This window comes from Aeromonas diversa CDC 2478-85, assembly GCF_000819805.1.
GTDB classification, from domain to species: domain Bacteria; phylum Pseudomonadota; class Gammaproteobacteria; order Enterobacterales; family Aeromonadaceae; genus Aeromonas; species Aeromonas diversa.
Map to the genome: position 1 here is coordinate 507,788 of NZ_CDCE01000029.1, position 56,648 is coordinate 564,435.

The 56,648-nt window shown below is 63.2% G+C and carries 51 protein-coding genes (2 of these 51 running past the window's edge); 34 read left to right on the forward strand and 17 right to left on the reverse strand.

Annotated features, from left to right (window positions below):
• From BN1121_RS11810 to BN1121_RS11880, 15 genes are all read left to right on the forward strand, one after another.
• Nucleotides 1–779 carry the 3' portion of a flagellar motor protein MotB gene (locus BN1121_RS11810; protein ID WP_005357660.1) on the forward strand. It extends 136 nt beyond the left edge of the window, so only the last 779 of its 915 coding nucleotides appear in the window; the start codon falls outside the window, past its left edge; its stop codon occupies nucleotides 777–779.
• A 4-nt stretch (nucleotides 780–783) separates the two neighbouring features.
• On the forward strand, nucleotides 784–1,578 hold the full coding sequence (locus tag BN1121_RS11815) for a ParA family protein (protein WP_005357662.1): 795 nt from the start codon (nucleotides 784–786) through the stop codon (nucleotides 1,576–1,578).
• A complete protein-coding gene (locus tag BN1121_RS11820; RefSeq protein WP_005357664.1) occupies nucleotides 1,575–2,405 on the forward strand; it encodes a chemotaxis protein CheW in 831 nt (276 codons plus the stop codon). The genes BN1121_RS11815 and BN1121_RS11820 overlap by 4 nt, the downstream gene beginning before the upstream one ends.
• Before the next feature lie 62 nt (nucleotides 2,406–2,467).
• Entirely contained in the window at nucleotides 2,468–2,956 is a 489-nt protein-coding gene (locus tag BN1121_RS11825; protein ID WP_005357667.1) for a chemotaxis protein CheW, read from the forward strand.
• A gap of 9 nt (nucleotides 2,957–2,965) precedes the next feature.
• Nucleotides 2,966–3,358 carry a DUF2802 domain-containing protein gene (locus BN1121_RS11830; RefSeq protein ID WP_005357670.1) on the forward strand — a complete coding sequence of 131 codons (393 nt, stop codon included), beginning with the start codon at nucleotides 2,966–2,968 and terminating at the stop codon, nucleotides 3,356–3,358.
• A gap of 142 nt (nucleotides 3,359–3,500) precedes the next feature.
• Nucleotides 3,501–4,139, forward strand: a complete 639-nt coding sequence (gene ccmA, locus BN1121_RS11835; protein ID WP_152424721.1) for a cytochrome c biogenesis heme-transporting ATPase CcmA — start codon at nucleotides 3,501–3,503, stop codon at nucleotides 4,137–4,139.
• Complete coding sequence (ccmB, locus tag BN1121_RS11840) at nucleotides 4,139–4,807, forward strand: heme exporter protein CcmB (protein ID WP_005357675.1); 669 nt, start codon at nucleotides 4,139–4,141, stop codon at nucleotides 4,805–4,807. The genes ccmA and ccmB overlap by 1 nt, the downstream gene beginning before the upstream one ends.
• 122 nt (nucleotides 4,808–4,929) lie before the next feature.
• Nucleotides 4,930–5,670, forward strand: coding sequence for a heme ABC transporter permease (locus BN1121_RS11845; protein ID WP_005357678.1), 741 nt, complete (start codon nucleotides 4,930–4,932; stop codon nucleotides 5,668–5,670).
• A 2-nt stretch (nucleotides 5,671–5,672) separates the two neighbouring features.
• A complete protein-coding gene (gene ccmD, locus BN1121_RS11850) occupies nucleotides 5,673–5,879 on the forward strand; it encodes a heme exporter protein CcmD (protein WP_005357686.1) in 207 nt (68 codons plus the stop codon).
• Entirely contained in the window at nucleotides 5,876–6,370 is a 495-nt protein-coding gene (ccmE, locus tag BN1121_RS11855; RefSeq protein WP_005357689.1) for a cytochrome c maturation protein CcmE, read from the forward strand. The genes ccmD and ccmE overlap by 4 nt, the downstream gene beginning before the upstream one ends.
• Nucleotides 6,367–8,322 (forward strand): heme lyase CcmF/NrfE family subunit, encoded by a 1,956-nt coding sequence (locus BN1121_RS11860; protein WP_005357692.1) that lies wholly within the window; start codon nucleotides 6,367–6,369, stop codon nucleotides 8,320–8,322. The genes ccmE and BN1121_RS11860 overlap by 4 nt, the downstream gene beginning before the upstream one ends.
• Nucleotides 8,319–8,849, forward strand: coding sequence for a DsbE family thiol:disulfide interchange protein (locus BN1121_RS11865; RefSeq protein ID WP_005357696.1), 531 nt, complete (start codon nucleotides 8,319–8,321; stop codon nucleotides 8,847–8,849). The genes BN1121_RS11860 and BN1121_RS11865 overlap by 4 nt, the downstream gene beginning before the upstream one ends.
• Nucleotides 8,849–9,316: a cytochrome c-type biogenesis protein gene (locus BN1121_RS11870; RefSeq protein WP_043157948.1), complete on the forward strand. Its 468-nt coding sequence runs from the start codon at nucleotides 8,849–8,851 to the stop codon at nucleotides 9,314–9,316. Before BN1121_RS11865 ends, BN1121_RS11870 begins: the two co-directional genes overlap by 1 nt.
• Nucleotides 9,313–10,560, forward strand: a complete 1,248-nt coding sequence (ccmI, locus tag BN1121_RS11875) for a c-type cytochrome biogenesis protein CcmI (protein WP_005357702.1) — start codon at nucleotides 9,313–9,315, stop codon at nucleotides 10,558–10,560. The genes BN1121_RS11870 and ccmI overlap by 4 nt, the downstream gene beginning before the upstream one ends.
• Nucleotides 10,561–10,643: 83 nt before the next feature.
• On the forward strand, nucleotides 10,644–11,459 hold the full coding sequence (locus tag BN1121_RS11880) for an MlaA family lipoprotein (RefSeq protein WP_043157943.1): 816 nt from the start codon (nucleotides 10,644–10,646) through the stop codon (nucleotides 11,457–11,459).
• 85 nt (nucleotides 11,460–11,544) lie between these two features.
• Here BN1121_RS11880 and sodB read toward each other — a convergent pair whose 3' ends face one another.
• Nucleotides 11,545–12,129 carry a superoxide dismutase [Fe] gene (sodB, locus tag BN1121_RS11885; protein WP_005357707.1) on the reverse strand — a complete coding sequence of 195 codons (585 nt, stop codon included), beginning with the start codon at nucleotides 12,127–12,129 and terminating at the stop codon, nucleotides 11,545–11,547.
• 286 nt (nucleotides 12,130–12,415) lie between these two features.
• Between sodB and BN1121_RS11890 the strand changes: the two genes are divergently transcribed.
• Entirely contained in the window at nucleotides 12,416–12,751 is a 336-nt protein-coding gene (locus tag BN1121_RS11890; protein ID WP_005357709.1) for a Grx4 family monothiol glutaredoxin, read from the forward strand.
• Nucleotides 12,752–12,815: 64 nt separating this feature from the next.
• On the opposite strand, the gene BN1121_RS11895 is transcribed toward BN1121_RS11890, so the two are convergent.
• Nucleotides 12,816–14,027, reverse strand: a complete 1,212-nt coding sequence (locus BN1121_RS11895) for an RsmB/NOP family class I SAM-dependent RNA methyltransferase (protein WP_005357712.1) — start codon at nucleotides 14,025–14,027, stop codon at nucleotides 12,816–12,818.
• Nucleotides 14,028–14,208: 181 nt separating this feature from the next.
• Here BN1121_RS11895 and BN1121_RS11900 point away from each other — a divergent pair, with 181 nt between their 5' ends.
• From BN1121_RS11900 to BN1121_RS11920, 5 genes are all read left to right on the forward strand, one after another.
• Nucleotides 14,209–16,278, forward strand: coding sequence for a reprolysin-like metallopeptidase (locus tag BN1121_RS11900; protein WP_231553030.1), 2,070 nt, complete (start codon nucleotides 14,209–14,211; stop codon nucleotides 16,276–16,278).
• Entirely contained in the window at nucleotides 16,257–16,574 is a 318-nt protein-coding gene (locus BN1121_RS11905) for a hypothetical protein (protein ID WP_005357718.1), read from the forward strand. The genes BN1121_RS11900 and BN1121_RS11905 overlap by 22 nt, the downstream gene beginning before the upstream one ends.
• Nucleotides 16,575–16,696: 122 nt before the next feature.
• Nucleotides 16,697–17,335, forward strand: a complete 639-nt coding sequence (gene pdxH / locus BN1121_RS11910) for a pyridoxamine 5'-phosphate oxidase (protein ID WP_043597831.1) — start codon at nucleotides 16,697–16,699, stop codon at nucleotides 17,333–17,335.
• Between the two features lie 47 nt (nucleotides 17,336–17,382).
• Nucleotides 17,383–18,009 (forward strand): glutathione S-transferase family protein, encoded by a 627-nt coding sequence (locus tag BN1121_RS11915; RefSeq protein WP_005357722.1) that lies wholly within the window; start codon nucleotides 17,383–17,385, stop codon nucleotides 18,007–18,009.
• Nucleotides 18,010–18,108: 99 nt separating this feature from the next.
• Nucleotides 18,109–18,606, forward strand: a complete 498-nt coding sequence (locus BN1121_RS11920) for a GNAT family N-acetyltransferase (protein ID WP_005357735.1) — start codon at nucleotides 18,109–18,111, stop codon at nucleotides 18,604–18,606.
• A 71-nt stretch (nucleotides 18,607–18,677) separates the two neighbouring features.
• Here BN1121_RS11920 and BN1121_RS11925 read toward each other — a convergent pair whose 3' ends face one another.
• Nucleotides 18,678–19,934: an adenylosuccinate synthetase gene (locus BN1121_RS11925; protein WP_005357739.1), complete on the reverse strand. Its 1,257-nt coding sequence runs from the start codon at nucleotides 19,932–19,934 to the stop codon at nucleotides 18,678–18,680.
• 138 nt (nucleotides 19,935–20,072) lie between these two features.
• On the opposite strand from BN1121_RS11925, the gene BN1121_RS11930 reads away from it, so the two are divergent.
• Nucleotides 20,073–20,924 (forward strand): LysR family transcriptional regulator, encoded by an 852-nt coding sequence (locus BN1121_RS11930; RefSeq protein WP_005357742.1) that lies wholly within the window; start codon nucleotides 20,073–20,075, stop codon nucleotides 20,922–20,924.
• Between the two features lie 6 nt (nucleotides 20,925–20,930).
• Here BN1121_RS11930 and BN1121_RS11935 read toward each other — a convergent pair whose 3' ends face one another.
• Nucleotides 20,931–21,962: a TAXI family TRAP transporter solute-binding subunit gene (locus BN1121_RS11935; RefSeq protein ID WP_052450254.1), complete on the reverse strand. Its 1,032-nt coding sequence runs from the start codon at nucleotides 21,960–21,962 to the stop codon at nucleotides 20,931–20,933.
• Between the two features lie 95 nt (nucleotides 21,963–22,057).
• Nucleotides 22,058–23,194 (reverse strand): MalY/PatB family protein, encoded by a 1,137-nt coding sequence (locus BN1121_RS11940; protein ID WP_043597834.1) that lies wholly within the window; start codon nucleotides 23,192–23,194, stop codon nucleotides 22,058–22,060.
• A gap of 153 nt (nucleotides 23,195–23,347) precedes the next feature.
• Between BN1121_RS11940 and BN1121_RS11945 the strand changes: the two genes are divergently transcribed.
• Entirely contained in the window at nucleotides 23,348–24,520 is a 1,173-nt protein-coding gene (locus tag BN1121_RS11945; protein ID WP_005353688.1) for an MFS transporter, read from the forward strand.
• Here the strand turns inward: BN1121_RS11945 and BN1121_RS11950 are convergent.
• Both BN1121_RS11950 and BN1121_RS11955 read right to left on the reverse strand, forming a co-directional pair.
• Nucleotides 24,517–25,398 (reverse strand): LysR family transcriptional regulator, encoded by an 882-nt coding sequence (locus BN1121_RS11950; protein ID WP_043157590.1) that lies wholly within the window; start codon nucleotides 25,396–25,398, stop codon nucleotides 24,517–24,519. The two genes, BN1121_RS11945 and BN1121_RS11950, sit on opposite strands and share 4 nt — an antisense overlap.
• Before the next feature lie 105 nt (nucleotides 25,399–25,503).
• Entirely contained in the window at nucleotides 25,504–26,259 is a 756-nt protein-coding gene (locus BN1121_RS11955) for a YciK family oxidoreductase (RefSeq protein ID WP_081606438.1), read from the reverse strand.
• A gap of 162 nt (nucleotides 26,260–26,421) precedes the next feature.
• Here BN1121_RS11955 and sohB point away from each other — a divergent pair, with 162 nt between their 5' ends.
• Nucleotides 26,422–27,432, forward strand: coding sequence for a protease SohB (gene sohB / locus BN1121_RS11960; protein WP_005353697.1), 1,011 nt, complete (start codon nucleotides 26,422–26,424; stop codon nucleotides 27,430–27,432).
• 104 nt (nucleotides 27,433–27,536) lie between these two features.
• Here the strand turns inward: sohB and astB are convergent, their stop codons facing one another.
• On the reverse strand, nucleotides 27,537–28,874 hold the full coding sequence (gene astB / locus BN1121_RS11965) for an N-succinylarginine dihydrolase (protein WP_005353699.1): 1,338 nt from the start codon (nucleotides 28,872–28,874) through the stop codon (nucleotides 27,537–27,539).
• Nucleotides 28,875–29,197: 323 nt separating this feature from the next.
• Here astB and topA point away from each other — a divergent pair, with 323 nt between their 5' ends.
• Together topA and BN1121_RS20050 are read left to right on the forward strand one after the other, a co-directional pair.
• A complete protein-coding gene (gene topA, locus BN1121_RS11970; RefSeq protein ID WP_043597838.1) occupies nucleotides 29,198–31,813 on the forward strand; it encodes a type I DNA topoisomerase in 2,616 nt (871 codons plus the stop codon).
• Between the two features lie 107 nt (nucleotides 31,814–31,920).
• A complete protein-coding gene (locus BN1121_RS20050) occupies nucleotides 31,921–32,085 on the forward strand; it encodes a hypothetical protein (protein WP_005353701.1) in 165 nt (54 codons plus the stop codon).
• Nucleotides 32,086–32,145: 60 nt separating this feature from the next.
• Here the strand turns inward: BN1121_RS20050 and BN1121_RS11975 are convergent, their stop codons facing one another.
• Both BN1121_RS11975 and BN1121_RS11980 read right to left on the reverse strand, forming a co-directional pair.
• Complete coding sequence (locus BN1121_RS11975) at nucleotides 32,146–33,399, reverse strand: dicarboxylate/amino acid:cation symporter (protein ID WP_005353704.1); 1,254 nt, start codon at nucleotides 33,397–33,399, stop codon at nucleotides 32,146–32,148.
• A gap of 314 nt (nucleotides 33,400–33,713) precedes the next feature.
• Nucleotides 33,714–34,616 carry a LysO family transporter gene (locus BN1121_RS11980; RefSeq protein ID WP_005353706.1) on the reverse strand — a complete coding sequence of 301 codons (903 nt, stop codon included), beginning with the start codon at nucleotides 34,614–34,616 and terminating at the stop codon, nucleotides 33,714–33,716.
• A gap of 515 nt (nucleotides 34,617–35,131) precedes the next feature.
• Between BN1121_RS11980 and BN1121_RS11985 the strand changes: the two genes are divergently transcribed.
• The 4 genes from BN1121_RS11985 (at nucleotide 35,132) to BN1121_RS12000 (ending at nucleotide 38,229) form a co-directional block, all read left to right on the forward strand.
• Complete coding sequence (locus BN1121_RS11985) at nucleotides 35,132–35,902, forward strand: ABC transporter ATP-binding protein (RefSeq protein WP_005353708.1); 771 nt, start codon at nucleotides 35,132–35,134, stop codon at nucleotides 35,900–35,902.
• A 36-nt stretch (nucleotides 35,903–35,938) separates the two neighbouring features.
• Nucleotides 35,939–36,712 (forward strand): L-arginine-binding protein AotJ, encoded by a 774-nt coding sequence (aotJ, locus tag BN1121_RS11990; protein WP_005353709.1) that lies wholly within the window; start codon nucleotides 35,939–35,941, stop codon nucleotides 36,710–36,712.
• An 80-nt stretch (nucleotides 36,713–36,792) separates the two neighbouring features.
• The gene (locus tag BN1121_RS11995) at nucleotides 36,793–37,533 is read left to right on the forward strand and encodes an ABC transporter permease (protein ID WP_005353710.1); all 741 of its coding nucleotides are present in this window, start codon (nucleotides 36,793–36,795) and stop codon (nucleotides 37,531–37,533) included.
• A gap of 3 nt (nucleotides 37,534–37,536) precedes the next feature.
• Nucleotides 37,537–38,229, forward strand: coding sequence for an ABC transporter permease (locus tag BN1121_RS12000; RefSeq protein ID WP_005353711.1), 693 nt, complete (start codon nucleotides 37,537–37,539; stop codon nucleotides 38,227–38,229).
• Nucleotides 38,230–38,263: 34 nt separating this feature from the next.
• Here BN1121_RS12000 and BN1121_RS12005 read toward each other — a convergent pair whose 3' ends face one another.
• From BN1121_RS12005 to BN1121_RS12015, 3 genes are read right to left on the reverse strand one after another with little or no spacing between them, the layout of a single operon-like run.
• The gene (locus tag BN1121_RS12005; protein ID WP_005353712.1) at nucleotides 38,264–38,905 is read right to left on the reverse strand and encodes an energy-coupling factor ABC transporter permease; all 642 of its coding nucleotides are present in this window, start codon (nucleotides 38,903–38,905) and stop codon (nucleotides 38,264–38,266) included.
• A 45-nt stretch (nucleotides 38,906–38,950) separates the two neighbouring features.
• Nucleotides 38,951–39,694 (reverse strand): pyruvate formate lyase 1-activating protein, encoded by a 744-nt coding sequence (pflA, locus tag BN1121_RS12010; RefSeq protein WP_005353713.1) that lies wholly within the window; start codon nucleotides 39,692–39,694, stop codon nucleotides 38,951–38,953.
• A 55-nt stretch (nucleotides 39,695–39,749) separates the two neighbouring features.
• The gene (locus tag BN1121_RS12015) at nucleotides 39,750–42,677 is read right to left on the reverse strand and encodes a sensor domain-containing phosphodiesterase (protein ID WP_005353719.1); all 2,928 of its coding nucleotides are present in this window, start codon (nucleotides 42,675–42,677) and stop codon (nucleotides 39,750–39,752) included.
• Nucleotides 42,678–42,808: 131 nt separating this feature from the next.
• Between BN1121_RS12015 and BN1121_RS12020 the strand changes: the two genes are divergently transcribed.
• The 3 genes from BN1121_RS12020 (at nucleotide 42,809) to pbpC (ending at nucleotide 51,767) form a co-directional block, all read left to right on the forward strand.
• The gene (locus BN1121_RS12020) at nucleotides 42,809–44,497 is read left to right on the forward strand and encodes an FAD-dependent oxidoreductase (protein ID WP_005353723.1); all 1,689 of its coding nucleotides are present in this window, start codon (nucleotides 42,809–42,811) and stop codon (nucleotides 44,495–44,497) included.
• A gap of 140 nt (nucleotides 44,498–44,637) precedes the next feature.
• The gene (locus BN1121_RS12025; protein ID WP_043597844.1) at nucleotides 44,638–49,440 is read left to right on the forward strand and encodes an alpha-2-macroglobulin family protein; all 4,803 of its coding nucleotides are present in this window, start codon (nucleotides 44,638–44,640) and stop codon (nucleotides 49,438–49,440) included.
• The gene (gene pbpC, locus BN1121_RS12030) at nucleotides 49,437–51,767 is read left to right on the forward strand and encodes a penicillin-binding protein 1C (RefSeq protein ID WP_081606439.1); all 2,331 of its coding nucleotides are present in this window, start codon (nucleotides 49,437–49,439) and stop codon (nucleotides 51,765–51,767) included. The genes BN1121_RS12025 and pbpC overlap by 4 nt, the downstream gene beginning before the upstream one ends.
• Before the next feature lie 7 nt (nucleotides 51,768–51,774).
• Here the strand turns inward: pbpC and BN1121_RS12035 are convergent, their stop codons facing one another.
• A complete protein-coding gene (locus BN1121_RS12035) occupies nucleotides 51,775–53,127 on the reverse strand; it encodes an MFS transporter (RefSeq protein WP_005353735.1) in 1,353 nt (450 codons plus the stop codon).
• A 53-nt stretch (nucleotides 53,128–53,180) separates the two neighbouring features.
• Nucleotides 53,181–54,164 (reverse strand): hypothetical protein, encoded by a 984-nt coding sequence (locus BN1121_RS12040; protein WP_005353738.1) that lies wholly within the window; start codon nucleotides 54,162–54,164, stop codon nucleotides 53,181–53,183.
• 221 nt (nucleotides 54,165–54,385) lie between these two features.
• Between BN1121_RS12040 and thiI the strand changes: the two genes are divergently transcribed.
• Nucleotides 54,386–55,834, forward strand: a complete 1,449-nt coding sequence (gene thiI / locus BN1121_RS12045; protein ID WP_005353742.1) for a tRNA uracil 4-sulfurtransferase ThiI — start codon at nucleotides 54,386–54,388, stop codon at nucleotides 55,832–55,834.
• 55 nt (nucleotides 55,835–55,889) lie between these two features.
• On the opposite strand, the gene BN1121_RS12050 is transcribed toward thiI, so the two are convergent.
• Nucleotides 55,890–56,279 carry a hypothetical protein gene (locus BN1121_RS12050; protein WP_043157588.1) on the reverse strand — a complete coding sequence of 130 codons (390 nt, stop codon included), beginning with the start codon at nucleotides 56,277–56,279 and terminating at the stop codon, nucleotides 55,890–55,892.
• Nucleotides 56,280–56,334: 55 nt separating this feature from the next.
• Nucleotides 56,335–56,648, reverse strand: partial view of a trimeric intracellular cation channel family protein gene (locus BN1121_RS12055; RefSeq protein ID WP_005353745.1) — the end only. The gene runs 328 nt beyond the window's last position; 314 of the gene's 642 nt are visible here — the last part of the coding sequence; the start codon falls outside the window, past its right edge — the gene reads right to left on this strand; the stop codon is at nucleotides 56,335–56,337.

The following is a 56,648-nucleotide window of genomic DNA, read 5'->3' on the forward strand; positions in this document are numbered from 1 at the left end:
AAGAGAAGTATAGAGAGGTGCTCGATGGGGTCACCCAAGCGTTTGCAATGACAGTGCCGCAAGGAGAGGGCATATTGGAGGCGCAAGGCTCTGCCATTGTGCCCGCCATCGCCGGTGATGCCACGCCCACCTTGCTGCCAACCGAGTCTTCTGCCCCGCAATCAATGATTAAGTCCCAGCAAGATGGCGCGGCTCTTGCAGATATTGATGCACAGTTGGGGCAGGCGATGGGCTCGCTGGTTGAGTCTGGCCTCGTCAAGATCAACCGTGATGATGAGTGGCTGACCATAGAGCTCAATTCGGGCCTCTTGTTTGCCAGCGGGAGTGCGACTCCCAGCCTGAATGCAGCGCCGGTCATCAATGCGGTCTCAAGAATTATTAAACCGGTCGATAACTATGTAAGGGTCCGGGGCTATACGGATAACCAACAGATAAACAATGAAATTTTCCGTTCGAATTGGCAGTTGTCCGCCGCTCGCGCGGGTGTGATCCTCGAGGCGTTGGCAGGTCACGGTATTGATCCCCATCGGCTCGCCATGGAGGCGTACGGTGAGTTCTCCCCCTGGAGCGAGAACGACAGCGAAGCGGGCAGGGCACAGAACCGGAAAGTGGTCGTTGCGTTGTCTCGCTATGCCTGGAAGCCGGCGCCCACCGCAGTCACTAAGGCGGCGAATCCTGAGGGACCACCAAAGGAAGAGCCGGCTCCGATTGATAGTAACAACGTGAAGATCATTGAATTACCCGGCGGCGGTATACGCATAACGACAAGGCAGGAATGACAACGTGATAGTGTGGACGGTGGCGAATCAGAAGGGTGGGGTTGGCAAGACGACGACCGTCGTATCGCTGGCCGGTATTCTTGCCCAGCGAGGTAAGCGCGTGCTGCTCATCGATACCGACCCTCACGCGTCCCTCACCTCGTATCTGGATTACGATTCGGACGGGCTGGATGCGACCCTGTATGAACTGTTTCAGGCGACGCGCCCCACGGTTGAACTTGTCGATAAATTGACGCTCAAAACCAAGTTCGACAACATCAGCCTCTTGCCAGCGTCCATCACACTGGCCACCCTGGACAGAGTGATGGGCAATCGGGAGGGGATGGGGTTGGTTCTCAAAAGAGCTCTTCTTCAGGTCCAGGATCGCTATGACTACGCCATCATCGATTGCCCACCCGTGCTGGGTGTGATGATGGTCAATGCAGTGGCGGCGTGTGATCGTATTCTGGTGCCGGTTCAGACCGAGTTTCTGGCACTCAAGGGGCTGGAGCGCATGATGAAGACCTTTGAGATCATGCAACGTTCCAAGAAGGGTGGTTTCAAATATACCGTAGTGCCAACCATGTTCGACAAGCGCACCCGCGCCTCCTTGATGACCCTCAAGTCCATCAAGGATCAGTACGGCGATGCCGTCTGGCCTTCCGTTATCCCTATCGATACCAAGTTTCGCGATGCGAGTCTGCTGCATGTACCCCCTTCTATCTATGCGCCGGGTAGTCGTGGAACTTATGCCTATCAGACCCTTCTGCAATATCTCGATACGCTGGAGAAGCGTATTCGGTTGGAGGTAGCCCAGTGAGCCAGTCTACTCAAATCCGGGCTATGGATGACTATTTCCATTCTCTCTTGCTCGAGGAAGAGGAGGCTGCCGCGCTTGAGCTTGAGCCCACTCCCGAGCCAAGACGGTTAGTCGCCGTAGAGACTCGAGTTACCCCTCGGCCCTACTTTGAGGAGCCGGAGCGTCGCGAGCGTCTGGCCGAGCTGTTGTCCCAGGTTGGCCAGGTGCAAGAGGAGATGGAAGCGATCACCCATCAGGAGGTGCAGTCGCTGGCCATCGAGGCGGAGGAAGTGGCCGTTGCGCCAGTGGTGGCGCCTCCCGTTAGCGATGTTGTTGAGACGACGAGTGTCGCCGAAGAGACCGCCTTTGAATCCGAATCGGAGGCGGCTCAATGGCAGAACATTGAGCCAGGCAGTGAATTCCAGGCGCTCTTCTTCGATGTGTCCGGTGTGACTTTCGCGGTGCCCTTGAGTGAACTGGGCGGGATACATCGTATCTCTGAGGTCACGTCCATTTTTGGTCAGGCGCCCTGGTTCAGTGGTTTGATGACGATGCGCGAGGAGAAGCTCAAGGTGGTCGATACGGCCCTGTGGGTGATGCCAGATAATCCTCATACGGATATGCCGCCCTATCATTACCTGATCACACTGGGGGACTCAAATTGGGGCCTTTCATGTCATTATCTCAAAGGGACAGAGCGGTTACATTACGATCAGGTCAAATGGCGCCATCAGGAGGGAAAACGCCCCTGGCTGGCGGGCATGGTCAAGGAAAAGAAGTGTGCTCTTCTGCATGTTGATGAGCTGCTGCGTCTGCTCGAGCGGGGCGTCAATATCGAGGGGCGTTAGGAGCAGTCCTGCTTTTTTATTGCTAGTTTTACCTAAGACGTATTCATACAAGGAACACGACGATGAGCGAAAAGCGCAATGTTGCACAGAACCTAGCCGAAGATGAGGTGCTTCAGTGGGTGACCTTCCAGCTGGAAAATGAAACCTATGGCATCAATGTGATGCAGGTTCAGGAGGTGCTCCGCTATACAGAAATTGCGCCGGTTCCTGGGGCTCCCGATTATGTACTGGGGATCATCAATCTGCGCGGTAATGTGGTCACCGTCATCGATACCCGCTCCCGTTTTGGCCTGCCGCCAGCCGAGGTGAGTGAAAACTCGCGTATCGTCATCATTGAGGCTGAGAAGCAGGTGATCGGCATCATGGTCGACAGTGTGGCCGAAGTGGTCTACCTGCGCTCTTCCGAAATCGACGTGGCCCCGGCTGTGGGTACCGAAGAGAGTGCCAAGTTCATTCAGGGCGTAAGCAACCGGGACGGCCAGCTGCTTATCCTGGTCGATCTCAACAAGCTGCTGACCGATGAAGAGTGGGAAGACATTGGTTCGCTTTGAGGATAGACATTGCAATCGTTGATCATTTGGTTGGCCCTGGGCGCTTCCTTGCTATCGTGGGGCGTGTGTCTTGCATTATGGGTCGTTTATCGCCGTCATCGTGAACAGGCGCAGGCGGAGCGTGATAGCCTGCTTGGCAAGATGGAGAGCCTGCGTAAGCAGCTGACTGAGCTTCATTCCGGGACTATTGGCATGGGGCGCCGGTTGCAAGGCGTGGAAGGGGAGATCCATAAGCTTCAGGAGCACCAGCAAGAGCTGACTCTGCAAGACCCGGATCGTCGTCTCTATAGCCGTGCGGCCAAGATGGTCGAACTCGGCGCGGATGTCGACGAGTTGATGAGCGAGTGTGAGCTCCCGAAAGCAGAGGCCGAGTTGTTGATTTCATTACGAAAAGGCCGATAACTTTCACAGAGGGGAAGCCAGGGCTTCCCCTCTTTTATTGTTCATTCCAGATCACACTTTTTACTATTGGCCAACAGTGGTTTGAAAATGTTGCCGGGCTTCTTGTGGTACACTGCGCCGGCCATTACCAATTGACCCTGACATCATGCTGCAAGCTCATCAACTGACCTGTGTTCGCGAAGACAGGACGCTCTTCGAGTCACTCTCTTTCTCGGTCGGGCCGGGTGACGTGGTCCAGGTCGAAGGGCCCAATGGTGTTGGAAAAACCAGCTTGCTGCGGCTATTGACCGGTCTCTCCCTGCCGTTTGCGGGACATGTAAGCTGGTGCAGCGAGGATATTCGTCAGTGTCGCGATGAATACCATGCCAGCTTGCTCTATCTGGGGCATCATCCGGGTACCAAGGCCAATCTGACCGCCTTCGAGAACCTCTCCTTCTATCAGCGGATCCACCATCCCGATGCACAGATCGATCTGTGGGAGGTGCTGGCACGGGTTGGATTGGCCGGATTCGAGGATTCCCCATGTGGTCAACTCTCTGCTGGGCAGCAGCGCCGCGTCGCACTGGCCAGACTCTGGTTAAGTGAAACGCCTTCTCTGTGGATCCTCGATGAGCCCTTCACCGCCATCGACAAGCAGGGAGTTAAGGTGCTTGAGCGCCTCTTTCTCGAGCATGCGGATCGCGGTGGCATGGTGGTGCTGACCACTCACCAGGAGATGAGCCTGGCCCGCGAGCGGCTGCGCACCGTCGTGTTGAGCCACCAACTACAAGGAGCCAACTGATGTTCGCCGCGCTCTATCATGTGATCCGCCGTGAGCTGTTGATGGCCATGCGGCAGCGATCGGAGATCCTGAACCCGCTCTGGTTCTTTCTTATCGTCATCACCCTCTTCCCCTTGGGGATCGGGCCCGAGCCTGCACTGCTGGCGCGCATTGCCCCCGGGATCATCTGGGTGGCCGCCCTGCTTTCGGCCATGCTCTCTCTCGAGCGGCTGTTTCGCGATGATTTCGCCGATGGCGCCCTCGAGCAGATGATGCTGATGCCTGCACCACTTGGGGTATTGGCACTCGGTAAGGTGGTGGCGCACTGGTTGCTCACCGGTCTGCCGCTCCTGATGCTCTCGCCCCTGATTGCCCTGCTGCTTTCTCTGGATGTGGCCACCTGGCAGGCCGTGGCCCTCACCCTGTTGCTTGGGACCCCGGTATTGAGCCTGCTCGGTGCGGTTGGGGTGGCGCTGACGGTAGGGCTGCGTCGGGGAGGCGTGCTGCTGAGCCTGTTGATCCTGCCGCTCTACATTCCTGTGCTCATCTTCGCCACGTCGGCGATCGATGCGGCCGGTATGGGGCTACCCTATGGGGGTCAACTGGCGATACTGGGTGCCATGCTGCTCGGCGCCTTAACCCTGACGCCCCTGGCCATGTCGGCCGCCTTGCGGGTGAGCATGAATTAACCTGGGTTTGCGATGGATCAAGGAGTCTGTCGCTTAATCCAATAGAGGTATTTTTTATACCTGTTTAGCCGGTAAGGTAGCCCCTCGACCGGACGTTTAATAACTCTAAGGTACTGTGAGCTATGTGGAAATGGTTGCACCCTTATGCCAAGCCTGAGCGCGCCTATGCCCTGGCCGGGCTGCTCTTGCCCTGGTTTGCGGCGATCAGCGTGATCGCCTTTGCCGTTGGACTGGTCTGGGGGTTGGCGTTTGCCCCGGCGGATTATCAGCAAGGGGACTCTTTTCGCATCATCTATATTCATGTGCCTTCTGCCATCTGGTCTATGGGGGCTTACTCGACCATGGCTGTCGCCGCCTTCATCGGCCTGGTGTGGCAGCTGCGAATGGCCGACATGACGGTGGCGGCCATCGCCCCGGTCGGCGCCGTCTTCACCTTTATTGCCCTGGTCACCGGGGCGGCTTGGGGCAAACCCATGTGGGGAGCCTGGTGGGTGTGGGATGCGCGTCTTACCTCCGAGCTCATCTTGCTGTTTCTCTATCTGGGTGTGATCGCCCTCTACACGGCGTTCAGCGATAAGGTATTGGCGGGGAGGGCGGCCAGTATTCTCGCCCTGGTGGGCGTCGTTAATCTGCCGATCATCCATTATTCGGTAGAGTGGTGGAACACCCTGCATCAGGGGGCCACCATTACCAAGTTTGCCAAGCCTTCCATCTCCTCCGAGATGCTCTGGCCGCTGCTTATCATGATCCTGGCCTTTGCGGCTTTTCTCGGTGCCGTCACCCTGATGCGTTTTCGTAATGAGTTGCTGATGCGCGAATGGAATCGCCCCTGGGTGAAGGCCATCGCCCAGCAGGAGAAGTAATCATGCACTTTGCCTCTGTTGCCGATTTCCTCGCCATGGGGGGGTATGCCTTCTACGTCTGGCTCTCCTTTGGCATTACACTGGCCTCTCTGGTCGCCATCGTCATCACTACACGCCTCAAGCGCAAGCAACTGCTTGGCGAGCTGCGTCGCAAAGAGGCTCGGGAGGCCCGTCGTCAGGCTGCCCAGTCCATGGAGAACACCCTATGAACCCGAGACGCAAGAAGCGCCTGTCCATCCTGCTGGCCATCGTGTTGGGACTGGGGGGCGTTATCGGTTTGGTGCTCTATGCCCTGAGTCAGAATATCGATCTCTTCTATACGCCCAGTGAACTGGTGCAGGGGAAAGGGCCCGAGAAGATCAAGCCTGAGCCCGGACAGCGTCTGCGCATCGGGGGCTTGGTCGTACCCGGCTCGGTCAAACGGGCCAGCGATAGCCTCAAGGTCAGTTTCCAGCTGGTGGATGCCGGTGGTGGGTTAGTCACCGTTCACTTCGACGGAATCTTGCCTGACTTGTTCCGCGAGGGGCAGGGGATAGTCGCTCAGGGTAACCTGCGCGATGCCGCCACAGTCGATGCCTTCGAGGTGTTGGCCAAGCACGACGAGAATTACATGCCTCCCGAGGTGGCCGATGCCCTCAAGGGGATGCAGCACTATAAGCCCGAATACACCGAGGCCCAGCTGAAAGGAACCCATCAATGATCCCTGAGTTGGGCCAGTTTGCCCTCATTCTCTCGTTTGCCGTGGCCCTGTTGCTCGGTACTTACCCTTTGCTCGGCGCTCACTACGGGCGTCTGGGCATGATGAAGGCCGCGCGGCCGCTCGCCTATGCCCAGTTTTTTGCCCTGCTGGTCTCGTTTGCCTGCCTGACCTGGGCCTTCATCGACAACGACTTCACGGTGCAGTATGTAGCCACTAACTCCAACAGCCTGCTGCCGCTGGCCTATCGCATCTCGGCGGTATGGGGGGCTCACGAAGGCTCCCTGCTGCTGTGGGTGTTGACCCTGGGCGGCTGGACTGCAGCCGTGGCTCGCTTCAGCCGTGGCCTGCCGCTCGATGCGGTGGCCCGGGTGCTCGGCGTGCTGGGGCTGATCGCGGTGGGCTTCACGGCGTTTGTTCTGTTTACCTCCAACCCCTTCACCCGCACTCTGCCCTTCTATCCGGTGGACGGACGTGATCTCAACCCGCTGCTGCAAGACCCTGGACTCATCTTCCATCCCCCCATGCTCTACATGGGTTATGTGGGCTTCGCTGTCGCGTTTGCGTTCGCCATCGCGGCCCTGCTGACGGGGCGTCTCGATGCCACCTGGGCACGTTGGTCACGTCCCTGGACCATGGCTGCCTGGATCTTCCTGACCTTGGGGATAGCCCTGGGTTCCTGGTGGGCCTACTATGAGCTCGGTTGGGGCGGTTGGTGGTTCTGGGACCCGGTAGAGAATGCCTCCTTCATGCCCTGGCTGGCGGGTACTGCGCTGCTGCACTCCCTCGCGGTGAGTGAGAAGCGCGCCACCTTCAAGGCCTGGACCGTGCTGTTGGCGCTCTCGGCCTTTTCCCTCAGTCTGCTCGGCACCTTCCTGGTGCGCTCCGGCGTGCTGGTATCGGTTCATGCGTTTGCCTCGGATCCGACCCGCGGTCTCTTCATCCTGGGTTTCCTGCTGGCCGTCATCGGCTCCTCCCTGCTGCTCTATGCCTTCAAGGGGGGGCAGGTTCGTAGCCACGGAAAATATGAGCTGTTGAGTCGTGAGACCCTGCTGCTTGGCAATAACATATTGCTGATGGCGGGTCTGCTTACCGTGCTGATCGGCACCCTGCTTCCCCTGGTGCACAAGGAGCTCGGGCTTGGCAGCATCTCCATCGGTACCCCCTTCTTCAACCATATCTACAGCTGGCTCATCATCCCCTTCGCCTTGCTACTCGGGGTCGGCCCTCTGTTCCGTTGGCGTCGTCAGGAGCTGGCCGATATCCGCGGCAAGGTCATCGTAGCCTTGGTCCTGAGCCTGATTGCGGCCATCGGTCTGCCCCTGATGTTTGCCGAAAGCGTCAAGCCCTGGGCCGCATTGGGGATCGGCCTTGGGGTCTGGATCATCATCACCAGCGCCCAGGAGACCTGGGCCCGCGCCACCCATCGCCACTCGTTTGGCGAGGGAGTTCGCAAGCTGGGTAACAGCCACTGGGCCATGATCCTCGGTCATGTGGGGCTGGCCGTCACCATCATCGGCATCGCCTGCACGCAAAATTACAGCATCGAAAAGGATCTGCGCATGCAAGCGGGGGATCGCGCCACCTTCGCCGACTATGAGTTTGTTTTCACCGGCATCCGCCAGAAAGATGGCCCCAACTATCACGGCTTCAAGGGCGTGATCGAGGTCTATCAAGATGGCCGCCAGGTGGCCCTACTCAAGCCCGAGAAGCGCAACTACATCGTCACCCGTATGCCGATGACAGAGGCGGCCATCGATGCGGGGTTCACCCGTGATCTCTACGCCGCCCTCGGCGAGCCGCTCGATGACAAGGCCTGGGCCGTGCGTCTCTACTACAAGCCGTTCGTACGCTGGATCTGGGTCGGTGGCCTCATCATGGCCCTCGGTGGCCTGCTGGCCATGCTTGATGGGCGCTATCGTTTCAATCGTCGTGAGGAGGAAGCCAAGGCATGAGCCGCAAGACCTGGCTGTTTCTGATCCCCTTTGTCGTCTTCCTGCTCGGGGCCGTTTTTCTGTTTCGCGGTCTCTACTCTGACCCACGCAAGCTTGAGTCTGTGCTGGTGGGGCAGGAAGTGCCTGTGTTCACCCTGCAGGACATCTTCGATCTCAATAAACAGCACGATCGCTCCCTGCTGACCGGGCGTCCCATGTTGCTCAACGTTTGGGCCACCTGGTGTCCGACCTGCTACTCGGAGCACGAGTACCTCAAGCAGCTGGCCGGCCAGGGGATAGCCATCATCGGCATGAACTACAAGGATGAGCGCGACAAGGCGATTGGCTGGCTCAAGGAGCTGGGTAATCCCTACCAAGTCACACTCTATGATCCGGACGGCATGCTGGGGCTGGATCTGGGGGTCTATGGTGCGCCCGAGACCTTCTTCATCGATAGCAAGGGGATCATCCGTTATCGCCATGTGGGGGACATCAACCCTCAGGTGTGGGACAGCAGTCTTAAGGCCATCTATGAGGGGATGAAATGATGAGAGCAGCCCTCTTTGCCCTTGCCTTTGCCCTGCTGGGGATGAGCACTGCGGCTCGCGCCGATATCGACGTCTACAACTTCGACAGCGATGCCCAAGAGCAGACCTTTCGTGAGCTGACCAAGGAGCTGCGTTGCCCCAAGTGCCAAAACCAGGATATTGCCGATTCCAACGCCGGCCTTGCCAAGGACTTGCGCGACAAGACCTATCAGATGGTGCGCGCCGGCAAGAGCAAGGAAGAGGTGGTCGACTACATGGTGGCTCGTTACGGCAACTTCATCCTCTATGACCCCCCCTTGATGGCCTCCACCCTGATCCTCTGGGCTGGCCCCTTCGCCGTGATCCTTATCGGGGTCATGGTGGTGGTGCGGCGTAGCCGCCGCAGCCAACAAGAGAAGAACACGGATTTGAGCGAGGCGGAGCAGCGCCGCCTTCAGCGTCTGCTCGATAAGGACAAGAAAGCATGATCGGATTTTGGATAGCTGCCCTGGCGTTGCTGGCCCTGGCCGCAACAGCCCTGATCCTGCCCCTGTGGCAGGGCGGTGGAGAGCTGGGGCTCACTCGTACCGAGCTCAACAAGCGACTCTATCGTCGCCGTCTGGCTGAGCTTGGTGAGGAGCGTGATCAGGGGCTGCTCGGCGAGGAGCCCGAGACAGAGCTTGAGCTCAAGCGCAGCCTGCTCGACGATATTCCCGATGTGGAGCAGGGGGCGCGCAACGGTCGCAGCCTGCTCTGGCTGCCGGGTGTGCTGGTTCTTCTGGTGATGAGCGTCGGCCTCTACCTGCAATTGGGTGCCTGGCGCGAGGTGAAGGTGTGGCATGAAACCTCGGCTCGGCTCGCGGAGCTGAGCAACCGCATTCTGGTCGAACGCGATGCCAATGTGACCGAGCAGGATCTGCAGGCCTTCATTCTGGCATTGCGAACCAAGCTGCAGAGCGACGGTGAAGATTATCGCGGTTGGCTGCTGCTCGGGCGTTTGCTGCTCGACGGGCAGGATCCCGAATCCGCTCTACAGGCGCTGGACAAGGCCCATCGTCTCGCGCCGGATCCCGCACTGGTCGTGGTTCCCTACGCTCAGGCCCTGATGATGAACGGGGATGAGGCACGGGCCGATACCCTGCTCCAGGAGGCGATAAAGCGCGACCCCAAGAATCTCGAAGCCCTCTCCGTCTATGCCTTCATGGCCCTGCAAAAAGAGGATTACCCCACGGCACTGCAGCGTTGGCAGTCAATGCTCCCCCTGATGGAGCCTGGCACGCCGCGCTACCAGATGATCGAGCGCTCTATCGACTTTGCCCGCCAGAAGATGGCTCAGCGGGGGCAGAGTGAGGTGACGCACGGTACCGCCCAGCAGGCGGTGGCCGGCGGTCTTCACTTCCCCGTGACAGTGACGCTGGGAGAGGGGGTCAAGGTGCCCTCGCAGGGCTTCCTGTTCATCTTTGCCGTGGTGCCCAATGGTCCACCCATGCCGATTGCCGTGCAGCGTATCGCCAACCCCAGTTTCCCGCTCAAGGTGACGTTGAGCGATAGCGACGCCATGATGCAGGGAGGCAAGCTGGCAGATTATCCTGCGCTGCAGTTCAAGGCTCGCCTCTCGCCGAGTGGCAATGTGATGGAGAAGACGGGTGCCTTCGAGGGCCGCTCAGCGCCGGTCAATACTCAGGCGCCTCTGCCAACATCGATTGACATTCGCATCGCTGACCCCCTTTAATACCTCTTTTGCGCAGCCCCTCATGGGGCTGTGCTCATTCCATATACAATAAATAGAGACCAGCAACTGTCATGGTGTCAGCAATGCAACTGAGAGTGGCGGCATTATTGCCTTTCCTCCTAATGGCCGGTTGTGCCGGCGGCCCCCCCAAGGAGGCTTCCCCCAGCCTGCCCGATCCTGCGGGATCTTCCCCCAACGCCAAGGCGGTGAGCACCGCAAGCGATCCAAAGGACCCGTTCGAGGGGGCCAACCGCGCCATGTGGGCGGTCAACTATGATGTGCTCGAACCCTATGTGGCGCGTCCTGTGGTGCACGCTTACGCCGACTATGTGCCCGAGTCGGTCAAGACCGGCATCGAGAACCTGGTCGAAAACTTCAACGAGCCGAGTAGCCTGGTCAACCACCTGATCAGTGGCGACGTCAAAGGGGCCGGCACCAACCTGGGGCGTTTCACCCTCAACACCACGGTCGGTCTGCTCGGTATCTTCGATGTGGCTAAGCAGCTCGGGATGGAGCGAAATAATCTCGAGTTGGCGACCGTGCTTGGACGTATGCATATCGGCGAGGGGGCCTATGTGATGGTGCCCGTCTATGGCCCCACCACGACCCGAGAACTGGTCGGTGATACCATAGATGTACTCTATTTCCCCTATACCCTGCTGACCTTCCCCCTCAAGGTGGCCCACTGGGCCCTCGACGGAGTGGGCACGCGTGCCAAACTCATCGATCAGGAGCCGATCATCGATAACGCCCTCGATCCCTACAGCCTCACCAAAGGGTTCTATCTGCAGTACAACCAGTCCAAGGTGGATGGCAAGGCCTTCAAGCCCGATGCGCAGCCGGCCAAGGGCAAGGAAGAGGTCAATCTCGACGACTACATGGACGAGATCGACGAATGAGGAGAGGGGCGCAGTGGCGCCCCTCTGTCTTGGTATCAGCTCATAAAAAAACGCCCCGCACTGCGGGGCGTTTCTCTACCGAGTCTTAGGCTGCCAGGTTCTTGGCGGCGAAGTCCCAATTGACCAGAGCCCAGAAGGCTTCCATGTACTTCGGACGCAGGTTGCGGAAGTCGATGTAGTAGGCGTGTTCCCACAGGTCAACGGTCAGCAGCGGGGTCACACCGGCTTCGGTCAGCGGGCAACCGGCGTTGGAGGTGTTGACGATGGCCAGGGTGCCGTCGGCCTTCTTCACCAGCCAGGTCCAGCTGGAGCCGAAGTTGGCAATGGCAGACTTGGTGAAGGCATCCTTGAACTCGGCGAAGGAGCCAAAGGCCTGGTTGATGGCGTCAGCCAGGGCGCCAGTGGGCTCGCCACCGCCGTTCGGGGAGAGGCAGTGCCAGTAGAAGGTATGGTTCCAGATCTGGGCGGCGTTGTTGAAGATGCCGGCGCTGGAGGTTTTGATGATCTCTTCCAGAGACTTGCCTTCAAACTCGGTACCCGGAACCAGGTTGTTCAGATTCACCACATAGGTGTTGTGGTGCTTGCCATGGTGGTATTCCAGGGTTTCCTGAGAGATGTGCGGCTCCAGTGCATTGATTGCGTAGGGCAGAGCGGGAAGTTCGAATGCCATTGTCTACTCTCCATTGGCGATCGCCGGGGCGATGGTTGCACGACATTGCGGTTTCTTTTCGCTATGGAAAAGAAATCTTATTAAAAAGATAGGGATATTGCCTTCGTTCTATGGCTGGATTGTAACAGCATAGCGGTCACGGCCACAACCGGCGGCACGTGCCATGATCCCGGTCAATTTATGTTCCTGATGGCGTGGAAAGGCTCATAACCCTTCGTATTGTACGTTTATGGTTATCGAGCCTTGGGGTAGAATGGCCGACAACAAAGTGCAATGTGAGGCATTCATGGAAACCATCGAAAAGATCAAGCAACAGCTGGCCGAAAACCCCATCATCATCTACATGAAGGGCTCTCCCAAGCTGCCGAGCTGCGGCTTCTCCGCCCAAGCCTCCCAGGCTCTGATGGCGTGTGGCGAGCCGTTTGCTTACGTCGACATTCTGCAAAACCCGGACATCCGCGCCGAGCTGCCCAAGTTCGCCAACTGGCCCACTTTCCCCCAGCTGTGGGTGGAAGGCGAGCTGATCGGTGGCTGCGACATCATGCTGGAGATGTACCAGGCCGGCGAGCTGCAGACCCTGATCAAGGAAGCGGCAGCCAAGCACAAGCAAGACGAAGCCTAAGCGCCGCGTCACGCCAACAAAAAAGGAGCTCGAGGGCTCCTTTTTTGTTGGGCGCTTGCCAGAATCAGGCGATGCGCTCGAGGCGGGCCAGGTAGAAGCCGTCGAAGCCGCTGTCGGCCGGGCTGATGGACTCATCCTCAATGAGGCGGAAGCGGTCGTTCTTGGCCAGGAAGGCGTCGATCTGGCCGCGGTTTTCCATCGGCAGGATGGAGCAGGTGGCGTAGACCAGGATACCGCCCACCTTCACCATGCGGCTGTAGCTCTCGAGGATCTCCGCCTGCAGGGCCACCAGAGGGGCGAGGCGCTCGGCGGTGTCCTTCCACTTGGTATCGGGATTGCGTTTGAGCACCCCAAGGCCCGAACAGGGAACGTCCAGCAACACCCTATCCGCACTCTCTTTGAGGCGCTTGATGGTCTTGCTGTCCTCGATGAGGCGGGTCTCCACGTTGTGTGCCCCGGCGCGGCGGGTACGCTCCTTAAGGTTATCGAGCTTCCACTGCTCCACATCCATGGCGATGAGACGGCCCTTACCCTGCATGGCGGCGGCGATGTGCAGCGTCTTGCCGCCGGCACCGGCGCAGGCATCGATGACACGCATGCCGGGCTCAACGGCCAGGGCGGCGGCCACTTTCTGGGAGCCGGCGTCCTGCTGCTCAAACAGGCCACTCTGAAACGCCTTGGTCTTGAACAGGGCGGCGTCAGAGGTGATCTCCAGAGCGGTATCAACCCCCTCGACCTCACGGGCCTCCACCCCTTCCTTCTTCAGCTGGGTGAGCAGAGCGGTCTTGTCACCCTTGAGGGTGTTGACGCGCACGAACCGCTTCGGGGCTTCTGCCAGGGCGGCGCGCTCGCGCGGCCAGGCTTCGCCAAGCTGCTCGCTACCGAGTTTGTCTAGCCAGGCCGGGCAGCCGTCCATCAAGGCCGGGTTTTTCTTGGCATCCTGCAGGCGGAAACGGAAGGTCTCTTCCTTGAAGCGATCCAGGCTGCGGTGGTTGGGCATGGGGATGCGGTGGAAGGCGTGCCACGCCAGCAGCAGGGGCCAGCCCATCTTGCCGGCCTGGCGCACTTGAACACCGGCCAAGGCGCAGTAGAGGTTGAGACGGCGCAGCAGATCGCCGGTGACCAGGGCGACGCGAGCCTGCTCGAACGGCTTGAGGCTCAGCCCCGAGAAGCGGCGAGAGTAAGCGCGATCGAGGGGCATGCCCTGATTGAGCACGTCGTCGAGCAGGGCGGCAACCAGATCACCGAGGCGCGGATGCAGGGGGGACTTGAGCATGTGAATTAACCTTGGCCAATGAAAACCGCGCAATGATAGGGACTAGACTCTTGGGGTGCAACCTTCACCCCATTGAGGTTGCGTGGGGTCGAATCGCTAGACTCAGACCTGTGAGGGGTAGATGATAGAAATCCCCTTTTGATAACAACAAGTTGTGAAGGATTACGCAATGAGCCCAAAGATGAGCAGGCTTGCCGGGTGGGTCGCAGCCACCCTGGTGTTTTCGATTCAGCCAGCCATGGCTGCCCAGTGGCACACAGTGGCGGCGCGGGGCAGCGCCGAGGCCAGCGGTGAGGTGCGTGCCAGCCAGTACCGGGTGGTGAGCGCTGCCGATGACTATTTGGCCGGCCTATCTCGGGGGCAAACCCGACTCGAGTTGCCGCTTCCCGAGGGGGGGAGCGTAGCCTTCACCCTCAGTGCCTACGATCTGCTGCCGGCGGATCTCGCCGCCCGCTATCCCGACATTCGCGCCTTCAAGGGGCAGGGGAGTAACGACCCCGGCCAGAGTGGGCGTTTTGACATCGGCCCCAACGGGTTTCATGCCATGTTTACCCATCAAGGGCGCCTCATTTATGTCGACCCTTTACCCGGTGGCCGCTACGCCGTCTATGACCAGAGTGATGCCCATAGCCGCCTCAATGAAGAGGCCGATCGTGTTATCGGCAGTGCCAGGGCGCGCCTTGCTCGCCAGGTCGTCAGTCAGGGCAATGAGCTGCGCACTTACGCCATCGCCATGTCGGCCGCCGGCGAATATACCCAGTACTTTGGTGGCTCCAAGCCCCTGGCCATGGCCGCCATTGTGACCCTGCTCAATCGGGTCAACCAGGTCTATCAACGCGATCTCGGCATCGAATTCCAACTGGTCAGTGGTAACGACAACCTCATCTTTACCAACCCGGCCACAGATCCCTTCTATAACGGCGATAATCCTGACTACATCGATGGGCTGAGTAGCCCCTACGATGCCGACGATGTCAGCAAGAACATCGAGGTACAGCGCGATGCGTTCGCTCGTGGCGATATCGGGGCCTATGACATCGGCCATGTGCTGAACACGGGGGGGGGAGGCTTGGCCCTGCTCGGGGTGCTCTGCACCGACGAAAACCGGGCCGGTGGCATGACGGGAGCTCCGACACCAGTCGGAGATGCCTTCTTCATCGACTATGTGGCCCATGAGATAGGTCACCAGCTTGGTGCCGAGCATACCTTCAACGGCTCCACGGGCAGCTGCGGTGGTGGCAACCGTGCCGCCGCCCAGGCCTGGGAGCCGGGCAGTGGCAGCACCATCATGGCCTACGCCGGGATCTGTGCTGATGGCAGTGTCGATGAGAACCTACAAGCCACCAGTGATCCCTATTTTCACAGCAAGTCTATCGAGCAGATGAAGGCCCACATCGCCACCGTGCCATCTTGTGGCACGGCGGTGGCCTCAGGCAACCGGCCACCGATCGTCGACGCCGGGGCAGACACTGTGATCCCGGCACATACCCCCTTCGTGCTGAAGGGGAGCGGCAGCGACCCCGATGGCAATACGCTGACCTATAGCTGGGAGCAGATCGACCTGGGGAACGAGTCGAGCAGTCCCGAGACCATGATCGATGACGGTACCCGCCCCCTGTTTCGCTTCCAGCTGCCGACGGCCTTACCCGAGCGCACCCTGCCGGCGTTTGACTCACTGTTGACCGGCACCCTGATCAAGGGGGAGGCCTGGCCCACTACCAATCGCACCCTCCATTTCCGTCTGACGGCAAGGGATGACCAGGGCGGCGTCACCAGCGATGACAAGGCGGTCGAAGTATTGGTCACCCCGGCGCCCTTTGCCGTCACCTCGTCGGCTGCGCTCCGCCGTGGTGCGAGCAACACGGTCAGTTGGCAAGTCGGGGGCACAGATCTGCCGCCGATTAGCTGTGCCAGGGTGGATATTGCCCTGACGGCCGATGAGGGCGCAAGCTGGGTCACCCTGGCGTCAGGGGTGCCCAACAGTGGGTCGGCCAGTGTCAACCTGCCGGTCGGGGTCGGTGCCATGGTCAGACTCAGGGTCGCATGTAGCAGCCGCCCCTTCTTCGCCCTTTCGCCAAGCCTGTCAGTGATCGATAGTGGGACGGGCAGCACAGATGGAAGCAACAACGGCAGCACGCCGGGCGGCACCGATGGCAGCAGCAGCTCGTCCGGTGGCGGTGGTGGTGGCGCCCTGGGTCTCTTTGGCTTGTTGCTGACAGGAGGTGCCCTGTGGCGTCGGCGCGGGCGCTGATCCTGCTGGCCCTGCTCGGGGGTTGCCAGGCACAGGCCGAGGGGCCCAGTGCCGATGTGGCGGCGAGCGTGCGCGCCGGCGATACCCGGATCATCGTGCGCGCCGGGCGCGGTCAGGTGGCGCCCGGTATCTCGGCCGAGCAGCAGGCAGAGGCCAAGGCGCGCTGTGGTGTGCGCACCCTGGAGGGGCTGGGGGATGTGGTCCGTCCCGAGCAGCGTGAGGCGTACAACAAGCGGCTCGCCTACGCGGTGGAATATAACCGGCGGATGTTGTCGCACTGTCCGGTGGCGAAGTGACCGGGACTCGGTAACGATAGCGGGGAGGCGAGAGCCTCCCCGCTTGGTTTCTCGGTTGTCTCATCGTCCCATCCGGCGCACAATGCCTGCTGTTTCGTATCCCTTGCCGTTAGGAAATCAAGATGATGGATGTCGCCGATCTGCGCCGTGAATACACCAAGGGGGGGTTGCGCCGTGCCGATCTGCCGGCCGAGCCGCTGGCCTTGTTCGAGAAGTGGTTGGCTCAGGCCTGTGAGGCTCGCCTCACCGATCCCACCGCCATGGTCGTGGCGACCGTGGACGCCGATGGTCAGCCCTGGCAACGCACTGTGCTGCTCAAGCATTACGATGCCGCCGGCATGCTGTTTTACACCAACATGAGCAGCCGCAAGGCGCGCCAGCTCGAGGGCAATCCCCGCATCAGCCTGCTCTTTCCCTGGCACATGCTCGAACGCCAGGTGCACGTCACCGGGCGGGTCGAGAAGCTGGGGCCGGTTGAGGTGATGAAGTATTTCCACAGCCGCCCGAAAGACAGCCAGATAGCCGCCTGGGTTTCCCAGCAGTCCTCGCGCATCTCGGCGCGTGGCGTGCTGGAGGCCAAGTTCCTCGAGCTCAAGCAGAAGTTTGCCAAGGGCGAGGTGCCGCTGCCGAGCTTCTGGGGTGGCTACCGTGTGGTGATCGACACGGTCGAGTTCTGGCAGGGGGGCGAGCACCGCCTGCACGACCGCTTCTACTACACCCGGGACGCGCAAGGGTGGCAGATTGAGCGCCTCGCGCCCTGAGCGATACCGAATATCCCGGCATTCCGGGCCCATGACAAGGAGTCACAATGCGCTTATATGGCGATCTGCGTTCGGGGAACTGCTACAAGGTGTGGCTACTCGCCCGTTATCTTGCTATCCCCCTCGATTGGGTGCATGTGGACATCGCCGCCGGCGAGACACGCACCCCGGCTTTTCTGGCGATGAATCCCAACGGCAAGATCCCGCTGCTTCAGTTGGACGACGGGGAGTTCTTGTGCGAGTCAAATGCGATTCTCTATCTGCTGGCGCAGGGCTCTCCACTCTGGCCTGCCGATCCACTGGCCCAGGCGAGGGTGCTGCAGTGGCTCTTCTTCGAGCAGTACAGTCACGAACCCTATGTGGCCGTCTCCCGCTTTATCGTGCTCTATCTGGGGCGCCCGGCGGATCAAGAGGCCAGGCTGCATAGCCTGCGTGAGCCTGCCGAGAAGGCATTGGCGGTGATGGAGTGCCAACTGGCTTGCCATGACTGGCTCTGTGGCGAGGCGATGACCATCGCCGACGTCGCCTTGTATGCCTATACCCATGTGGCCGAAGAGGGGGATCTGAGCCTGGCCTCCTTCCCGGCCGTGCGTGGCTGGCTGGCGCGCATGGGGCAACAGCCGCGCCATCGCACCCTGAACCAGGCCCTGGTCGGCGAGGCGCCCCAGGGCTGATCAGGTTCGATCCGCCCCGCATTTTTGACCACTCGGGCTCAGCAAACGGGTAAGGGTGTGGAATAATGCACGGCGACTACCGTAACGAGAGAGACGCTCATGCTGAGGACCGAACGCCCGGGCGACATGCTACCGGTTCAGGAATTGATCGAGGCAGCCTTTGGCCGCAGTGATGAGGCGGAGCTGGTCAACAGCCTGCGCGAGTGCGGCGCCGCCGTGGTCACCATGGTGGAAGAGGAAGAGTACGAGTTTATGGGCCATCTCATGATGAGCCCGGTGACGATTGGCGGTCAGGAAGGGCCCTGGCTTGGCCTGGCGCCGCTGGCGGTACATCCGGATTGGCAGGGACAGGGCATCGGCTCGGATCTGGTGCGCGAGGGGCTCGATACGGCGCTGGAGATGGACTGGAAGGCGGTGGTGGTATTGGGCGATCCCCTCTACTATGGGCGCTTCGGTTTCAAGCCGGCCAGCGACTTCGGCCTGCACTGCATCTATGAGGTGCCCGCCGAGTGCTTCATGGTCATGGAGCTCGAGCCCGGCTCGCTCGCCGGCTTGGCCGGTGAGGTGCTCTACCACCCGCTCTTCGACGAGGTCTGAGGGGCTGTCTTCCCGGAAGCAGTAACAAAAACGCCAGTCTTTCGACTGGCGTTTTGCTATCTGTGCGGCGATTAGCGCAGGATCATCTCTTCGCGGCCCGGGCCGACGGAGACCATGTTGACCGGCACGCCGAGCAGCTCCTCGATGCGTAGCACGTACTGCTGGGCAGCCTTGGGCAGGCTCTCGAAGGTGCGGCAGCCGGTGATGTCCTCGCTCCAGCTCTCCATCTTCTCGTAGACGGGTTTCAGGGCGGCGGTTTGCGGCCAGATCGGGTTTTCGGTGTGATCCCCTTCATAGGCCACGCAGATCTTCAGATCCGGCAGGCCGGTCAGGCAGTCCAGCTTGGTCAGGGCCACTTCGGTGGCGGCTTGCAGCTCGACACCATTCTTGGTGGCCACGGCGTCGAAGTAGCCGACGTCACGGGGACGGCCGGTGGTGGCGCCGAACTCGTTGGTGATCTTGCGGAACTCGTCCTGGTTCTCCATGGCGGTCAGCAGGGTGCCGGTACCGACAGAGGAGCTGAAGGCCTTGGCGACGGCGATGACGCGCTCCGGGCGCAGACCCGGCAGACCGCCACCGATGCCGGCATAGGCGCCGGAGACGTGGGAGGAGGTGACCCAGGGGTACTCACCGTAGATGAGGTCGCGGCCGGCGCCCAGCTGAGCTTCGAACAGCAGGGTCTTGCCTTCGGCCTGCAGGCCCTTGAGGGGAACGCTGACGTTGCAGACGGCATCGATCCAGGGCGCAGAGACTTCCAGCAGCCAGTCGGCCATCTCTTGGGCGGTCTGGGCGAACTCGAAGCTCGGGTAGAGGGCCTTGAGTTGGGGCAGTTTCCAGTCGAGGAAGAACTGGATGCGCTCGACCAGGACTTCCGGTTGCTTCAGCCAGCCGACCAGGATCGCTTTTTTCATGACGCGGTCACCGTAGGCCGGGGCGATGCCCTGACGGGTGGAGCCGTAGGCGCCATCACCCAGACGCTGCTCTTCCAGGGTGTCTTCCAGGGCGTGCAGGGGCAGGCAGAGGGTGGCGCGATCGGAGATGGCCAGCTTGGGGGTGATGCCAGAGGCCTTCACCTCGTCGAGCTCGACGGTGAGCTTCTCGGGGCTGATCACCATGCCCGGGCCGAGTACGACCAGGCAGTCGGGGTTGAACACGCCGCTCGGTACCTGGTGCAGCTTGAAGGTACCCAGATCGTTGACCACGGTATGGCCGGCATTGTTGCCGCCCTGGAAACGGATGCTGGCGCCGGCTTGGCCTGCCAGATAATCCACGATGCGGCCCTTGCCCTCATCACCCCAGTTGGCACCTACCACGACGATAGACGACATGTTCTTCTCCTCAAAATGGAAGTAGCGAAACGCGAAGTCCTCATCCTAGGAGGGGATGAGGAATATGAAAAATTAATTATCTTTATCTGCCTGATAAGAAATTCATATAATTAAGGCCGATGTCCCCCGGGAGGGCTTATGCTCGATCTCCACTGGCTCAACACCTTCGTGACCCTGGCCCGTCTGCAGCACTTCGGCCAGACGGCGGCCGAGTTGCACATGACCCAGCCCAACGTCAGCTTGCATCTCAAGCGCCTCGAGGAGGCGACCCGTACCCGCCTCATCGAGCGCAACCCCTTTCGCCTGACCCAGGCAGGGGAGCGGCTGCTGGTGAGCGCCCAACGCGCCTTGAGCGAGCTGCAGCTCTGTCAGTCGGATCTCAATGCCCTTGGGGATCTGGCCCAGGGCACCATCACCATAGCGGCGAGCGACATCATCTCACGCCTCTTGCTGATCCGCCCCTTTCAGCGTTTCAAGCAGGCCTATCCCGGCCTGGATCTGGCCCTCTTCAACACCACCTCTGATCGCGCCGCCGAGCAGGTCAGGAGCGGGCGCGCCGATCTCGGCTTCGTGCTGGCCCAGCGGCCGAGCGATACGCTTCACTTCACGGCCTTGCGGGAAGTGGGCTGGTGCGCCCTGGGGGAGGGGATGGAGGGGGAAGAGAAGCGGCTCATCCTGCTGGGCCATGATACCCGCACCCGGGCCCTGCTCGATCCGGCGCTACCCACCCTCGGCAGGTACAGGGTGATGGAGGTGGGCAGCGTGGATGCCCAGCTCGACTGGGCCGAGGCCGGATTCGGCGTTGCCATCGTGCCCGATTTTGCCCTGCTCAGACGGCGCGACGAGGGGGTGCCGGTACAGCGGCTGGGGGAATTCCCCACCACTCACCTGGGCTACATAGTGCGCCAGAACCAGATCCTCTCTCGGGGGATCAAGGCGCTATTGGGCTGGGTGGAAGAGGAGATCGCCAGCCGCATGCCGGCGCTCTGAGATGTCTTAAGGCGCCTCGGGCTCTTTTTCCTTAGCCGGCGAGGCGCTCGCCTCTTCAGGCTTGGCGCTTGGGGCCGCCACGGTAGTGGTGGGCGCCACAGGCGCAGGAGGCTCGGGAGGCGTGCCAGCCAGATAGGCCCGGCTCCCCGGGTGCAAGGCCAGTGGCGCCGCGGCCAGCATCTGCTCTTTCTCGAGCGAGAGGAAGGCGGGATGCAGGCGCTTGAAGCGCGCCATATTGGCCAGCAGGTAGTCGTCGATACGATAGATGAGAGTCGCGGGAAGGTCGTCACGTGCGACCAGCACGGCGGCGGTGCCAAAGGTGGGCACCGTCTCCTCCAACCCGGGGTAGAGACCCGGAGCGATACGGATCTTGCGATAATCGGGGCGGCTGGCGATGAGGGTGTCTACGGCGTCACCTTCCACCGGGATGAGACGCGCGCGGCAACGACCGAGCAGCTCGGTGATGGCCTGGCTCGGATTGGCCGCGACCAGAAACAGGGCGTCGCTCTCACCGGCGCAGAGGGCCTGGGTACGATCGTCGGCACTGCCCTGTGGTATTTGGTCAGATTGCCAGCCCAGCGCCCCGAGCAGTGCCGTGGCCGTGACGCGATCCCCCGAGCCGGCCGGCCCCAGATCCAGCCGCTTTCCCTTGAGGTCTCCCAGGCTTTCGATGCCGCTGTCGGCGCGCACCACCAGATTGAGGGGCTCGTTGTAGAGGGTGAAGAGCGGGCTGATCCCCTCGAGCCGATGGCCTCTGCCGCCTCCCGCGCCATGACGTGCCTCCCACAGCAGATCGGCCTGCACCAGGGCGAGATCGATCTTTCCCTTCCGCAGCAAGGCCAGATTCTCTTGCGATCCTTCCGTGCTCAACACGGTGCACTCGGGCAGGGACGGCGCCTGATTCATCAGGCGACAGAGGGCCCCTCCTGTTGGGTAGTAGACCCCGGTGATGGAGCCGGTGCCGACGACGAGGTGCGCTCTGGGGGTGGCCGTGGTGAGCGCTGGCAGCAGCGCGAGCAGAAGCAGCAGGGATTTCACTGACCGGTTCTCTTTTGAAAGGGGGGCGGATAAAACGAGGCAACTTGAATGTAACGCGGGCCTGCGCTCTGAACAAGCCGGCCCGCAGTGTGGCATCAGCGAGCCAGGATAGCCCGCTCCATCCGATCCAGTGCCTCGCGCAGGGTGGCGCGAGTACAACCGAAGTTGAGACGAACGAAGCGGCCGTCACCAAACTGGGCACCCGGCGACAGGCCGACCCCCGCCTGCTCGAAGAAGGGGATGGGATGCTCCAGATCCAGGCCCGACACATCCAGCCAGGCCAGATAGGTGGCCTGATGGCGAGCCAGGGTGACGCCGGGCCAGCGTGCGACCGCCTCCTCGATGAGGGCCAGGTTGCCCCTGAGGTAGTCGAGCAGCCCGTTGAGCCACGCCTCCCCCCCCTCATAGGCGGCCTCGGCGGCCACAAAGCCGAGCAGATTGATGTCGGCGCTGATCCCGCGCATCGCCTGTTGCAGCTTGAAGCGCAGCCGCTCGTTGGGCACCACGGCGAAGGCGCAGCAGAGGCCGGCGATGTTGAAGGTCTTGCTCGGCGCCATCATCACGGCGCTGCGCTGGGCCGCGCCTTCATTGAGAGCACCGTAGGGGAGGTGACGCGCCTGTGGGTCGAGCAGGAGATCACAGTGGATCTCGTCGGAGCAGACCACCAGATTATGGCGCTCGGCGATGGCGTCGATGGCGCTGAGTTCGTCACGGGTGAAGATGGTCCCGCCCGGATTGTGGGGGTTGCACAAGAGCAGCAGATCGGCACCCGGTGCCTGGCGCTCCAGCTCCTCCATGTCCAGGGCCCAGCGGCCCTGCTCTTCTCTCATCGGGACCGTGAGCAGGGGGCGCTCGTTAAACCCCGGTGCCTGCAGGAAGGGGTAGTAAACCGGGCTCGGAGTAAGCACGCCACGGCCCGGTGTGGTCCAGGCGCGGCAGGCCAGATTCAGGCCCGGCACCACGCCCGGCAGGAACACCAGCCATTCGGGCTGGATGGTCCAGCCATAGCGAGCCTGCATCCGCTCCACGATGAGGGCGATGAGGCGTGGAGAGGGACGCGAGTAGCCAAAGACGCCGTGGGCGACACGCCGGGTCAGGGCATCGAGTACCACAGGGGGGGAGACGAAGTCCATATCGGCCACCCACATGGGCAGGACATCCTGGCCCTTGTACTTGTCCCACTTCAGGCTCATGGTGTTAGTACGGTCAATTTCCTTATCAAAATCAAACATGTTCTCATTCCACGCCGGCTCAGATTGCCAACACTCTACGGGGGCATACCCATGGGCGCAAGGGGAAGGGCGTAATTGACAACCGGGCGAAAAGACCCGATAACCGCACAGGTTTCATTCCTGTCCCTCTCTTAAGCCCAGGTTCAGCATCGTATGAAAATTGTCACCACCCTCCGCCGTCAGGGGGATCCCGTCTCCCTCGCGTTTCTTGCCGTCACCTTCGTCACCGGCATGGCCGTGGCGCTGCAGGTGCCCACCCTCTCTCTGTTTCTGGGCGAAGAGGTGGGGGTGCGCCCGTTTCTCATCGGACTCTTTTACACCATCAATGCGGTGGTGGGGATCCTGGTCAGCCAGTGGCTGGCCCACCGCTCCGACCACAGGGGAGGGCGTAAGGGACTGATCCTGCTCTGCTGCGGCGCCGGTGTCCTCGTCTCCCTGCTCTTTGCCTTCGACAGGCACTACTGGGTGCTCGCCTCCCTCGGGGTCCTGCTCGCCGGCGTTGCCAGCACCGCCAGCCCTCAGCTGTTTGCCCTGGCCCGTGAGCATGCGGACCGGGAGGGCAAGCGTGCCGACATGTTCAGTTCTGTGATGCGGGCCCAATTTTCGCTGGCCTGGGTCATAGGTCCGCCGCTCGCGTTTGCCATCGTCATGGGTTACGGCTTTACCCCCATGTATCTGGCCTCTTCCCTGGCGTTTGTGGTGTGTGCGGCCATCGTCTGGCGCTGGATCCCGGTCCTGCCCGTGCAGCAGGGGGAAGTGGTGCGGCCCAGGGAGAGCAGTTGGCGCGACAAGAATGTGCGGGCACTGTTTATCGCCTGCACCCTGATGTGGACCTGTAACAGCATGTACCTCATCAACATGCCCCTCTACATCACCCGTGAGCTGGGGCTGGAGGAGCGGCTGGCCGGTCTCCTGATGGGGACTGCGGCGGCGCTCGAGATCCCCTTCATGCTGCTGGCGGGTCACTATACCCGGCGTGTTGGCAAGCGTCCCATGATGCTGGTGGCGACCCTGGCGGGCCTGCTCTTCTATCTGGGGCTGATCGGGTTCACGGGCGAGCGCGAGCTGCTGATGCTGCAGCTGTTCAATGCCATCTTCGTCGGTATCGTCGCGGGGATCGGCATGTCCTACTTTCAGGATCTGATGCCGGGGCGGGCCGGGGTGGCGACCACCCTGTTCACCAACAGCATCCGGACCGGCGCCATCCTGGCCGGTGCCATTGCCGGCCTGGTGGCCGAGTGGTGGAGCTTTCACGGCGTCTTTGTGGTCTCTGCCGGGCTTATCGTGCTGGCCCTGGCCGGGTGTCTGCGGGTGCGAAACGCCTAGGGGGCCGGCGGCTGGTATTCGGCACGCAGCAGGCGCAGCAGCAGCTCGGTGGCCGGGCCAAGCTGGGTGGGGTCTGTGGTCAGCAGGTAGGTAAAGAGTCGGCGCTCGCCTCCCGACTCGGGGTTGAGGCGCACCAGCTTGCCCTCATCGATCAGGGCGCGCACCTGATGGGCCGGCATCCAGCCATAGCCGAGTCCCTGCAGGATGAGCCGCAGCGCCTCGGTGTAGTGGGTGACGGCCCAGCCGGTGTCACTCTCCTGACTCCAGTCCAGAGAGCGGTGGATGGGGGGATGCAGGCTGATCTGGGTGTGGGTGGCGAGCAGCTCTCCGCTCACCGGCTCGGAGCCGGTGGCGAGGGGATGGTGGGGGGCGCAGACGGGGAGCATCAGCACCTCATCGAGCGGCACGCCGCCCCGATCGGGGGGCAGGTGCTCGGTCATCATCAGATCACCGGGTTGCAGGGCCCCGACATGGCAGTGAATGCGCTCATGCAGGTTGATGCGACAACCCCGCGCGCGGGGTTGGAAGCGAGCCAGGACGCGATAGAGGCGCTCTCTCGGTTGCAGCGCCGAGACGTAGAGGTTGATCTGGGACTCCCACTGGCGCTCGATGTTGTGGGCCAACCCTTCGAGATCTTCCATCTGGGCCAGCAGTTGGCGCGAGCGCTTGAGGAAGATCTCCCCGGCCACCGTCAGCTCGGCCTTGCGGCCACGCACCTCCAGCAGTGCAACCCCGAGAGATTGCTGCAACTTGGCCACGGCGTGGTTGAGGGAGGACTGGCTCTTGCAAAGCGCTTCGGCCGCCTGGGCATAGCCGCCATACTCCACCACCGCCTGGAAGATACGCCACTGCTCCACCGTGCTACGAGGACGAAACAGTGCCCGCTCCTTCTGGTGGTCCATCTCCTGCATATCAGACTCTCTCGTGGCGGGACGCTGCTCGTCCCCATCACCTAGCCTAGCCACCCTTGCCTCCTCTGTCCCCTATTTGGGTTGAGCGACAAAGGTCTTGCCGTTCTCGCCGCGGCTGTCTTTGCCCATCAGATAGAGATAGAGGGGCATCAGATCGGCCGGGGTCTTGAGGTTCATGGGATCCTCGGCCGGGAAGGCGCTGGCCCGCATCTTGGTGCGGGTGCCACCCGGGTTGATGGAATTGACTCGCACGCCGGTATTTTCCAGCTCGTCGGCCAGCACCTCCATCATGCCCTCGACGGCAAACTTGGAGATGGCGTAGGTGCCCCAGTAGGCACGGCCCTTACGACCCACGCCGGAGGAGGTGTAGAGCAGCACGGCTTCACCTTGCTCCTTAGCGGTCTTGCGCAGCAGGGGGAGCAGGGCCTGGGTCATCAAAAACTCGGACTTGACGTTCACCTGCATCACCTCGTCCCACTCCTTCTCCTTGATCTGGTCGAAGGGGCAGAGCACGCCGAGCAGACCGGCGTTGAACAGCACGCCATCGAGACGACCAAACTGACGGGCAAAGGTCTCGGCCAGGCCGCGATAGTCGGCCGCGGTCGCCTGCTTGAGGTCCATGGGCACGATGGCGGGGAGCGGGTAGCCCGCGGCCTCGATGGCATCGAAGGTGGCCTCCAGCTTGGCGGCGGTGCGGCCGAGCAGGATCACGGTGGCGCCGTGGGCGGCATAGTTGATGGCCGCCTCCTTGCCAATGCCGTCACCCGCACCGGTCACCACGATGACCTTGCCGGCCAGCAGTTGGGCATCAGCCTGATAATCCATCATGAATGCGCTCTCCTGTATAGTGCAGCTAAACGGCGCAAGTGTACTGACACCGGGGGGAGCTTGACCAGTCTCAGGTGTCAAAAAGTGAATAAAATTCAGGAGTTGTGTCATTATTGCCGGCATGACCATCGATCGTAGCGTGCAAGTCACGTGGAGGAATACGTGGAGTTTTTGACTCAGTACGGCCTGTTTCTGGCCAAGACCCTGACCCTGCTGCTCGCCCTGGGGGCCGCCGTGGTGATCCTGACCCTGGCCGGTCGTGGCAACAAGGGGGGCAAGGGGCAACTGGATGTGACCGATCTCGGTGCCGACCTCGAAGAGACCCGCTTTCGTCTGGCGACCCTGCTGGCCGACAAGGAGGGGCGCAAGGCCCTCGAGAAGCAGCACAAACAGGAGGAGAAGGCGCGCAGCAAGGGGGATCACCGCTCCCGCCTGTTCGTCATCGACTTCAAGGGCAGCATGGATGCTCGTGAGGTCAGCGCCCTGCGCGAAGAGGTGAGCGCCGTGCTGACGGTGGCGACGCCGCAGGACGAGGTGCTGGTGCGCCTCGAATCCGGCGGCGGCGTGGTGCACGGCTATGGCCTGTGCGCCTCCCAGCTGCAGCGCATCAAGGATAAAGAGATCCCCCTCACGGTGGCGGTGGACAAGGTGGCGGCGAGCGGTGGCTACATGATGGCCTGTGTGGCGGATCGCATCCTGGCGGCGCCGTTTGCCATCGTGGGATCCATCGGCGTGGTGGCGCAGCTGCCGAACTTCAACAAGCTGTTGAAAAAACACGACATCGATTTTGAGATGCACACCGCCGGCCAGTACAAGCGCACCCTGACGGTCTTTGGCCAGAACGACGACGAGGGACGGGCCAAGTTCCGCGAGGAGCTCGAGGAGATCCATCAGCGCTTCAAGCAGTTTGTGCAGGCGCATCGTCCGACCCTCGACATCGAGCAGGTCACCACCGGCGAACACTGGCTGGCGAGTCAGGCCCGAGAGCTCGGGCTGGTGGATGAGCTCAAGACCAGCGACGACTACCTCATCGAGCAGGCGCACACCCGGCGCGTGCTGGCGGTCCACTATCGCACCCGCAAGGGGCTGATGGCGCGCCTGGGCAAGCAGGGGGCCGAGGGGGCGATCGAGGGGGCGCGCAGCCTGTTCGGGCGTTACTCTCCTTGGCAATAAAGCCGTGGCCATCATCCCGCGGCACTAACGGCCTGTGGCTCTGGCTGCGAGGACACATAAAAAACGAACCCGCCGAATGGCGGGTTCGTTGTTTCCGGTAGCCGTTAGCGCTGGAAGGGGTAGACGGCACCGAGCTTGAGGATCTGGGTCAGCTCGTCGAGGGCGGCGCGCGACTCGGTCACCAGCGCCGGATCGCGCAGATCGTCGAACGAGAGGCGGTCCCGATAGTGCTTGTCGACCCACTGGTTGAGGCGGGTGAACAGGGAGTCGTTCATCAGGCAGGCCTGGTTGACGGCGGCCAGCTCGTTATCGTTCAGGGCGACCCGCAGACGCAGGCAGGCGGGGCCACCGCCGTTGCGCATGCTCTGTTTGACGTCCATGAAGTGCACCTGCTTGATCGGGCTGCCGAGGGTAACCAGCTTGTCCAGATAGCGGGAGACCGCTGGGGTGTCGCGGCACTCGGTGGGGGCTATGATGGCCATCTCGCCGGACGGCAGGGTGAGGATCTGGGTGTTGAACAGGTACGAGCGCACCGCATCCTGCACCGCGACCTCGGCGGTCGGTACCTCGATAAAATGCAGCTCCCCGTCGCCGAACTTGCGGCGCACCTCGGCCAGTGCCCCCTGGGTGTCGAGGAAGGCCTCCTGGTGGAAGAACAGCACGTTCTGGTTGCCCACGGCGATCACGTCGTTGTGGAACACCCCCTGATCGATCACCGCCGGATTCTGCTGGATGAAGACGCAGTTCTCCTCGTCCAGCCCGTGCAGGCGGGCGATGGCTTGGCTCGCCTCCAGGGTCTGACGCGCCGGGTAGCGGGTCGGTGCCGGACGGGAGAGGTCAAAGGCGCTGCGCCCGTAGACGAACAGCTCCACCCCGGCGTGGCCGTAATGGCTGCACAGGCGGGTGTGGTTGGCCGCCCCTTCGTCGCCGAAGTGATCGTTCTCCGGCAGGTGGGTGTGATGGCTGAAGTGCCGCTCGTCCGGGAACACGGCGCGCAGGATGCGGCCGGTCACTTCGGGTTCGAGCGAGCGGTGGAACTTGTTGGTCAGGTTGGCCGGGGTGAAGTGCACGCGACCATCCATGGTATCGGCACTGGGCGAGACGGTGGCGGCGTTGGCGGTCCACATGCTCGAGGCGGAGTAGCAGGCGGCCAGCACGGCCGGGGCCTGGGCGGCGGCTTGCTCCAGCACGCGGGCATCGCTGCCGGAGAAGCCGAGGCGGCGCAGGGTGGCGAGATCCGGGCGCTCCTGGGGCGCCAGTACCCCTTGTACCATACCAAGGTCGGTGAGCGCCTTCATCTTGACCAGCCCCTGTTTGGCCGCCTCACGGGGGTTGGAGGCCTCCTTGGCATTGTTCTGGGAGGCGACATTACCGTAAGAGAGACCGGCGTAGTTATGGGTGGGACCGACCAGACCGTCGAAGTTGACCTCGAAATGCTTCATCAGATACATCCTTTCATTTTATCGGGGTAGCGGAGTCCATTCCCCCAGTGTGATGGGGAGGTTGCGCCATCATATCCTGTTTTTCTTTATTTGTAACAATCTGGTAACTGAGGTGTGCCGCTGTGCCCAAGGCCGTAGAAAAAAAAGCAGATGGGGTAGAAATACCAAAAATGGGTTGATTACAAAGGGTTGGGCTCGCATTAATAAATAAGGATTGGGGAGGTCTCGACTGCGGCAGGGTTTGCTTTTTGCCGCCAAATCTCTTATACAGCCCCACAAAACTTCAGACCCCGTCCCCGGGGTGACAGGAAACGAGTCATAGCATGGGCAAATCTCTGGTCATCGTGGAGTCTCCGGCCAAGGCCAAGACCATCAACAAATATCTGGGTAAGGACTACGTGGTGAAATCCAGCGTGGGCCATATCCGCGACTTGCCGACGGCCGGCAGTGGCTCGACCGAGCCGAAGAAGCCTGCCGTGCGTGGCGTCAAGCTCAGCGATGCCGAGAAGGCCGTCAAGGAGCGCCGTGCGCTCTTCAACCGCATGGGGATCAACCCCGAGCACGGTTGGGAGGCCAACTACCAGGTGCTGCCCGGCAAGGAGAAGGTCGTCTCCGAGCTGCAATCCCTGGCCGCCAAGGCCGATACCATCTATCTCGCAACCGACTTGGACAGAGAGGGAGAGGCCATCGCCTGGCACCTGCGCGAGGTGATTGGGGGCGAAGAGGGGCGCTACAAGCGAGTCGTATTTAACGAGATCACCCAGAGCGCCATCCAGGAGGCCTTTTCCCAGCCCTCCGATCTCAATATCGATCGGGTCAACGCCCAGCAGGCGCGCCGTTTCCTCGATCGGGTGGTGGGCTACATGGTCTCCCCGTTGCTCTGGAAGAAGCTGGCTCGTGGCCTCTCCGCCGGCCGTGTCCAGTCGGTGGCGGTGCGCCTCATCGTCGACAAGGAGCGCGACATCAAGGCCTTCGTGCCGGTCGAGTTCTGGGATCTGCACGCCGATCTGCTGACCGGCAGCAAGGAGTCCCTGCGCATGGAGGTGCTCACCCACCTCGGCAAGGAGTTCAAGCCGGTGACCGAGGCCCAGACCCTGGCCGCCGTCGCCGCCATCCAGGGTGTGCCTTACGTGGTGCAGAGCCGCGAGGACAAGCCGACCGGTTCCAAGCCCTCGGCTCCCTTCATCACCTCGACCCTGCAGCAGGCCGCCTCTACCCGTCTCGGCTTTGGGGTCAAGAAGACCATGATGATGGCCCAGCGTCTCTATGAGGCCGGTTACATCACCTACATGCGTACCGACTCGACCAACCTGAGCCAGGAGGCGGTGAGCGCGGTGCGCGACTTCATCGTCACTCAGTACGGTCAGCCCTATCTGCCGGCCGAGCCGAACCTGTACGGCTCCAAGGCAGGTGCCCAGGAGGCGCACGAGGCGATCCGTCCATCTGACGTGACCGTCGGTGCCAGCGATCTGGAGGGGATGGAGGCCGACGCCCACAAGCTGTATGACCTCATCTGGCGCCAGTTTGTCGCCTGCCAGATGACCCCGGCCCAGTACGACGCCACCACCCTGACCGTGCGCGCCGGCGATTACGAACTCAAGGCCCGTGGCCGTACCCTGCGCTTCGCCGGTTGGACCAAGGCCCTGCCCCCCATGGGACGCAAGGGCGAAGACATCCAGCTGCCGGCGGTGGAGCCGGGCGAGGTGCTCGAGCTGGTCAAGCTCGATCCGCGTCAGCACTTCACCAAGCCGCCTGCGCGCTTCACCGAAGCGGCCCTGGTGCGCGAGCTGGAGAAGCGCGGCATCGGCCGGCCGTCCACCTACGCTTCCATCATCTCCACCATTCAGGATCGCGGCTATGTGCGGGTCGAGAATCGCCGCTTCTTCGCCGAGAAGATGGGGGAAATCGTCACCGATCGCCTGGTCGAGAACTTCGCCGAGCTGATGAACTATGAGTTCACCGCCCGCATGGAAGGGCAGCTCGACGAGATAGCCCAGGGTGACAGCGAGTGGAAGGCGGTGCTCGACAACTTCTATCGCGAGTTTACCGAGGAGCTGGGCCGCGCCGAGCAGCCGAGCGACGAGGGGGGGATGCGAGCCAACCAGATGGTGGTGACCGACATCAGCTGCCCCGACTGCAGCCGCCCCATGGGCATTCGCACCGCCACCACCGGGGTCTTCCTCGGCTGCTCCGGCTATGCCCTGCCGCCCAAGGAACGCTGCAAGAAGACCATCAACCTGGTGAGCGCCGACGAGTTCGTCTCCACCGGTGAAGAGGAAGAGGCCGAGACCAACGCCCTGCGTGCTATGCACCGCTGCAAGATCTGCGGCACGGCCATGGACTCCTACATCATCGACGAGACCCGCAAGCTGCACGTGTGCGGTAACAACCCCGACTGCGAAGGCTACGAGGTGGAGAAGGGGCAGTTCAAGCTCAAGGGTTACGAAGGCCCCTCCATCGAGTGCGATCGCTGCGGATCCGAGATGCAGCTGAAAAACGGCCGCTTCGGCAAGTACATGGGGTGCACCAACGAGAGCTGCAAGAACACTCGCAAGATCCTGAAAAACGGTGAAATCGCGCCGCCCAAGGAAGATCCTGTGCCGCTGCCCGAACTCAAGTGCAGCCAGTCCGACGCGCACTTCGTGCTCCGTGACGGCGCCGCCGGCCTGTTCCTGGCCGCCAGCAGTTTCCCGAAGTCGCGCGAGACCCGCGCGCCGCTGGTGGAGGAGCTCAAGCGCTTCCGCGATCGCATCTCGCCAAAACACTACTACCTGGCCGATGCACCGGCCTATGACGCCGACGGCAACCCGGCTGTGGTGCGCTTCAGTCGCAAGACCAAGGAGCAGTACGTGATGACCGAGGTCAACGGCAAGGCGACCGGCTGGACCGCTCACTACGACGGTGGGCGCTGGGTCGAGAGCCAGCCCAAGGGTAAATAACCCAGGCAGATGTTGAACTGTGCAGAGGCTCCCAGAAGGAGCCTCTTTTTTTCCCTATACTGATTCGGCGAGCCAGGAGGGTTCGGGTAGTAGAAGGAGTAGAGGATATGGATATTCGTGAGGTGCGTCCTGGCATGTATTGCCAGACCCGGGAAGGGGCTGCCTGGGTACTGGAGGTCGACAGACAAAACCGGCTGGTGCTGCTGCAGCGTGAGGATGAGACCACGCCGGTACAGGTCTGCGTCGACGATATTCTCGATTCGGGGGAGTAGCTCCGCGCTCTTTGATTCATAAAAAAAGCCGCCCAAGGGCGGCTTTTTTGTCGGTTGGGATCAGGCGGCGTCTTGCAGCGGTGCCTCTCCCTCCTCCTGCAATACCCCTTCGCTCTTGGAGACCACGCTGGCGGCGATGGCATTGCCCAGCACGTTGGTGGCCGAGCGCCCCATGTCGAGGAAGTGGTCGATGCCGAGCAGCAGCAGGATCCCGGCTTCGGGGATCTGGAACTGGTTGAGGGTAGCAGCGATCACCACCAGAGAGGCGCGCGGTACCCCGGCCATCCCTTTCGAGGTGACCATCAGCAGCAGCAGCATGGTGATCTGCTGGCCCCAGGAGAGCTCGATGCCGTAGGCCTGGGCGATGAACATGACGGCGAAGGTGCAGTACATCATGGAGCCGTCCAGGTTGAAGGAGTAACCCATCGGCAGCACGAAGCTGGCAATCCGCTTGGAGCAGCCAAACTCTTCGAGTCGTTGCAGGGTCTTGGGATAGGCGGACTCGGAGCTGGCGGTGGAGAAGGCCAGCAGTACCGGCTCGCGGATGAGGCCGAGCAGGGTCAGCACGCGGCGGCCGAGGAACAGGCTGCCCAGTCCCAGCAGTACCAGCCAGAGGGTGCCCAGTGAGAGATAGAACTGGCTCATGAAGGTGCCGTAGGTGGCGAGGATACCCAGCCCCTCCTTGGCCACCATGGCCGCGATAGCGGCGAAGACGGCGAAGGGGGCGAAGTACATCACATAGCCGGTCACCTTGAGCATGATGTCGGCGGCACTGGCCATGACGGTGACCACGGGTTTGGCGTGATCGCCGATGGAGGCAGCAGCCAGACCGAAGAAGAGGGAGAAGACCACGATCTGCAGGATCTCATTGGTCGCCATCGCCTCGACCACGCTTTTCGGGATGGCGTGGGTGATGAAGTCTTTGAGGGTGATGGCGCCGGCACTGATGCCGCTGGTGGCCGAGCCGTCGGGCAGGGTCAGGTAGAGGCCCACTCCCGGGGTGAGCAGGTGAACCATCACCAGCCCCAGCGTCAGGGAGAGCAGGGAGGCCATCATAAACCAGGCCAGGGTCTTGATGCCCACGCGTCCCACGGTGCGGGAGTCGCCCATCTTGGCGATGCCGACGGTGAGGGTGGTGAAGACCAGGGGGGCGATGATCATCTTGATGAGGCGCAGGAAGATATCGGTCAGCAGTGTGATGTTGCTGGCAAAGGTGGCCGCCTGAACCGGATCGAGCCAGCGCACTCCTTGGCCGGTAACGATGCCGAGCAACATAGAGATGATGATGGCGATCGTCAGCTTGTTCATTTTCATGTGAAATGCTCCATTTACAGCGTACCGCCCGGGGTCTTTCGCCCCTGTGCGGATCCATCCGGCCTGAGCCGGAAAGCAGCAGAATGCACAATCTCATGGGGCAAATCCAGCGACTTACAGCGGGAATATTTAAGTAAGTGGCGAACGAAAATGAGGTGTTCTCACCTTGCTGCGAAATAGTGTCCCGTCGGTATCCTGCGGTGAATTGTCTGTTTCGCCCAGGTGAAATCAGGGCCCGAAGAGTGGACGGCATCACATTTTTTAGCCAAAAAAATGGGCCCACAATGGAGCCCGTTAAATTAATCGTGGTGCACTCATAGCGCCAGAAACCCCAGGATCAGGATGGGCCCCAGCAGGCTGAGTATGAAGCCCGAGACGATGGCCACCGGCACGACACCGACGCCCCCGGTGCGCTGGATCACCGGCAGGGTGAAGTCGAGTGCGGTGGCCCCGCCGTAGCCGATGGCGGCCGAGGGGTGACGGCGCATCAGCAGCGGAATGATGAGGATGGCGATAAGCTCGCGACCGAGATCGTTAAGAAAGGCGGCTGAGCCCATGACCGGGCCCAGCTTGTCTGCCACCAGAATGCCCGAGAGGGAGTACCAGCCAAAACTCGAGGCCATGGCCAGGGCGTGGGAAGGGGGCAGATCAAGCAGCAGGGCGGCCAGCAGGGCACCGACCCAGCTGCTAAGAAGCACCGAGACGGCGATGGTCATGCCCCAGCGATTGAGCAGGATCTGGCGAAGATGCATGCCCGAGTTACGCATCTGAATGCCGATCAGCAGCAGCAGCAACATCAGAGCCCACTCGCTGAATTTCTCAATGGGCAAGGCCGAGAGATCGACGAGCAGGCCGAAGGCGAAGCCCCCCAGAACGACCAGTCCCAGCTGCAGCGACTCCCACATCATGTGAAGCTTGTTCGGCGTAGCCTGTGCGCTCTCAATCAGGGGTTGCGCGCGTTGGCGATCCAGCCACCAGAGCAGTGCCAGGTTGCAGAGGGTGAGAGACGCGAGCATGACACCGGAGATGGTAAGGATCTGCGCCATGCTGCTGCCCAGATCGTCGATGCCGGCCAGGCTCATCCCCATCAGTCCCAGGATCAGGTAGACCATCTTGCCCAGGGCGCCGTTGATCGACGAGAGCAGTGAGCGTGAACGCAGGGGGATGAGGTAGCCAATGAAGAGGGGCAGCAGGATCAAGAGGGCGTTGAACAGCATCAGTGGTCCGTCACGTAAAAAGGGGGAAAACAGTGGGTCAGCCCTTTATCCTGCCTGTCGGCCCTGTTGTGTGCAAACAAAATCGGCAGCAGGGGCCGTTGCAATGAGGTTAACAGCGCTGGCCCTGCTCACTCTCTGAAGTCTGGGTATCGTATGACCCTGATTTATATGGATTCATGCAACAAGGTTACGTGATTTTATATTCACATAAGGAAAAGGTGTGCTTTTGCGTGACAAGGGCATTTTTTTTCATGTAAATAGTGGTTGCGTCTGATTGTTTGCATCGCCAGTACGCCAAGCCTCATAGTGTGATTATGCAGATAAATCGACTTTTATTCTGTAAGTGGCCGGGGTTTCCCCATGCAGTCAGCAGGATCTCGGGGCAGATGTTGTATTTTTATCGCCCCGATGTTACTTTCGCAGGAAGTGCCTAAAGGTTGCATATTTGTAAACGAAAGGCGCGGTGTGACAGGTCAATGATGGCCGCCCAGGGACAGACTACAAGGTTGTAAGGGATGAGCGACGTCGCTGCATTGGAAGTCCGAGATCTACACAAATATTTTGGTTCCCACGAGGTGCTTAAGGGCATCGATCTGACGGCCAGCAAGGGAGATGTCATCTCGCTCGTCGGCTCTTCAGGGTCGGGGAAATCCACCTTCTTGCGCTGCATCAATCTGCTGGAGACCCCCTCTTCCGGCACCGTGGCTCTGCATGGGGAGCTGATCCGCATGAAGAGTAGCCGCAGTGGCGAGCGGGTGCCCGAAGACATGCGCCAGGTCGAACGCATTCGCAGCCGTCTCGCCATGGTGTTCCAGAGCTTTAACCTCTGGTCCCACATGACCATCATGCAGAACATCATCGAGGTGCCTATCCAGGTGCTCAAGGTGCCGCGCGCCGAGGCCATCGCCAAGGCCGAGCACCTGCTCAACCGGGTGGGCCTGTGGGAGCGGCGCGACTACTATCCGGGCCACCTCTCGGGTGGCCAGCAGCAGCGTGCGGCCATCGCCCGTGCCCTGGCGGTGGACCCCGAGGTGATGCTGTTTGACGAGCCCACCTCGGCGCTCGACCCCGAGTTGGTGGGCGAGGTGCTTGGGGTCATGCGCGAGCTGGCCGAGGAGGGGCGCACCATGCTGGTGGTGACCCATGAGATGGCCTTTGCCCGAGACGTCTCCAACAAGGTGATGTTTCTGCACCAAGGGCGGGTGGAGGAGCAGGGGGATCCCAAGGAGATCTTTGCCCATCCCAAGTCCGAGCGGTTCAAACAGTTCATATCTTCCATCTATTGATGGATCGGTTTTGCGTATCAAGGAGAGAGCGAAATGATGAAGAAGATGATAGTGGCTGCGGCCGTCATGGCTGCCATGGGCTCTACCGGCGTCATGGCCAAGGAGTGGAAAGAGGTGCGGATCGGTGTCGAGGGTGCCTATCCTCCCTTCTCCTGGACCGAGCCGAGCGGTGAGGTCAAGGGCTTTGACATCGACATCGCCAACGCCCTGTGCGAGGAGATGAAGGTCAAGTGCACCCTGGTCAAGCAGGACTGGGACGGCATCATCCCGGCGCTGTTGTCGCGCAAGTTCGACGCCATCATCGCCACCATGGACATCACCGAAGAGCGCAAGAAGAAGGTCGACTTCACCCAGAAGTACCAGCATATTCCGGCCCGCTTCGCCGCCAAGAAGGGAACCGAGCTGACCCTGGACAAGGCCTTCATGAGCGGCAAGAACGTCGCCGTGCAGCGTGCTACCTCCATGGACACCTACATCACCGACAACTTCCCGGAAGCGACTATCAAGCGCTACGGCACCGCCGATGAGGCCTACCTGGATCTGAAGTCCGGCCGTGTCGACTACGTGCTGGCCGACTCCGCCGCCATCGTCGACGGCCTGTTCAAGAAGGAAGGGGGCGATGCCTACGAGTTTATCGGGCCCAAGCTGACCGATCCCAAGTGGTTCGGCGAAGGGGCCGGCATCGCCGTGCGCAAGGCCGACAAGGATCTGAAAGAGAAATTTAACCAGGCCATCCTGGCCCTGCGTGCCAACGGCAAGTACAAGGCCATCAACGACAAGTACTTCGACTTCGACGTGTACGGCGAATAAGCGAACGTCTGCGGCGGCAACGCCGATTCATCCGCTGTGTTCGGGCCCGCAGTGCGGGCCCGAAATCGATGGAGCGAACCATGCTGGATTTGAAAGGATACGAAGGATCCCTGCTGGAGGGGGCGGGCGTGACCCTGCAGGTGGCGCTGGCCTCCCTGCTGCTCGCCGTCTGCCTCGGCATGCTGGGAGCCCTGGCCAAACTCTCCCCCTATCGCTGGGCGCGGGGCGTGGCCGACCTCTACACCACCCTCATTCGCGGCATCCCCGACCTGGTGTTGATGATGCTGCTCTTCTTCGGTGGCCAGGTGTTTATCAACAACCTGCTCACCTGGATCAACGAGAGTTACAACGCCTGGCTGCTGAAAAGCAACCCGAGCCAGGAGTGGGTCGCGCTGGTGCCCGACTACATCGACATCAGCCCGTTCGCGGCCGGTGTGGCCACCATCGGCTTCATCTTCGGCGCTTACATGGCCGAGACCTTCCGTGGCGCCATCCTGGCGGTGGACAAGGGGGAGCTCGAGGCGGCCCGCGCCTTCGGCATGCGCCCGCTGCAGGTATTTGTGCGCATCCTGTTTCCCCAGATGATGCGCCACGCCCTGCCCGGCTTTGGCAACAACTGGCTGGTGCTGCTCAAGACCACGGCGCTGGTCTCCATCATCGGGCTCGACGACATGGTGCGCAAAGCCTCCCTGGCCGCTGGCTCGACTCAGCTCCCCTTTACCTTCTACATGGCGGTGGCGCTCATCTTCCTGGTGTTCACCGCGGTCTCCACCTCGGCACTCAAATGGGCCGAACGCCACTACGCCATCAAGACGAGGTAAGCCATGGATTTCTCGATCATTCTCGATGAGTGGCCCACCTACTGGCAGGGCCTCTACACCACGGTAGGCCTGGTGCTGGCGGCCCTGATCCTGGGGCTCTTGCTGGCTGTGCCCATGGGGGTGCTGCGTACCCACCGCAACTGGTTTATCCGCTTCCCCATCTGGGCCTATATCTACTTCTTTCGTGGCACTCCGCTGCTGGTGCAGCTCTTTATCATCTATTACGGAGCGGCCCAGTGGGAGTGGCTGAAAAACAGCGCGGCCTGGAGTCTCTTCTCCCAGGCTTGGTTCTGCGCCCTGCTGGCCTTCACCCTCAACACCGGCGCCTACACCGCCGAGATAGTGCGCGGGGCCGTGAGCAACATGCCCAAGGGGCAGATTGAGGCGGCGATGGCCTTTGGCATGAGCCGCTGGCAGACCCTCACCCGGGTCATCCTGCCGAACTCGTTTCGGCGGGCGCTGCCGGCCTACAGCAACGAGGTGATCTTCATGCTGCAGGGCTCGGCGGTGGCGGGCATCATCACCATCGTCGATCTGACCGGCGCGGCGCGCATCATCAACTCGCGCTACTACAGCCCCTTCGAGGCGTTTATCACCGCCGGCCTGCTCTACATGGCGCTCACCTTTGTCATCGTCTGGCTGTTCAAGCGGCTCGAAACCCGCTGGCACGCGCACCTCAAACCGCGCAGCCTCTGAAACGAACCACGCCCCGTACGGGGCGTTGTTTTTGTCAGCGCCCCAGATAGACCCGGTCGTGGAAGCTGTGCACCCAGTGGGGGCGATAGACGGCGAGCAGGGTCATGGTCATGCCGTTGAGCAGGGCTTCGGGGAAGAGCAGCAGGGGCCAGATGGAGAGGTAGTTCTCCTCTATGGTGTGCCAGGGATAGGCACCGCTCCAGCCGGCCCAGAGAGCGGTCCCCACCACCTTGACCGAGATGGTGACGGCGCCGCCCAGGAAGGCTGCCACGAAGAGGTAGACGAAGAGGTGGCGCGGCAGCCAGGCCCAGCTCGCCAGAAACAGGGCCTGGCTCACCAGCACGGGTACCATGACACCGAGCAGCAGCTCACTGCCGAGCTGGGTGGAGCTGTCGACCCCGAAGCCGGTGAGGGCGAGCAAGGTGAGGGTGCCCGCCAGCAGGGCAAGGCGCCAGCCGAGCAGCAGGGTGAGGGCGGTGAGGCCCAGGAAGTGAATGGAGAGCCCCTGGTGCAGGCCGGCGCGCAGCAGCCAGAGCGGGATGAGAGCCAGGGAGGCGCCAAGCAGCAGGCGCTGATAGAGAGGGGTGGCCAGCAATTGCCGCCAGAGGGTGCGCTGCTGGGCCATGGCCAGCAGGGCCAGGGCGGCGAGCAGGGCGGTGAGTTCTCCGTCACTCATGGGGGATCCTGAAAAAGCAAAAGGGGGCCTCTGCCCCCTTGAAGATTAATATTTTACGTTGCTGTGGTACTTACCCAAGATGGCCTGGATGCGATCCATGGTCTCCTTCTTGGGGGGATGGATCTCGGTGAGCTCATAGGGATCGCCGAGCACATCCCACTTGTGCTTGCCGAGCTCGTGATAGGGGAGCAGCTCCACCTTCTCGACGCACTCCCCGAGGGATTGAATAAACTGGCCGAGCCCTTCGGCGCTCTCGTCGTCATCGCTCCAGGTGGGCACCACCACGTAGCGGATCCACATCTTCTTGCCCTTGGCCGCCAGGTGACGGGCGAATTCCAGGGTGTAGCGGTTACTCACGTGGGTCAGCGGGATGTGTTTCTGATCGTTGATCTGCTTGATGTCGAGCAGCACCAGATCGGTGACGTCCAGCACGGCGTCGAGCTGGGCGTCGTAGTGACGAACAAAGCCGTTGGTATCGAGGCAGGTGTGGATCCCCTCGGCCTTGCAGGCGCCGAACAGCTCGGCCACGAAGGCCTGTTGCAGCATGGCCTCGCCACCCGAGGCGGTGACGCCACCACCAGAGGCGTTGATAAAGTGGCGATAGCTGGTGATGTCTTTCATCAGCTCGGGCACCGTCACCTCGCGGCCACCTTCGGTATCCCAGGTGTCGCGGTTGTGGCAGTACTTGCAGCGCATCAGGCAGCCCTGCATAAACACGATGAAACGGATTCCAGGCCCGTCGACAGTACCGCAGGTCTCCACCGAGTGGATCCGACCAATCACAGACATATTGCGCTCCAGATAGGCTTTTGTGGAGGCATTCTATGCCAAAAGCGGGCGGCGATCACCCCGCGGGGTGGCCGAGGAACTCTTCCAGGGCGCGCACCGGCAGGGGGCGACAGCGCAGATAGCCCTGGAAGTGCTGACAACCGAGCTCGCCGAGTACGGCGAGCTGCGCCTCTTCTTCGACCCCTTCGGCGATCACGGTGAAGTGGAACACCCGGGAGAGCTCGATGATGGCCCGCACTATGGCCCTGTCCTGTTCGCTGTGGGTGAGGGTCTGGATAAAGGATCGATCGAGTTTCACCTCATCGGCGGGCAGGTCCCGCAGATAGGCCAGCGACGAGTAACCGGTGCCGAAGTCGTCGATGGAGATGAGCACGCCCAGCTCCTTGAGCCGGCACATGCGGGCTATGGTCTCCTGACGGTTCTCCAGCACCACCGACTCGGTGATCTCCAGCATCAGGCGTGACGGGGGAATGCCGGTATCGCGCAGCACATACTCCACCTGTTGCAGGAAGCTGGGGTTGTGGAACTGGCGGGCGCTCACGTTGACCGAGAGCTGGGGCATGCTGATCCCCTTGCTCAGCCAGTGGCCGTACTGGGCACAGGCGCTCTTGAGCACCCAGAAGCCGATGTCCTCGATGAGCCCGCTCTCCTCGGCCACCGGGATAAACTCCCCCGGGGGCACCATGGTGCCATCTTGCCGCTGCCAGCGCACCAGTGCCTCGACACCGCTGATGGTGCCCCGGTCGACCCGGAACTGAGGCTGGAAGTGGAGCAGGAACTCATTGTTGCGCATGGCGTCGCGCAGCTGGTTGTGCATGGCCAGGCGATGGCGCTCCTGATCCGCCATCTCGGGGGTGAAGAAGGCAAACTGGCCACGACCGGCCCGCTTGGCCATGTGGGCTGCGGTATCGGATTGCTGCATGATGACCAAATGGTCTTGCTCCTCGGGCCCATAGAGGGCCACCCCGATAGAGGCGCTGCAGTGGAGCTTGTCATCGCCGATGTTGAAGGGTTGGCGAAAACGCCCCTGCACCTCACGGGCGAAATGCTCGGCGAGGATCTTGGCGGTCACCTGGCCCTGACCCAGGGCGCTGAAGAGCAGCAGGAATTCATCGCCCGAGCTGCGGGCGATCATCAGATTCTCCTGGGGCAGGGTCCCGAGGCGCTCCACCACAGCCCTTAGCAACTCATCACCACGCTGCTGTCCCAGCGAGTCATTGATCGACTTGAAGTTGTCCAGATCCATGTGTAGCAGGGCACCCCACTGGCCGCTTTGGGCCATCAGGGTCTGTTGCAGGGAGAGCAGCAGGCTGCGGCGGTTGTGCAGGCCGGTGAGATCGTCGAAATAGGCGAGCCGTTCGATGCGCTGCTTGGTCACCAGCTCTTCGGTGATGTCGTCGAAGCTGCCCACGTAATGGGTCAGTGCCCCCTCTTCATTGAAGACGCCGCTGACCCGCAGCCGTACCGGGAAAAGGCGTCCATCGCGATTGAGGCACTGCTCATCCCCCTCCCAGAAACCATGGCGGGTGACGGCATCACGCAGGCGTTGGGCGAGATCGTCGCCATAGTAGGAGGGACGCAGGCGGGTGACGTGTTGCCCCACTATCTCGTCGGCCTCCATGCCGGTGATGCGGCTAAAGGCGCGGTTGACCCTGAGCAGCTGCCCCTTGGGGTCGCACACCAGCAGGGCCTCACGTGTCTCGAACGATACCTCGGCCAACCGCAGCGCCTCCTCGGTGGCGAGGCGGCTCAGCTCGATGGCGGTACGCGGGGCCCACTCACTCAGGCAGTCCATCAGGGGCAGCGGATCGGGCAGAGGCTCGGCCAGCAGCAGGGTGAGCTGTCCCATGGGGGCGTGTTCCGGCAGTTGTAGCGGTATACCGAGATAGGCACGCGCGCCGGTGGCGAGCAGCTTGTGGGCCACCGGGTAACGACCGGCCAGATCCTCCACATAGAGGGCCTGACCGCACTCTTGCACATCCCGGGCCGGGCCCGGATCGAGGCGGCTGGGGGCCCACTGCTGCGGCTCGCCACCTATCTCCACATAGCGCGGAACTATCCACAACTCGCTGCCCCTGTGCTGGTATTCGCCTATCCAGCAGCCGATCAAGGGGTGCTGCTCCTGGCACCACCCGAGCAGGGTGCGGCAGTAGTCGAGGCCGGTGTGCAGGGCCAGAGGCGGAGGAGAGATAGGCTCGGCGGCGGGCGGGGTCTGCTCGTCGTCGGGGCGCCAGTGGCCGAGCTGCTGCGCGCAGTAGCGGGCCAGTTGGAGCAGATCCTCGCCGATGGGCATGGGGGTGAGGTACTCGAGGCTCACCATGCCGAGCAGCCGCTCTCCCTCCTTGAGGGCCGCATCGAGGCGGGAGAGCACACCGTGGCCACCGAGATAGGCGTGCTGGGCCAGCATGGGCTGGTGGGCACATTCGGAGAAGCTGAGGGAGCCTCGGCTGCGCAGGGCTCTCAGATAGCGGCTCTCTCCCTTGAAGGGAAAGAGGGCCCCCTTGACACCCAGCTGGTAGATGGGGGTCAATAGATCGCCTTCCCCAAAGTGCCACAGGATGAGACGGTCGGCCTGACACCCCTCGCGCAGTGTGGTCAGCATGTCGGCGTATTGGTGACGGCTCGCCAGCGATCCCAGACGGGGCAGCAGCAAGGAGAGATCCGGCTGCTCCTGCAATCCGGTGACATGCAGGCAAACGAGCCAGAAGCTGCCTTGCTCGGGCGAGAGGGCCACCTGCCACTCGCGCCCCAGCGCCTTGATCTTGAGCTCCCCACCCCGGCACGTGGCCAGCTGTGATTCGATGGGCTCTCTGAGGGCGTCGGGCAGCTGGCCAGGCCAGGCCTCTCTGGGCTCATCGAGCCAGTGGAGCGGTGTCTGCATCACATCGGTCAGGGCGACCATGCGCCGGGTGCGAGTATCGAGGCGAAAGAAGAGGGGCATGGGGCGAGCGCCCGTCGGCAGCGTGAGGGCAGTGGACGACATGAGCCGGTTAACATCCTGTATGCAGACTTGAGCCGCAAGAATACTCCAAACCATTGCAAAACAAAATTTCATTGAACTCTAAATTAGAAAAGTCTAATTTATTGGCCAGTGCCATTAAACGGAGGTGTTTCATGACCCGTATTCTGATTGTCGGTGGTGTCGCCGGCGGCGCATCGGCCGCGGCCCGTGCCCGTCGCATGGATGAGCATGCCGAGATTGTCCTGTTCGAGCGCGGCGAGTTCATCAGCTTTGCCAACTGCGGCCTGCCTTATCACATCGGCGGCGACATCCCCTCCCGCGATGCCCTGCTGCTGCAGACCCCCCAGAGCTTCAAGCGCCGCTTCAACGTCGAGGTGCGGGTCTTTAGCGAGGTGCTCTCCATCGACCGCGCCGCCCGCACCGTGCGGGTGCGTGACCAGCAGCGCGGCGAGGAGTACGAGGAGCGCTACGACAAACTGCTGCTGAGCCCGGGTGCCGCCCCCATTCGGCCGCCCCTGCCGGGTATCGATGCCCCCGGCGTCTATACCCTGCGCAACATCCCCGACATGGACCGCATCCTGGCGGCGTTGGCCCACGATCAGCCGCGCCACGTGACCGTGGTGGGCGGTGGCTTCATCGGCCTCGAGATGATGGAGGCGCTGCATCAGCGCAACTTGCCGGTGACCCTGCTGGAGCTCTCGGATCAGGTGATGGCGCCGGTCGACCGGGAGATGGCCGCCATGCTGCACGCCCGCATCCGCGAGGCGGGGGTGGACCTTCGCCTGCGCACCGGCCTCAGTGCCATCGAGAGCCTGGAGCGCAGTAGCGACCCCACCGCCGAGGTCACCGCCGCTGAGCGCCACGGCCTGCGCCTGCATCTGGGTGATGGCACCACCCTGGACACAGGGCTCTTGATCCTCGCCATCGGCGTCAAGCCCGAGACCCTGCTCGCCGCCCAGGCCGGGCTGGAGCTGGGGCCGCGTGGTGGCATCAAGGTGGATGCCGGCATGCGCACCTCGGATCCCGATATCTTCGCGGTGGGGGACGCGGTGGAGGAGCTCGACTTTGTCACCGGCGACCCGGCCCTGGTGCCGCTGGCCGGTCCCGCCAACCGCCAGGGGCGCATCGCCGCCGACAACATGCTGGGGCGCGCGGAGCAGTACAAGAAGACCCAGGGCACCGCCATCTGCAAGCTGTTCGATCTGGCGGTGGCGAGCACCGGCCTCAATGAGAAGCGACTCAAGCAGCTCGGCATGGCCTATGAGAAGGTCTATGTCCATCCGGGCAGCCACGCCGGCTACTACCCCGGCGCCCACCCGGTCAGCCTCAAGCTCCTGTTCGCCCCCGACGGGCGCATCCTCGGCGCCCAGGCGGTGGGGAAAGATGGCATCGACAAGCGCATCGACGTGCTGGCGGTGGCCCAGCGCGCCGGCATGACGGTGTTCGATCTGCAGGATCTCGAGCTCACCTACGCGCCGCCGTTTGGCTCGGCCAAGGACGTCATCAACATGGCGGGGTTCGTGGCGAGCAATCACCTCAAGGGGGACTCGCCCCTGTGCCACGTGAGCGACGTGCAGGCCCTGCGCGCCGATCAGCTGGTGCTGGATGTGCGTAACCCCGGCGAGCTCGACAAGCTCGGTCGCATCCCGGGGGCGCTCAACATCCCCCTTGACGAGCTGCGCGGCCGACTGGACGAGCTGCCCCGCGGCAAGGAGATCATCGTGAGCTGTCAGGTGGGCCTGCGTGGCCATGTGGCGAGCCGCCTGCTCCAGCAGCACGGCTTTGCGGTGAAAAACCTCTCGGGCGGCTTCAAGACCTGGCAGATGGCGATTGCCGACTGAGTGGTCGGCCCCTCATTAAACCAACGCCAAGGCCCGCTATGCGGGCCTTGTTTGTTACAGCCAGTGACAATCGGGGGGATTGGCCGACGGTCCCGGCGCGCCTATGCTAGTGCCATTCCACACCCAGATGGACCCTGATCATGCCCACCGCTTCTCATGTTGCTGGCCGCTGGCCGCGCACTGTGCTCCTCGCCGCCTTGCTGGGGCTGACCCTGGCCGGCTGCAAGCCCGCCACCGATGCCCCCGTCCCATCGGAGGATGCCGCCGCCAAGAGCCGTGCCCCCGGAACCATCAGCCAGGCGGTGGCCCGCACCTGGCGCGACGCCCCGGCGCTGGCCCTGGTGTTTGACGCGCCACTCGAGGCGCGCAGCAGTTGGCGCGAATGGCTCAAGGTGGAGGAGAGCGGCAAGCAGGTGGCCGGGGACTGGGTGCTCGGCGAAGATGGCCGCACCCTCTATTTCACCGCGGTGGAGCCCGATCGCAGCTACGCCGTCAGCCTCAAGGCGGGGCTAGGCCCCCAGGCCGATGTCTGGACCCTCAAGACCCGTCCCTTGCAGGCGGGGGCCTCGTTCGCCTCGAGCGGCATGGTGCTGCCCCTGCGCTCGGCGCTGCGCCTGCCCATCAGCGCGGTGAATGTGAGCGATGTGAACATCGACTTCTGGCGCATCGACCCGGCCTGGCTACCGAGCTTCCTGGCCCAGTACCGGCCGGGCAGTGGCATGGGCAACTGGGATCTGGAGCAGGTCTCGCGCCACGCCACCCGGGTCTACTCCGGGCGCTACGGCCTCGAGCTCGACCCCAACCGGCGCGAGACCCGCCTCATCGACATCAGTGCCAGGGAGCTCAGCGCCGCCGGCGTCTACTTTGCCGTCATGAGCCCGGTCGGGGACTATGGCTGGCGCAAGGAGACCACCTATTTCGCGGTCAGCGACATGGGGCTCGCCGCCCGCCGCTACAAGGACCGCCTCGAGGTGTTCGTGAGCTCCCTCGCCAGCGGTGAGGCCGATGAGAAGGTGCAGCTCTCGCTGCTCGACGAGAAGGGCAACCGCCTGCAGGTCAAGGAGAGCGACGAGCAGGGCCACGCCAGCTTCATCGATCCCACCGGGGCCCGGGTGCTGCTGGCCGAACAAGGCCCGCACCTGGCGGCCCTGCGTCTCGATGGCATGGCCCTCGATCTCTCCAGCTTCGATCTCGGCGAGCGCAGCTGGCAGCCCCAGCAGCTCTATCTCTTCGCCGGGCGCGATCTCTATCGCCCCGGGGAGCGCATCGACAGCCAAGTGCTGCTGCGCGGTCAGGACGGCGAGCTGTTGCCGGGCATGGCGGTCGATCTGGAGCTGCGCCAGTCCGATGGCCAGCTGGTCGAGCAGACCCGGCTGTTGCCCGACGAGCTCGGCAGTGCCCACTACGGGGTGCGCCTGCCGGACGATGCGGCCCTCGGCCGCTGGACCATAGTCCTCAAGAGCAGCGGCGGTGCCCGCTTCGAGTGGCCGTTCCAGGTGGAGGAGTTTCTTCCCGAACGCCTTGCCCTGCGCCTTGGCAGCGGTGAGGACAAGCAAGTGATGGGGCCGGCCGAGGCACTCACCTTGTCCCTCAAGGGGGATTATCTCTACGGTGCGCCGGCCGCCCGTACCCAGGCCAAGGCCGAGGTGACCCTGGCGCGCGCCACCATGCCGTTTGCCCGCTGGCAGGGGTTCTCCCTCGGCGACGTGCTGCAAGAGGCGCAGGGCGAGCGGATCAGCCCGGATCCTGTCACCCTCGACGAGGCGGGGCAGGGCCGCGTGCTGCTCACCGACCGGCTCGAGGGGCTGAGCGGCAAGGGGCCGCTCGAGGCGACCTATCTGGTGAGCCTGGCCGAGCCGGGCGGGCGCGCCGTCAATCGTCGCCTGACCCAGTTTGGCTGGGCGCCGGGCGAACGCTGGCCGGCGCTGCGCCTGGGCTTTGACCCCGAAAACAGCGAAGGGGGCCGGGCCCAGCCCTTCGAGATCCTCGATCTGGACCAAACCGGTGCCCCCCAGGCGGGCGAGGTGACGGTACGGCTGGTCAACGAGTACCGCGACTACTACTGGCAGTTCAGCGAAGACGAAGGGTGGAAGTACGAGTTCACCAGCCAGCCCTACGTGGAGCAGGAGCAGCGCCTGACCCTGGATGGCAAGGGGCCGACGCCGCTGCAACTGGTGCTGCAACCGGGCTGGTATCGCCTCGAGGTGGAAAACGCTCAGGGCCACGTCAGCCGGGTGCGTTTCGCCCTCGGCAACTGGAGCTGGGGTGGTGGCGGTGAGCAGGCGCGCCCGGACAAGATAGCCCTGACCCTCGACAAGCCGAGCTACCGCGCCGGCGACACGGTCCGGGTCAAGGTGGTGGCGCCGCGCCCGGGCAAGGGGCTCTTGCTGGTGGAAGACAGCGAGGGGCTGCGCTGGTGGCAGTGTATCGATCTGCCCAAGGGAGAGGGGGAGTTCGCCATTCCGGTGAGCGAGCAGTGGCAGCGCCACGACCTGCACCTCTCCGCCCTGGTGGCGGCCCCCGATGGCCAACAGAAGCCGGGTGAAACCCTGCGCGCGGTCGGTCTGGCGCCGCTCCCCCTGGATCGCAGTGAGCGGCGCTGGCCGCTCACCCTGACCGCCCCCGAGCGGGCCGAGCCGGAAAAGCCGCTCACCGTGACCCTCAAGGCCAAACCCGGCGAGCGGGGCAAGGTGGTGCTGGCGGCGGTCGATCGGGGCGTGCTGAGCATCGATGACTACCGGCCGGCCAGCGCCTTTGACGCCTTCTTTGGCCGGCTGCGCTTCGGGCAGGACTTGTTTGATAACTACGGTGCTATCATTCCGCCGCTCGAGGGCAAGCTGGCGCGCCTGCGCTTCGGTGGCGATGCCCCCAAGCTCAAGAAGGGGGGGGCCCTGGAGAGCCGAGTCGAGATCCTGGCCATGTGGAGCGGCGAGCTCGCCTTCGATGAAAAAGGCGAGGCGACGGTGACCTTCAACCTGCCCCAGTTCAACGGCGAGCTGGCCCTGATGGCGCTCGGCTGGAACCAGGCACAGGTGGGTCAGGCCGACGGCGCGGTCAAGGTGGTGGCCCCCTTGGTGGCCGAGATCGGCTGGCCGCGCTTTGCCGCCACCGGCGACGGGAGCCGCGCCCTGGTGCAGCTGCGCAACATGAGCGGGCGCGATCAGACGCTGGCTCTCGACTGGCAGTGGCAGGGGGGCATAGCGCCCACCGGGCTGGCTCCGACTCGCCTCTCCCTCAAGCAGGGTGAGGAGCAGTGGCTGACGCTGCCCTTCAACGTGACCGGGCAAAGTGGCGTCGCCTCATTGACCCTCAAGGCCGAGGGGCAGGGGCTGTCGCTCAGCCGCAGCTGGTCGCTGCCCCTGCGCTCCCCCTGGCCGGCCGAGCAGCGCCGGGCGGTGGCGGTGCTGGGCCCTGGCAAGACATGGCAGCCCGATGCCGGTCTGGTGGCGGGGCTCAATGCCGATAACCTGCAGGGGAGCCTGTCGCTCTCGAGTACCCCGCCCTGGGAGCCCGAGGCGCAGTGGCAGGCCCTTGCCGAATACCCCTACGCCTGCCTCGAGCAGACCCTGTCGCGGGCCTGGCCCTATGCCTTCACCACGGCAGAGCAGCGCCGCGACTGGTCACGGCCATTGCCGGCCGGGCACAAGGCGCCGGACGAGGAGGCCCTGCAAGGGGCGCTGACCCAGCGGCTGCAACGCTTGCAGCTGCCGAGCGGCGGCTTTGGCCTGTGGGATGCGCGCTCTTCCGAGGAGCCCTGGCTCACCGCCTATGCCGCCGACTACCTGCTGAGCCGCAAGGAGGCGGGGCAGGCGGTGCCGGACCCCATGTTGCAGGCGGCGCTCAAACGCCTCGAGCAGTACCTCGGCGATGGCGGCCTCTACACCGGCTACAGCGAGGCCCCCGAGCACGCCCGTCTGGCCTACCAGGCCTACAGCGCCTGGGTGCTGTCGCGCCTTGGCCGCGCGCCGCTCTCGACCCTGCGCCTGATGTGGGAGCAGCAGGCGAGCCAGGCACGCTCCGGCCTGCCTCTGCTGCATCTCTCCCTGGCCCTTGGCCGGATGGGAGACAGTGCCCGCGCCGGGGAGGCGCTCACCAGGGCGCTGGCCACCGCGCGCGATGAGGCCTATCTGGGGGATTACGGCTCGCCCCTGCGCGATGACGCCGCCATGTTGGCGCTGGTGCGCGCCGAGCTGCCCGACTCTGGCCCCATTGCCGAGCGGCTCACGCTGCGGGTGATGGACGCGCTGGCCCACCGCAACTGGCTCAGCACCCAGGAGCAACTGGCCCTGCTGCGCCTCGGCGCCGCCGAGCCGGGGGCGCCCTGGGCGGCGAACCTGGATGGCCGCGCGGTAAGCGGTGAGCTCACTCGCCTGCTCGATGCCACGACCCCGCCTCGCCTCGTCGAGAACCGGGGGGCGGGCAACCTCTACGCCGCCCTGACCGTGAGCGGCTACCCCGAGGCGGCCCCCGGCCCCCTCTCGGCCGGCATGAAGGTGACCCGCAGCTGGTTCGACGCCGCCGGCCAGCGCCTCGATCCCGCCGCCATCAAGGTGGGCGATCTGGTGGTGGTGCGATTGCAGGTCGAGGCGAGTCAGGAAACTCCTGACGCCTTGCTGGTGGAGATGCTGCCGGCAGGCTTCGAGTTGGAGAACCCGGCGCTCGGGCAAGGGGTCAAGCTCGAGGATCTCACCCTCGAGGGGCAGCCAGCCTGGCAGTGGGAGTGGAACGACTACGTGAAACACCAGGAGTACCGCGACGATCGCTACAGCGCGGCCCTGACCCTCTCGCCGGGGGGCAGCCGCCAGCTCATCTACCTGATGCGGGCGGTCACCCCGGGCGAGTACGCCGTGCCCCTGACCCAGGTCGAGGACATGGTGCGCCCCGAGCTGCGCGCGCGCGGCGGTGAGGGGATCAGTCACACCCGCATCGCTCAGGCCCGATGAGGGGACGATTCGCTCTGGCGCCAGGGGTGATCCGCACCCTTGGCCTCGGCCTTCGCCGCGGGCTTGCGTGCCTGCCCCCCTGGGGCCGGCGCCTGTTACTCATCCTGGTCGGGGGGACGCTCTTGCTGGCGGCGGCCGACCGGCTGTTTCCGCCGCCGCCCCTTGAACCCGCGTTTGCCCGGGTGGTGCTCGACAAGGAGGGGCGCCCCCTGCGCGCCTTCGCCGACATCGGGGGCGTGTGGCGCTACCCGGTGAGCCTGGGGCAGGTGTCGCCCCGCTATCTCGAGGCGCTGCTCGAGTACGAGGATCGCTACTTCTGGGTGCACCCGGGCGTCAATCCGGTCGCCATGGCCCGGGCGGTGGGCCAGTGGCTGCGTTACGGGCGGCCGGTCTCCGGGGGCTCCACCCTCACCATGCAGGTGGCCAGGCTGCTCGAGCCCTACGATCGCTCCATTCCCGGCAAGGTGCGCCAGATGCTGCGCGCCCTGCAGCTCGAGTGGCGCTACGACAAACGCACTCTGCTCGGCGTCTACCTCAACCGCGCCCCCTTCGGCGGCAACCTCGAGGGGGTGCAGGCGGCGAGCTTTGCCTATCTGGGCAAGAGCGCGGCGCACCTCACCCACGCCGAGGCGGCCCTGCTGGCGGTGTTGCCCCAGGCGCCGAGCCGCTACCGTCCCGACCGCCACCCCGAGCAGGCGCAAGCGGCGCGGGACAAGGTGATCGCCCGGCTGGTGGCGCGCGGCATCTGGCCGGCCCGGGTGCTGGCCGAGGCGCCCATGGAGCCGGTGCTGGCGCGAGGGCGCTTCACCCCCATGGAGGCGCCCCTGTTTGCCCGCCGGGCGGCGAGCCAGAGCGACGCGGCCCTGGTACACACGCTGATCGACGGGGATCTGCAGCGCTTTTCCGAGCAGCGCATCGCCAACTGGATCAAGCGCTTTCCCGCCCGTACCTCGGCGGCCCTGCTGCTGGTGGAGAACGACACCATGGCGGTGCGCGCCTACGTGGGCAGCGCCGAGTACGGGGATCCGGCGCGCCACGGCTACCTCGACATGGTGCAGGCGGTGCGCTCGCCGGGCTCGACCCTCAAGCCCTTCATCTACGGCCTGGCCCTCGACGAGGGGCTGATCCATTCGGGTTCGCTGCTGACCGATGCGCCGCGCCTCGGGCAGGCCTATCGCCCCGGCAACTTCACCGGCGCCTTCGAAGGGCCGGTCTCGGTGCAAGAGGCCTTGCAGCAGTCCCTCAACGTGCCGGCGGTACAGGTGCTCGAAGCGCTGGGACCGGCGCTCTTTGTCAATCGCCTCGACAACGCCGGGGTGCACATGGCACTCGGCGATGCTCCTAACCCCGCCATCGCCCTCGGGGCTGCGGGGCTGCGGCTCGAGCAGTTGGTGAGCCTCTACGGTGCCCTGGCTCGGGAGGGGCAGGTGAGCCCGCTGCGCTGGCAGCCGGATCAGCCGCTGACCTCGCGCCCCCTGCTCTCGAAGGGGGCGGCCTGGATCGTTTGGCGCATGCTGGCCGATCAGGGGCGCGCGGATCTCCCGTTCGCCGCCAATGCCACCGGGCGTGGCAACCTGCTCGCCTGGAAGACCGGCACCAGCTATGGCTACCGGGACAGCTGGGCTATCGGGGTGTCACCGCGCTGGACGCTCGGGGTCTGGCTCGGCCGCCCGGATGGCACGCCACTGCCGGGTTACTTTGGCCAGAGCGCGGCGGTGCCGCTGCTGCTCTCGGTCTACTCGCGCCTGCAAGAGCGCGGGACGCCGCTGCCCCAGCCCAACGCCGTGAGTGAGGCGACCGTCTGCTGGCCGCTCGGGCGCACCCTGGCCCACACCCCCGAGGAGGCATGTCAGCGGCACCTCGATGCCTGGTTGCTGGAGGGGCGCGATCCGCCGACCTTAAGCGATCCCCTCGACTGGCAGGGACCCGTGCGCCGGGTGGCCTACACCGCCGATGGTCGCCTGACTCGCCCCGGCTGCGTCGGGGCGCGGCAGAGTGCGTCACGGGTGCTCTGGCCGCTGGCGCTGGAGCCCTGGCTGCCGGCCGCCCAGCGGCGTGGCCAACTGCTGCCGGGGGGCTGCGGCGGGGAGCGGGTAGAGAGTCCGCTGCGTATCCTCACCCTGACCGAGGGCAACCGCATCCGCAGCCAGCGCTTCGTGCTCGCCCCCCAGGCTCTCGGCGGGGTAGGCAGGGCGTATTGGTATCTCAACGGGGCGCCGCTGGCGGGGGAGGCGGTATTGACCCGCCCAGGCCGCTACCAGCTGCTGGTGGTGGACGAGGCGGGCAACAGCGATCGGCTCGAGTTTGTGCTGGAGCAGCCCAGCTGAGGGGCCGTCAAGTCTGGGTGGTCAGCTCCTGCTGCCTGAGGGTGAGCAGGGTCATAGCCAGCGCACCCAGGGCGATCAGCACCATGCCCGCATAGGTGGTGGAAAAACCGGCGGCGAGTTCGGTCGGGGTGAAGTCGGTCAGGGGGCCGGGGGGGAGCTGCAGGTGTAACAGGGACGAGCCGATGGCCACCCCGACGGCCCCCCCGAGTTCACGGCCAAAGCTCAGCAAGGAGAGGCCAATCCCCCGCTCGCCGGCCGTGAGGCGGTTCTGGGCCACCACAGAGAGGGCGGGGATCACCAGACCCAGACCAAGTCCGGTGGCGATCAGCCCCGTCGCCATGCCGCAACCCCCCTGGATCTGCCACAGCCCCAGCGCGGCCAGGGAGAAGCCTGTCACCACATACCCCTTGTAATGGCCAAAGCGGCTGATGAGACGCCCCCCGGCGAAGGCCCCCGCCGTGATAGAGAACATGAAGATGATCAGGATGCGGCCGCTGTCGGCGGCGCCGAGCCCCTTTTCCCATTGGAGTTGCAGGGGCAGGTAGAGCAGCAGGGCAAACATCAACAACTGGGCGACGAGGATCAGCAGCAGGCTCACCAGGTAGTCGTGCCGACGAGCGAGTTGGGCCGGCAATATGGGATCGTGGGCGCTTCGCTCGACCAGCACCAGCAGCGTCAGCGCGGCGGCCAGCGCGGCAGCCAGCCACAGCGGGGGAAGGGTGTGCTCCGGGCTGAGCAGCAGCAGGGTGAGGGTGGTGGCGATCACCAGCAGGGCGGCCCCTTTCCAGTCGAAACGGCTGTGCCGGCGCACATTGAGATGGCCCAGATAGCGGTTGACCAGCCAGAGGGCCAGCGCCCCGAGGGGAAGATTGATCCAGAAGATGAGGCGCCAGCTCAGATGCTCGGCACAGTAACCGCCGAGCAGGGGGCCGGCGATGCTCGAGACGGCGTAGACCGCCGAGATGTAGGCCTGATAGCGACCCACCTCGCGCGGCGGTATGGTGTCGGCGATGATGGTGAAGGCGAGGGCGATGAGGCCGCCGCCGCCAATCCCCTGCAACACCCTGGCGCCCAGCAGCTGGGGCAGGTTTTGAGCCAGGGCACAGGCGATGGAGCCGAGCAGGAACAGGGTGATGGCCAGATTGAGCAGGCGCACCCGGCCATAGAGATCGCTCAGTTTTCCGTAGAGGGGAAGGGCTGCAGTGGCGGCCAGCAGATAGCTGGTGACGATCCAGGTCAGGCCCGGGCCGGCCATCAGCTCACGGCCAATGACGGGCAGGGGGGTGGTGATGATGCTCTTTTCCAGCGAGCCCAGCATGATGACCAGGGTGACGCTGGCGAAGACGCGCCGGGATGGCATGGGCTCTCCTGAGTCGGGTGGTGCTCCTTTGAGGATATCACCACGACCGGGACTCAGGATTTGAGCTGGCGCAGATTGCCGAGCAGGGTGAAGCCGTGGCGACTCTTGTGATGGTGGAAGTGGCTCTTCTTGATCGGTTGGAAGGTCAGGCTGGCGAGGGACGCCTGCGCCGGTCCCGCGTAGCCCTTGAGGGAATGGATCATCGGCATGGCCGGTAGCCGGGTGCTGACCGACAGGCACAGGGGCACGCTGAGTGCATCCGGCCCCATCACCGCTGACAGGGTCTGGTGGGTGCCGAGGAAGTTGCCGAGGATGGCCATGTCGGCATAGCCCGAGTCGAGCATGATGAGCAGCGCCTCCAGGGCTCGGTGAAACTCGCCGAGGGCGGCGCGAAACCCCTGCCGGGTACGCAGGGTGAGCAGCTCGTCCAGCGGCAGGGTCGCCAGATCCCGCGGTACCGGCAGGGCAATCTCGAGCAGGAAGCAGTCCTGCCCGCCCCGATTGTGGTAGCGCGACTCCATCAGGTGCAGCAATCGATCCAGGTAGTCGTGCTCTGTGATGAGGATGCCCTCGTTCGCCAGCGCCCAGTCTCGCGCCAGGCGCATGGAGAGCAGGTTGGCCAGGCGGCGGGCCATCAGGATCCCACCCTGGGTCTGGCTGGCAAAGCCTCGCTCGAGACAGAAGTGGTGCAGGCTGGTGAGCCCCGCCTGATCCGGGCAGAAGCAGTCGTGATTGCGGCTATCGCGCCAGCGGGCGATGAGTTCCCGGTTGCCAAATACCTTGTGGCGGACGAAATCGGGGGCGAGCAGCCCCTCCAACTGGGCGATGGCGGCCGGGGTGACCCGCTCGAAGAAGGCCGCGTCGGGAGAGGGGGCGAGCAGATCGGAGTGAGCCTCGACTCTGGTCAGCACCCCCTGCAAGTCGCTCTTCTCACTCACGGTGAAGACGAAGGCGAGCCGCTCCAGCCAGAGCAGGGCAAATTTCAACCAGAGCTCGTCCCGGACTTCCATGCCCGGATAGTAGATAAAGGTCTTCATGACAGTTACCGGATTGTGCGCGCGAGGGTGGCACTATAGCGGCTGGGCCCTGCGCCAGCAATCGAGGGGCCGCTCGGCTGCCCATTGGGTGAGCGCAATCGTATTTCTTGGCCACCCGGTCGCGGGGCGAATGCTCAATAAACACGCGCATTCGTGCTAGGTGATGGGCCTGGCCTTTGCTATAATCCGCGCCCTTGTTTCCCGCTCACCCGAGTTTACCCATGAAGTTCATCATCAAGCTGTTCCCGGAAATCACCATCAAGAGCAAGTCGGTTCGCCAGCGCTTCATCAAGATCCTGCAGGGCAACATCCGCAACGTGCTGCGCCGCTTCGACGACGATGCCCGCGTGCGCATGGATTGGGACAAGCTGGTGGTGAGCTCACGTAACGATCAGTTCCGCGACCAGGCCATAGAGGCGCTCGCCTGTATCCCCGGCATTCAGGCCTTCCTCGAGGTGCAGGCCAGCAAGTTTACCGACCTGCACGATATCTTCGAGCAGGTGAAAGCCGTGTGGGGTGACCAGCTCAAGGGCAAGACCTTCTGCGTGCGCGCCAAGCGCCACGGCAAGCACGAATTCTCTTCGCTCGAAGTAGAGCGCTACGTGGGCGGTGGCCTGAATCAGCATTGCGAGAGCAACGGCGTGCGTCTGAAAAACCCGGACGTGCAGATCAACCTCGAGATCGACGGCGAGGAGCTGTTCATCGTCAGTGCCATCCACCAGGGCCTGAGCGGCATGCCGATCGCCACCCAGGAAGACGTGCTGAGCCTCATCTCCGGCGGGTTTGACTCAGGGGTTGCCTCCTTCCAGTTCATCAAGCGCGGCTGCCGTGTGCACTACTGCTTCTTCAACCTGGGTGGCGCGGCCCACGAGATCGGCGTCAAGCAGGTGGCCTATCACCTGTGGAACCGCTTCGGCTCGTCGCACCGGGTGCGCTTCACCGCGGTGGACTTCGAGCCGGTGGTGGCCGAAATTCTCGAGAAGATCGACAACGGTCAGATGGGCGTGGTGCTCAAGCGCATGATGATGCGCGCCGCCGCCAACATCGCCGACCGCTTCCAGATCCCGGCCCTGGTGACCGGCGAGTGCGTGGGCCAGGTGTCGAGCCAGACCCTCACCAACCTCAACGTCATCGACCGGGTGACCGACAAGGTGATCCTGCGCCCCCTCATCACCTGGGACAAGCCGGACATCATGAACCTGTCGCGCAAGATCGGCACCCTGGAGTTCGCCGAGACCATGCCCGAGTACTGCGGCGTCATCTCCAAGAAGCCGACCGTGAAGGCGGATCTGGCGCGCATCGAGGCCGAAGAGCAGAACTTCGACTTCGCCATCCTCGACAAGGTGGTGGACGAGGCGCGCTACCTCGACATCCGCCGTATCGGTGAAGAGACTGCGGCCGAGGTGCAGGAGGTGGAGACCACAGCCGCGACCGGCGACGACGAGGTGATCCTCGACATCCGCTCCATGGACGAGCACGAGGAGAAGCCGCTGGTGGTTGAGGGGCGCGAGGTACTGCACATCCCCTTCTTCAAGCTGGCCACCGCCTTTGGCGATCTGCCCAAGGAGAAGACCTACCTGCTTTACTGCGATCGCGGCGTGATGAGCAAGCTGCAGGCCCTGTATCTCAAGGAGAAGGGCTTCGACAACGTCAAGGTCTACCGCCCGTAAGCCTCTTTCGAAACAAAAAATCCGGCCACAGTGCCGGATTTTTTTATTTGTCCGATCAGCGTGGACAGGGGACCGGGGTAAAGGCGCGATCGCCCTGACAGCGCCAGCCCATCTCGGCGTGCCGCATCTGCCACATGTCGTTGTGGCGAAACAGGGTGAGGATGTAGAGCTGATCGCTATGGGGATCGTCGAGGGCGACGGAGAGGATCAACTCATTGTCCACCTGCCTGGCCTGGATGCGGCTGGGCAGAGCGGGGTTGGCAATAAACCGCAGCGCCACCTCCCGGTAGTCGTTGACCCAGCTCTGATGGGCGTTGCCCGCCCGCTGGATCTGCTCGTTGAAGTGTTGCACCGGGGTAGAGGCAAGGCGCCCAATCAGGGGCTGTGCCTGGGCCTGGCTCATCGCACTCATCAGGAACAGAGTCGTAATTCCGGTTTTTATCATCTGAAGATCCGGCTGGCTGTGACCCTACCTATGACAACAGATCAGGCGCTTGGGTTCAATCCTGATGCTGTCGCTCCAGGGAGAAGGTGGGGAGGGAGAGGTGCCAATGGATGGCGGCCACCCTCAGGGTGAAGACGGCGACCATGCAAATGAGCATGGCGGCGATGCGATCGAGGCCGGCCTGTAGCGAGAGGGTGTAGAGGATGCCCCCCAGGATGCAGGCGGTGGCGTAGATCTCTTTTTGCAGCACCATGGGTACTTCCCGGGCCAGCACGTCGCGAATGACGCCGCCGGCCACCCCCGTCATGGTACCCATCAAGACGGCGATGAGACCCGAGGTGCCAAATGCCAGTGCCTTTTGGGCGCCGA

Bases quoted from the DNA above. Each gene is read 5' to 3' on its own strand.
- BN1121_RS11825 (WP_005357667.1), top strand. From the start codon at position 2,468: ATGAGCGAAAAGCGCAATGTTGCACAGAACCTAGCCGAAGATGAGGTG.
- ccmB (WP_005357675.1), top strand. From the start codon at position 4,139: ATGTTCGCCGCGCTCTATCATGTGATCCGCCGTGAGCTGTTGATGGCC.
- BN1121_RS11845 (WP_005357678.1), top strand. From the start codon at position 4,930: ATGTGGAAATGGTTGCACCCTTATGCCAAGCCTGAGCGCGCCTATGCC.
- ccmD (WP_005357686.1), top strand. From the start codon at position 5,673: ATGCACTTTGCCTCTGTTGCCGATTTCCTCGCCATGGGGGGGTATGCC.
- ccmE (WP_005357689.1), top strand. From the start codon at position 5,876: ATGAACCCGAGACGCAAGAAGCGCCTGTCCATCCTGCTGGCCATCGTG.
- BN1121_RS11860 (WP_005357692.1), top strand. From the start codon at position 6,367: ATGATCCCTGAGTTGGGCCAGTTTGCCCTCATTCTCTCGTTTGCCGTG.
- BN1121_RS11865 (WP_005357696.1), top strand. From the start codon at position 8,319: ATGAGCCGCAAGACCTGGCTGTTTCTGATCCCCTTTGTCGTCTTCCTG.
- BN1121_RS11870 (WP_043157948.1), top strand. From the start codon at position 8,849: ATGAGAGCAGCCCTCTTTGCCCTTGCCTTTGCCCTGCTGGGGATGAGC.
- ccmI (WP_005357702.1), top strand. From the start codon at position 9,313: ATGATCGGATTTTGGATAGCTGCCCTGGCGTTGCTGGCCCTGGCCGCA.
- BN1121_RS11880 (WP_043157943.1), top strand. From the start codon at position 10,644: ATGCAACTGAGAGTGGCGGCATTATTGCCTTTCCTCCTAATGGCCGGT.
- sodB (WP_005357707.1), bottom strand. From the start codon at position 12,129: ATGGCATTCGAACTTCCCGCTCTGCCCTACGCAATCAATGCACTGGAG.
- BN1121_RS11890 (WP_005357709.1), top strand. From the start codon at position 12,416: ATGGAAACCATCGAAAAGATCAAGCAACAGCTGGCCGAAAACCCCATC.
- BN1121_RS11895 (WP_005357712.1), bottom strand. From the start codon at position 14,027: ATGCTCAAGTCCCCCCTGCATCCGCGCCTCGGTGATCTGGTTGCCGCC.
- BN1121_RS11900 (WP_231553030.1), top strand. From the start codon at position 14,209: ATGAGCAGGCTTGCCGGGTGGGTCGCAGCCACCCTGGTGTTTTCGATT.
- pdxH (WP_043597831.1), top strand. From the start codon at position 16,697: ATGATGGATGTCGCCGATCTGCGCCGTGAATACACCAAGGGGGGGTTG.
- BN1121_RS11915 (WP_005357722.1), top strand. From the start codon at position 17,383: ATGCGCTTATATGGCGATCTGCGTTCGGGGAACTGCTACAAGGTGTGG.
- BN1121_RS11920 (WP_005357735.1), top strand. From the start codon at position 18,109: ATGCTGAGGACCGAACGCCCGGGCGACATGCTACCGGTTCAGGAATTG.
- BN1121_RS11925 (WP_005357739.1), bottom strand. From the start codon at position 19,934: ATGTCGTCTATCGTCGTGGTAGGTGCCAACTGGGGTGATGAGGGCAAG.
- BN1121_RS11930 (WP_005357742.1), top strand. From the start codon at position 20,073: ATGCTCGATCTCCACTGGCTCAACACCTTCGTGACCCTGGCCCGTCTG.
- BN1121_RS11940 (WP_043597834.1), bottom strand. From the start codon at position 23,194: ATGTTTGATTTTGATAAGGAAATTGACCGTACTAACACCATGAGCCTG.
- BN1121_RS11945 (WP_005353688.1), top strand. From the start codon at position 23,348: ATGAAAATTGTCACCACCCTCCGCCGTCAGGGGGATCCCGTCTCCCTC.
- BN1121_RS11955 (WP_081606438.1), bottom strand. From the start codon at position 26,259: ATGATGGATTATCAGGCTGATGCCCAACTGCTGGCCGGCAAGGTCATC.
- astB (WP_005353699.1), bottom strand. From the start codon at position 28,874: ATGAAGCATTTCGAGGTCAACTTCGACGGTCTGGTCGGTCCCACCCAT.
- topA (WP_043597838.1), top strand. From the start codon at position 29,198: ATGGGCAAATCTCTGGTCATCGTGGAGTCTCCGGCCAAGGCCAAGACC.
- BN1121_RS20050 (WP_005353701.1), top strand. From the start codon at position 31,921: ATGGATATTCGTGAGGTGCGTCCTGGCATGTATTGCCAGACCCGGGAA.
- BN1121_RS11975 (WP_005353704.1), bottom strand. From the start codon at position 33,399: ATGAAAATGAACAAGCTGACGATCGCCATCATCATCTCTATGTTGCTC.
- BN1121_RS11980 (WP_005353706.1), bottom strand. From the start codon at position 34,616: ATGCTGTTCAACGCCCTCTTGATCCTGCTGCCCCTCTTCATTGGCTAC.
- BN1121_RS11985 (WP_005353708.1), top strand. From the start codon at position 35,132: ATGAGCGACGTCGCTGCATTGGAAGTCCGAGATCTACACAAATATTTT.
- aotJ (WP_005353709.1), top strand. From the start codon at position 35,939: ATGAAGAAGATGATAGTGGCTGCGGCCGTCATGGCTGCCATGGGCTCT.
- BN1121_RS11995 (WP_005353710.1), top strand. From the start codon at position 36,793: ATGCTGGATTTGAAAGGATACGAAGGATCCCTGCTGGAGGGGGCGGGC.
- BN1121_RS12000 (WP_005353711.1), top strand. From the start codon at position 37,537: ATGGATTTCTCGATCATTCTCGATGAGTGGCCCACCTACTGGCAGGGC.
- BN1121_RS12005 (WP_005353712.1), bottom strand. From the start codon at position 38,905: ATGAGTGACGGAGAACTCACCGCCCTGCTCGCCGCCCTGGCCCTGCTG.
- pflA (WP_005353713.1), bottom strand. From the start codon at position 39,694: ATGTCTGTGATTGGTCGGATCCACTCGGTGGAGACCTGCGGTACTGTC.
- BN1121_RS12015 (WP_005353719.1), bottom strand. From the start codon at position 42,677: ATGTCGTCCACTGCCCTCACGCTGCCGACGGGCGCTCGCCCCATGCCC.
- BN1121_RS12020 (WP_005353723.1), top strand. From the start codon at position 42,809: ATGACCCGTATTCTGATTGTCGGTGGTGTCGCCGGCGGCGCATCGGCC.
- BN1121_RS12025 (WP_043597844.1), top strand. From the start codon at position 44,638: ATGCCCACCGCTTCTCATGTTGCTGGCCGCTGGCCGCGCACTGTGCTC.
- pbpC (WP_081606439.1), top strand. From the start codon at position 49,437: ATGAGGGGACGATTCGCTCTGGCGCCAGGGGTGATCCGCACCCTTGGC.
- BN1121_RS12035 (WP_005353735.1), bottom strand. From the start codon at position 53,127: ATGCCATCCCGGCGCGTCTTCGCCAGCGTCACCCTGGTCATCATGCTG.
- BN1121_RS12040 (WP_005353738.1), bottom strand. From the start codon at position 54,164: ATGAAGACCTTTATCTACTATCCGGGCATGGAAGTCCGGGACGAGCTC.
- thiI (WP_005353742.1), top strand. From the start codon at position 54,386: ATGAAGTTCATCATCAAGCTGTTCCCGGAAATCACCATCAAGAGCAAG.
- BN1121_RS12050 (WP_043157588.1), bottom strand. From the start codon at position 56,279: ATGATAAAAACCGGAATTACGACTCTGTTCCTGATGAGTGCGATGAGC.